The sequence below is a fragment of the Noviherbaspirillum humi genome (assembly GCF_900188095.1).
Lineage (GTDB): Bacteria > Pseudomonadota > Gammaproteobacteria > Burkholderiales > Burkholderiaceae_D > Noviherbaspirillum > Noviherbaspirillum humi.
Window position 1 is genome coordinate 1 of record NZ_FZOT01000019.1, and the last position, 56,906, is coordinate 56,906.

The window sequence follows — 56,906 nt, forward strand, 5'->3', positions numbered from 1 at the left end:
GGGGTGAAAGGCAGCGGCTTCGGCCGCTTCGGCGGCAAGGCGGCGATTGCCGAGTTCACCGACCTGCGCTGGATCTCGGTGCAGACCGCCCCGCGGCACTATCCGTTCTGAGAGCGAGACTGACATGAGCATGTCGCTAAACGCCGCCCCGCCCGGCGGGGCAGTCAGGCGCCGTCCGGTCGATCTCGGCAACCCGGAAATCCGCGCCTACCGCCAGGACGGCATCTGGCATGTGGATGCGGTCACGCCGCTCGGCCCGGTGCCGGCGCGCTTCACCGATTCCCTGGTGCGCGGGGCGCGGCAGCATTCCGAGCGCACGCTGGTTGCCCGGCGCGGTCCGGATGGCGAATGGATTCGCCTGTCCTATGCCCAGGTGCTGGAGAACGTGCGCCGCATCGGCCAGGCGCTGCATGCGCGCGGCCTGTCGGCCGAGCGTCCGCTGGTCATCCTGTCCGGCAACGATCTGCAGCACTTCCAGCTGGCGCTCGGCGCCATGTATGCCGGCATTCCCTATGCGCCGATCTCGCCGGCCTACTCGCTGGTGGCCACCGACTACGCCAAGCTGCAGGACCTGATCGCGCAACTGACGCCGGGCGCCATCTACGCCTCCGATGGCATCGCCTATTCCCGGGCGCTCGCCGCGGTGGTGCCGGAAGACGTGGAGCTCATCCTGGACCAGGGCGACATCGCCGGCCGGCCGGCGAGCCGCTTCGCCAGCCTGCTGGCGACCGCGCCGGGCGCCATCGATGACGTCAACGCCGGCGTCGGCCCGGACACCATCGCCAAGTTCCTGTTCACCTCCGGCTCGACCAAGAAGCCGAAGGCGGTGATCACCACCCACCGCATGCTGAACAGCAATCAGCAGATGCTGCTCCAGACCTTTCCCTTCATGGGGCAAGAGCCGCCGGTACTGGTCGACTGGCTGCCCTGGAACCATACCTTCGGCGGCAGCCATAACGTCGGCATCGTGCTCTACAACGGCGGCACGCTGTACATCGACGACGGCAAGCCGACCGAGCGTGATTTCGGGCACACCCTGCGCAATCTGAAGGAAATCGCGCCGACGATCTACTTCAACGTGCCGAAGGGCTTCGAGCTGCTCACCGAAGCGCTGGAGCAGGACGCGGCATTGCGGGCGTGCTTCTTTTCCCGGGTCAAGCTTTTCCTGTGCGCCGGCGCCGGCCTGTCCGACGCCGCCTGGAACCGCCTGGATCAGGTCGCCATCCGCCATTGCGGCGAGTCGATCCGCATCATGACCGGCCTCGGCATGACCGAGACCTCGCCCTCCTGCACCTTCGGCACCGGGCCCATCGTCAAGCCCGGCTATGTCGGCGTGCCGGCGCCCGGCTGCCAGGCCAAGCTGGTGCCTCATGGCGGCAAGCTGGAAGCCCGCTTCCGCGGCCCGCACGTGATGCCCGGCTACTGGCGGGCCCCGGCGCAGACGCAGGAATGCTTCGACGAGGAAGGCTATTACTGCACCGGCGACGCGCTGAAGTTCTACGACGATGCGCATCCGGAGCTGGGCTTCATGTTCGACGGCCGCATCGCCGAAGACTTCAAGCTCAGCAGCGGCACCTTCGTCAGCGTCGGCCCGCTGCGCGCGCGCGTCATCAGCCAGGGCGCGCCTTATGTGCAGGATGCGGTGGTCACCGGCCTGAACCGCGACAGCATCGGCCTGATGATTTTCCCCCGGCTGGAGAACTGCCTGCCGCTGTCCGGCCTGCCGGCATCGGCCACGCCGACGGAGATACTGGCCAGCGCGCCGGTGCAAGGCTTTTTCCGCGACCTGCTGGCGCGGCTGAATGCCGACGCCACCGGTTCCGCCAGCCGGGTCGATCGCCTGCTGCTGCTGGACGAGCCGCCTTCGATCGACCATCGCGAACTGACGGACAAGGGGTCCATCAACCAGGCGGCGGTGCTGGCGCGCCGCGCCGCCACCGTCGATGCCCTTTACGCCGGGACCCTGCCCGGCCTCATCAAAGCAGCTTAACGACAACGGAGACACCATGAAACTCAAGACGCTTGCCATCGCCGCCACGCTCGCCTGCCTGCCGTTCACCGGCGCCCTGGCGCAGGACCAGAACACCATCCGCATCGGCGTCATCGCCGCCCTCACCGGCCCCTTCGCCAACATCGGCAAGCCGTTCGAGGACGGCATCCGGACCTACCTCCAGCAGTACGGCGACAAGGTCGCCGGCAAGAAGCTGGAGATCATCTACCGCGACGACGGCGGCAGCAACGTCGACCTGTCCAAGCGCGCCGCGCAGGAGCTGATCTCGCGCGACAAGGTCAGCTTCCTGATCGGCTTCTCGCTCACGCCGAGCGCGCTCGCGGTGGCGCCGATCGCCACCCAGGGCAAGACGCCGATGATCGTGATGAACGCGGTGACCACCGGCATCACGTCCAAGTCGCCCTACATGCTGCGCACCAGCCTGACCATGCAGCAGATGACGGAGCCCTTCGGCACCTGGACCGGCAAGAACAAGATCGGCAAGGTCTACACCCTGGTGAGCGACTACAGCACCGGCATCGACGCGGAAACCAAGTTCGGCAAGGGCTTCACCGCCGCCGGCGGCAAGGTGGTCGGGTCGGCGCGCACGCCGATGGCCAATCCGGATTACACCCCGTTCATCCAGCGCATCAAGGATGAGAAGCCGGATGCGCTGTTCTTCTTCGCCCCTGGCGCGGAGGATGGCGCGCAGCTGCTGAAGGCCTTCAGCGACAAGGGCCTGGACAAGGCCGGCATCCGCTTCCTCGGCGTGGGCGACCTCACCAGCGAGGTGCCGACCCTGGAAGCGGTGGGCGAGCGCGCGCTGGGCGCGGTGACGGTGCTCAACTATGCGGCCACGCTGGACAACGAAGCCAACAAGGCGTTCCTGAAAGCCTATGCGGTGGCCAACCCGCAGCGCCCGCCGGCGACCTTCGTCACCGTGGCGGCCTACGACACCATGGGCATGATTGCCGAGACGGTGCGCAAGCTCAATGGCGACGTGACCGGGGACAAGGCGATGGAAGTGCTCAAGGGCATGAAATGGAACAGCCCGCGCGGTCCGATCACCATCGACCCGGCCACCCGCGACATCGTGCAGAACATGTATGTGCGCGAAGTGAAGAAGGTCAATGGCAAGCTGGTGAACGAGGTGATCGACGTGTTGAAGGACGTGCGGCCGGACTGAGCATGAAACAGGGGCCGTCCGGAGGCGGCCAATCGACCCATCGATTCATTGATTACAACGACAATCCTCTAAGGGAGAAAGAGCGAGATGCAATTCAATCGTCACATTCACACCACCCTGGGCGGCGGCGCGCTGCTGGCGGCATCCGCCGCCGTGCTGCTGGCCGGCTGCGGCGGCGGCTCGGGCTACACGCCGAAGACGGCGGTGGCCGCCACCTCCGTCATTTCCTGCGCCGACGCGGCGCAGAAGTTCAGCTATCCGAATGCCACCATCAGTTCCGTCACGCCGGTGGCCGCCGGCACGCTGACGCTGCCCGGCATCGACACGCCGATGCCTGAGCATTGCGTCATCGCCGGCAAGCTCAACCAGCGCATCAGCCCGGTGGACAACAAGCCGTACGCCATCAGCTTCGAGATGCGGCTGCCGACCAACTGGAACGGCCGCTTCTTCCATCAGGTCAACGGCGGCACCGACGGCACCGTGGTCGCGGCTTACGGCAACATCCTCGGCGGCGGCCCCACCACCAACGGCTTGCAGAAAGGCTTCGCCGTCATCAGCTCCGACGCCGGCCATGCGACCGAATCGACGCCGGGCATCGGCGGCGGCGCCTTCGGCGTCGATCCGCAGGCGCGGCTGGACTATGGCTACCAGGCGGTCGGCAAGCTGACGCCGATGGCGAAGAATTTCATCAAGACTTTCTACGGCAAGGGCCCGGACACTTCCTACATCGTCGGCACTTCGAACGGCGGCCGGCACGCCATGGTGGCGGCATCGCGCTACGCCGACCAGTACGACGGCTTCCTCGCCACGTCGCCCGGCTTCAACCTGCCGAAGGCGGCGGTCAACCAGGTCTGGGGCGCGCAGCAGTTCGCCACCATCTCGCAGATCAGCTCCTCCACCAGCCGTCCGGACGTGCGCACCAGTTTCTCCGCCGCCGACATGAAGGCGGTGGGCAACGGCGTGCTGGCGAAATGCGACGCGCTCGACGGCGTCAAGGATGGCAGCGTGAACGACTACGCCGCCTGCCAGACGGCATTCAACATCAGCACCGATGTGGCCACCTGCACCGGCACGCCGGACGGCACCTGCCTCACCGCGGCGCAGAAGACGGTGCTCGCCAAGGTGATGGCCGGCGCCAAAAACTCCGCCGGCACGGCGCTGTACAACAGCTTCCTGTGGGATGCCGGCCTGGCCGGCGCCGACTGGCGCACCTGGAAGTTCGACAACGCCACCGGACCCCGCGACCCGATCGCGCTGGCCTTCATCTTCACCACGCCGCCGCAATCGACTTCCGTCGTCACGGGCACCGGCAACACCGTGCTGGACTATGCGCTGAACTTCAACGTCGACACCGACGCGCCGAAGATCTTCGCCACCGATGCGCTGTACACCGAGTCGGCGATGAGCTTCATGACGCCGCCGAACGTGGACACCCTGCCCGACCTGGTGCGCACCAACGGCCGGCTGCTGGTGCTGCACGGCACGAGCGATCCGGTGTTCTCGGCCAATGACACCATCCAGTGGTACAAGCGCTTCCAGTCCAACTATGGCGCGCAAGCCACCGATTACGCCAGGCTGTTCATCGTCCCCGGCATGAACCACAGCCGCAACGGCCCGGCCACCGATCAGTTCGATGCCGTCGATGCGATCGTGAACTGGGTGGAGCAAGGCAAGGCGCCCGAGCGCATCATCGCCAAGGCGCGCGGCGCCGGCGCGGTGCCGACCGCTTCGGTAAACGCGGAAGTGCCTGCCACGTGGTCACCCGGCCGCACCCGTCCGCTCTGCCTCTACCCGCAGGTGGCGCGCTACAACGGCAGCGGCAATATCGAGGAAGCCGCCAGCTTCAACTGCCAGTAAGCAGGTTTGCTGATGAAGGATTGAGCAGGAAGAGCTGCCCGCCGGCCGGATGATCGTGCCGCCGGGCGATCGCTCCCGCTTTCGGGCGCTCCGCAGAACGGAGCGCCCTTTTCATTTCCGCTACCAGTGACTGGCCCGCTTCGAATTGGCTACCATGTGATAAGGCTGAAAGACCTCCAGCAGGTAGTCGACCAGCACCCGGGTCTTTGCCGACAGGTGGCTGCGGGTCGGGAAGACGATGAAGATGTCGGCATTCGGCAGGTCCCAGTCTTCCAGCAGCACCTGCAGCTTGCCGGAACGGATCAGGGGCGCCGCATCCCATTCCGAACGCATGACGATGCCCTGCCCGGCAAGCGCCCAGGTCAGCGCGCATTCGCCGTCGTTGGTGCTCATGTGCCCGCGCACCTTGATGGTTTCCTGCCGCACGCCGGACCGGAAATGCCATTGGCCATAGATTTCGTCGCTTTCGCGGATGAAGATGCAGCGATGCTTCTGCAAGTCGCGCGGCGACGCCGGCGTGCCGAATTCCTCCACATATTCGGGCGAAGCGCACAACAAGCGCCGGTTCGAAGCCAGCTTGCGCGCCGTCAGGCGCACATCGGGCAATTCGCCGAAACGCACGATGGCGTCGAAGCCGCCCTCCACCAGATTGAAGACGCGGTCGGACAGGTGCAACTGCACCTCGATCTGCGGATAGCGCCGGGCGAATTCCGCCAGCGCCGGCGCGATATAGCGCCGACCGAAGCCGAGCGTGGCCCCGAGCTTGAGCCTGCCTTGCGGACGCACCGCGCCGCCGCTGATGCGCTGTTCCAGCATCTGCAGGTCGGCGGCGATGCGCTCGCCCTCGGCGACATAGATTTCCCCTTCCGGCGTCAGGCTGATGCGGCGCGTTGTCCGGTTCAGCAGCCGCACCTTCAATCGCGCTTCAAGCGCGGCCAGGCGCTTGCTCACCGACGGCGGCGTCACGCCCAGTTCCTGTGCCGCGGCCGCCAGGCTGCCGCATCTGACCACCAGCGAGAAAAAGGCGATATCCGAAAGGGGTTCCATCATTAACCTTGGCGAATGAATAAATGTCTTTGAGCGACATTATATGTTGATGGATCACGAATAGAATGGCGGCTGGAGACCCTGGAACCTGAACAGGCACATACAACCGGCAAAGGTGGAGCAATGATGAAAGCAAAAGTACTGGCAGCAGCAACCCTGGCGGCCCTGGCGAATCTCGCCATGGCGGCGGATGCCTTCCCGACCAAGCCCGTGCGGCTGATCGTTCCCTATGCGCCCGGCGGCAGCGCCGACATCGTCGCCCGCCGCATTTCCGAAGACTGGGGCAAGGCGCTCGGCGTGAGCATGATCGTGGAGAACAAGGCCGGCGCCGGCGGCAACATCGGCGTCGATGCGGTGGCCAAGTCGGAGAAGGATGGCTACACCATCGGCCTGCAGACGGTGTCGCTGGCGATCAATCCGTCGATCTTTCCCAAAATGCCTTATGACACCTTGAAGGACCTGGCGCCCATCGGCAACGTGGCATCGTCCCAGCACGTGCTGGTGGTGAGCAACAAGTTCGCGGCGAAAAATACGAAGGAACTGGTGGCTGCGGCCAAGGCGAATCCCGGCAAGTACAGCTACGGCTCCGCGGGCCCCGGCAGCACCTTCCACATGGCGGCCGAGCTGTTCAAGTCGGTGGCCGGCGTCGATATCCTGCACGTCCCCTACAAGGGCGGCGGCCCCGCCCTGGTCGACACCATTGCCGGCCAGGTGGACATGAGCTTCCCGGTGCTGTCGGCGGCGCAGCCGCATGTGCAGGGCGGCAAGCTGCGCGCCATCGGCGTCACCGGCCCGAAGCGCTCGCCGCTGATGCCAGACGTGCCGACCCTGGCCGAGTCCGGCGTGCCCGGATACAACTTCGAAACCTGGTTCATGGTGTTCGCGCCGGCCGGCACGCCCAAGCCGGTGATCGACAAGCTCAATGCCTCGCTCAACAAGGTGCTCACCAATGCGGCGCTGAAAGAGCGCATGGTGCAGGAAGGCATCGACCCCGCGCCTTCCACGCCGGAGCAGGCGAAAGCCAAGCTCGCCGGCGAAATGGACATCTGGGCCAAGCTGGTGAAGGAACGCGGCATCAAGGCCGAATAAGCAAACAAGAAACGAAGGATCAACCAATGCGCAAGACGCTTTATCGCAAGCTGGTCGACTCGCACACCGTCGCCCGTCTGGACGACGACAACGTGCTGCTGTTCGCCGACCTGCACCTGATGAACGAGTACACCAGCCCCCAGGCCTTCGCCGGCCTGCAGGAACGCGGCCTGAAGGCGCTGATGCCGCGCTTGAACGTGGCCACCGTCAGTCACATCATCCCCACTCACCCGGACCAGCTGCGCGTGATCCGGGACCCGGCCTCGGCGCTCCAGGCAAGCAACCTGAAGCGCAACTGCGATTTCCACGGCATCCCGCTGTTCGATACGAATGACGCGATGCAGGGCATCGAGCATGTAATCTCGCCCGAGCACGGCATGATCCGGCCGGGGATGGTGATCATCTGCGGCGACAGCCATACCACCACCTACGGCGCCCTCGGCGCGCTCGGCTTCGGCATCGGCACCACCGAGGTCGAGCATGTGCTGGCCACGCAAACCCTGGTGTACCGCATGGCGCAGGACATGCGCATCGTGGTGAACGGCCGGCTGCCGAAGGGAACCACCGCCAAGGACCTGGTGCTGATGATCATCCGCGAGATCGGCGCCCAGGGGGCGCGCGGCTTCGTGGTGGAATACGCAGGCAGCGCCATCGACGCGCTCAGCGCCGAGGCCCGCTTCACCCTGTGCAACATGACGGTGGAAGCCGGGGCCCGCGGCGCCCTGATCGCGCCGGACCAGACCACCATCGATTACGTCCTGCGGCACAGCCCGGACCTCGCTTCGAATCCGGCCTGGCGCGAACAGGCGCTGGCACATTGGGCCACGCTGAAGAGCGACGACGGCGCCGCCTTCGAGGTGGAGCATGTGTTCGATGCCGCCGCCGTCGCACCTTATGTCACCTGGGGAACCAGTCCCGACCAGGCAATCCCGGTGACGGACGTGATTCCCGCGCCCGAGGGCGAAGGCACGCAGCGCATCACCGCCGAGCGCGCGCTCTCCTACACCAAGCTGCAGCCGGGCCTGCCGATCGACGGCCTGCCGGTCCAGCATGTGTTCATCGGCTCTTGCACCAATGGCCGCATCGAAGACCTGCGGGCGGTGGCGGAGGTGGTGGGCGACCGCAAGGTGGCGCCGGGCGTGCGCGCCATGGTGGTGCCCGGCTCCGGCGCGGTGCGCGCGCAGGCCGAAGCGGAAGGCATCGCCGACCGCCTCATCGCCGCCGGCTTCGAATGGCGCAAGCCGGGCTGTTCCATGTGCCTGGCCATGAACGACGACGTGCTGGCACCGGGCACCCGCTGCGCTTCCACCACCAACCGCAACTTCGAGGGCCGGCAGGGACGGGATGCCATCACCCACCTGATGAGCCCCGCCATGGCCGCCGCCGCGGCCATCACCGGCACCATCACCGACGTACGAAAGATCGCGCCATGAATCAAGCCAAGAAATCCCTGATCGAAGGCGTGGCTGCGCCGCTGCCCATCGCCAACCTCGACACTGACCAGATCATGCCGAAGCAGTTCCTGCGCGGCATCGACAAGAACGGCCTGGATAAGGGCGTGCTCTACGACTACCGCTTCGACCTCGATGGAAACGAGCGCAGCGGCTTCGTGCTGAACCAGCCGCAGTACCGCCATGCACCGATTCTGGTGGCCGGGGCCAACTTCGGCTGCGGCTCCAGCCGCGAGCATGCGGTGTGGGGGCTCCAGCAGTTCGGCATCCGGGCCATCATCGCGCCCAGCTTCGCCGAAATCTTTTACTCGAATGCGATGAACAACGGCCTGATGCTGGTCGCGCTGCCGCCGGAACATGTCGAGCTGTTCCTGGCCGAATTGCAGGAATCGCCCGAGCCGGTGCGCATGGCCATCGAAGTGGAGAAGCTCACCGTCACCAGTCCGAAGCTGGGTTCGGTGTTCACTCTCGGCGAGCGGCACCGCCAGATGTTCCTGAATGGCCTCGACATGATCGGCGCATCGCTGCAGCACAAGGCCGACATCGAAGCCTTCGCCGCGGGCTGGTATGCACAGCATCCCTGGCTGAAGGATCTGTCGGCGAACGCCCTGGCGCGCATCTCGGAAGGCCGCTCGGCCGCGTAGCAGGTGGTTCCGCGCTTACGCTTTGGAGGCCCGCTTGACGCGGGCTTTTTTACGGGCGCCATTTGAGGACGTGACGCCCTTCTGCGACCGCTCGCCTTCCAGAGACCGCGCAAGGATCAGGTCATGCAGCACCTGCGCAGCGGGCGACAGCCTGGCGCCCTTGCGCACGACGAGCGCCAGCGTGCGGGAGATGACCGGGTCCAGGAGCGGAATGACGCGCAGCCGGGGATAGGCGCCGCTTTGCATGGCCAGCTTCGGCACCACCGCCGCGGCGATGCCTGCCGCCACCAGGCCCACCGCGGTGGAACTGCGCTGGACTTCGTAATGCGCCTGCAAGGCCACCGGCATGGGTCCGATGTCGGCGGTGCCGCCGAGCAGGCTGTCGCGCAAGGGACGGTTTCCATTGACCTGGCCGGCGAAGATCAAAGCATGCCCTTCCAGCTGCGCCCAGGTCAGGGAAGCCGCGCGAGCGACCGGATGATCGTCCCGGCAGATCAGCACGAACTGGTCTTCCACCAGGGGCGTCGACACCAGTTCCGGATGGCTGGCCGTGGCGACGTTGATGCCGAACTCGGCCTCGCGCCGCAACACCGCCTGCGCCACCCCGAAGGAGGAATGGTCGAGGATCTTGATCCGGTTTTCGGGATAGCGGGCCGAATACTCCTGGATGATGGCGGGCAGGTACTGGATGCCGGCGGTGGGCACGCAGGCCACCGAGACATCGCCGCGCTGCGCCTTGCCGGTCTCGCGGATCTCGGTGAGCGCAGCCGACAATTCCTGCAGCAGCCGCCTGGCGCGCGGCAGGAAATCCTCGCCGATGGTCGTCAGGCCGACCGAGCGGGTGGTGCGCTCGATCAGCGTCACGCCGAGGAAATCCTCGAGATGGCGCAGTCGCTGCGTGATCGCGGTTTGCGTGATGTTCAGGACATCGGCCGCTTTCTGGAAGCCGCCATGATCGGCGATCGCGACGAAGGCCTGCACCCCGATGATGTCGATTTTCATCAGAAAAATGAATGAATTTGGAAGATAAATTGATTTTACGCTTGAATGGCGCAGCGCTATGCTTCAAGGGTGCGCTGCCTGCCTGATTACCCACCGTTTTTGATGCCGCCATGCAAAGCCCTGTGACAAGCACCCCTGCAACCGTTTCCGCGCCTGACATCGACGCCTACGCCCTGTTCTGGGCCTTTTCCCTGATCGCGCTTTCCGGCTTCGGCGGCGTGCTGCCTTTTGCCTATCGCGGCCTGGTCGAAAAGCGGGCCTGGCTGTCGCCATCGGAGTTTGCCGAATTCCTCGGCCTGAGCCAGATGCTGCCGGGGCCGACGATCTGCAACATCGCCATCATGGTCGGCCATAAGTATCGCGGAATGCGCGGCGCGTTCGCGGCGCTGGCCGGGATGATCTGCTTTCCGTTCCTGCTGGTGATCGCCCTCGGCGCTCTCTACCAGCGCTATGGCGACCTGCCGGCCGTGCGCGATGCCCTGCATGGCATGGCCGCCGTGGCGGCGGGGTTGATCTTCGCCACCGCCGTGAAAATGGGCATGGCCCTGTATCGGAAGAAGGAACCCCGGCAGAGGCAAGCCGTGCGGACGGGGTTGCTGCTGCTGGCTTTCATCGGACTGGGCCTGGCCGGATGGCGCCTGATCTGGGTGTTCGGTTCCCTGGCCACGATCGGCACGGCGCTGTTTTATCTGATGCGGGAGAAGCCATGAACCAGGAATCGCACGTACTCGAATTATGCGGCCATCTCGCCCTGCTCTCGCTGATGGCCGTGGGCGGCGGCGTGATCATGATCGCGCCCGAGATTCAGAACTATGTCGTCAATGGCAAGCACTGGATGTTGAATGAGCAGTTCGCCGCGGCGTATGCCATCGCCCAGGCGGCGCCGGGGCCCAACCTGCTGTTCGTCTCGCTGATCGGCTGGCTGGTGGCCGGCTGGTTCGGCGCGATAGCGACGACCCTGTCGATCATCCTCCCCTCGACGCTGCTCACCCTCGCGTTGATCAAGGTGCGCACCCGGCAAGCCGGCAATGCCCTGACGAAGGCGCTGCAGCAGGCCTTCTCGCCGATTTCCGTCGGCCTGCTTGCCGCCACCGCGCTGATCTTCGCGCGGGCCTCCAATACGGATTGGCGCGCCGACCTGCTGACCTTGCTGTCGGCGCTGATCGTGCTGAAGACGCGCCTGAATCCGGTCCTGCTGATTGCTGTGGGCGCAGTGGCCGGGATCGTCCACACAATCTGACGCTGCACGGCGGCGGCGCGGGCATTCGGATTCGAACGGCAGGTCGGACAGGAGAAGAGCGATGGCGACTCCGCATGACGCATTGACGCTGCAGATGCTGCGCTGGATTTCGGAAGGCGCGCGTTCCTACGCCGAAGTTCTGGATGTCTGGAAGAGCACATGCCCGCGGCTCACCATATGGGAAGATGCCTGCGCGGATGGATTGGTCGATTCCGCGCCCGGCATGTCGGGCCGGGTGTCGCTGACCGAAAAGGGGCGCCGCCTGCTTTCACGCGACTTCAGCGCACCGCCGCGTTCAGACTCAGCATCATGACGATGACCAGCATCAGCGTGAAGGACACGCCCTTCCAGAACACCACCGGATTGCGCTCCATCAGCGGCAGGCGGGCCTTGCGCAGGTAGGCCTGGTTCGGATGCTGCAGGTCATAAATGAATTCCGCCAGGTCTTCATAGCGCTTGTCCGGGCTGGGCTGCACCGCCTTGCGGATGGCTTCGTCCACCCAGACCGGGATGTCGCGCCGCTCCCCCAGCAGGGAGTCGTAGCGCAGCCGGCGCTGGTCCGCCGCCGACTTGCACTTGGCGACCTCGGCGCCATACGGCAGCTTCCCCGACAGCATCTGATAGGCGATCACGCCGAGCGAGAACTGGTCGGCGCGCGTCGTGCCTTCGTGGCCGAGGAAATATTCGGGCGCGCTGAACTGCGCCGTGCCGAGCAGGTGGCAGCGCTCCGCGCCGGATGAGGCTTCCGCCAGGCCGGCCACCCGGGTCGCGCCGAAATCGATGATCTTCACCGTGCCGGTGCGGTCGATCATGATGTTGTTCGGCCTCAGGTCCTGGTGCAGCATCTCCTTGCGATGAAAGGCGCGCAGGCCCCGCGCGATCTGCTCGACGATGCCGCGCACCGCGTCCAGCGCAGGCTTCGGGTTGTCGACCATCCACTGCGCCAGGGTCTGGCCTTCGACGTACTCCGTCGCCACGTACAGGTAGTGGCGCTTGCGGGTCTGGCGGCAGGGCTTGAGCACATGCGGGCTGTCGATGCGGCGCGCGATCCATTCCTCCATCAGGAAGCGCTCCAGGTAGGCCGGGTCGTCGCGCAGGTCGACCGAGGGCACCTTGAGCGCCACCTGCTCGCCGCTGTCGCTGTCGAGCGCCAGGAACACATGGCTGCGGCTGCTGGCATGCAGCTGCCGCACGATGCGGTAGCCGTCGAACGACATCCGCGCCTCCAGCGCCGGCGGGAACGGCAGCTGCGCCATCTGCCTGACCATCTCGCCGGCCTGCGGCTCGGGCAGTTCGTCCACCCGCGCGATCTGGGCGGTGAGATTGTCGGTGCTGCCGCGGCGCAGGGCTTCTTCCACGATCAGCCTGGCCGCCCGGTCGAGGTCATCGGCATGGCTGGCGATGACCTGGATGATGACGTCGGCCGGCACATGCTCGTAGACGCCGTCGGTCGCCAGCAGGAAGGTATCGCCCTGCTCCGGCCGCAGCGTGCGGTAGTCGATGTCGAGCTGCGGGCCGATGCCGAGCGCGCGCGCCAGATAGCTTTGCTCCGGCGAGGTCCATACCCGGTGGTCGTTAGTAAGCTGTTCCAGGCTGTGCGCATGCACCTGGTAGATGCGGGCATCGCCGACATGGAACAGATGGGCGGTGCCGGCCTTGAACACCATCGCGCTCAGGGTGCAGACATAGCCGCGCTCCTTGTCGAAGCGGTAGGGGCTGTGCCGGGTCTGCGCATGCAGCCAGGAATTGGTGGCCGCCAGCACCTTCTCGATCGACGTCTTCACCGACCAGGCATCCGAGGTGCAGTAGTAATCCTGCAGCAGGCTGTTCACCGCGAACTGGCTCGCCACCTGGCTCACCGCGCTGCTGCTGATGCCGTCGGCCAGCGCCACCACCACGCCCTTGGCGCCGAGCTGCGGCTCCTTCGGCAGGCAGGCGCCGTGGAAGTCCTGGTTGATGTCCTTGCATCCCTTGTCGGAAAACTGTCCGACCGCCACCCTTAGCTGTTTGCTCATCGTTTTCATGAAAAAGCCCCAGTCGTGGAGGACTGGGGCTTTTTCGCGGTCGCCTGCGTTTAGTTGAAGGAGCGCTTCGGCGCGGTCTTGATATGGGTGGTGTACAGCGTCAGGCCGGTGAAGGCCAGGCCGCCGACCAGGTTGCCGAGGACGGTCGGGATCTCGTTCCAGATCAGGTAATCCATGATCGAGAAATGACCGCCCATCAGCAGGCCGGAGGGGAACAGGAACATGTTGACTACCGAGTGCTCGAAGGCCATCGCGAAGAACAGCATGATCGGCATCCACATCGAGATCACCTTGCCGCCGACGGTGGTGGAAATCATCGCGCCGACCACGCCGGTGGAGACCATCCAGTTGCACAGCATGCCGCGCACGAACAGGGTCAGCATGCCGTAGGCGCCGTACTTCGCATAGCCCAGGGTTCGGGATTCGCCGATGACGCCGATCATCTCGCCGACCTTGCTCGGCGGCGTCTGGAAGCCGTTGGTGAAGACGATGGCCATCAGCACCGCGACGGTGAATGCACCGGCGAAATTGCCGATGAAGACGACGCCCCAGTTCTTCAGCACCGCCTTCAGCGTGACGCCGGGCCGCTTGTCGATCAGCGCCAGCGGCGTGAGCACGAACACGCCGGTGAGCAGGTCGAAGCCGAGCAGGTAGAGCATGCAGAAGCCGACCGGGAACAGGATGGCGCCGAGGATGGGCATGCCGGTCTGCACCGACACCGTCACTGCGAACACGGCGGCGAGCGCGAGGATGGCGCCGGCCATGTAGGCGCGGATCAGCGCGTCGCGGGTCGCCATGTAGATTTTCGATTCGCCGGCGTCCACCATCTTGGTGACGAACTCGGAAGGCGCTAGGTAAGCCATGATGTTTTTCCTTTGGATTGCGATTGATGAATCAGGTTGCTGCGGTTGCGTTGCCGCGCGGCGGCTTTACACGCCGACCCAGACGGTGCGGTTTTCCACCCGCACCGGATAGGCCTTGACCGATTTCTCCGGCGCTTCCAGGCATTCGCCGTTCTGCAGGTCGAAGTGATGCTTGTAGATGGGCGACGCCACCACCACCCGCTCGCCGATATTGCCGATCAGGCCGCGCGACAGCACGCTGGCCTGCGCATTCGGGTCGAAGTTGTCGATGGCGTACAGCTGCGGCTCGTTGCTGTCGATGTGGAACACCGCCACGTGGCGGTCGCGCACCAGGGCGCAGACGCCGGTATTGGGCACGATGTCGTCGAGAGAGCAGATGGCGCTCCAGGTGGTCTTGTTGTCGTGGCTCATGGCGGTTCTCCTTATGCTGCTTCGGCGGTGATCGGGATATAAGTCTTGCGCTCTTCCGGCGAGGCGGGGCGGATCTGGCCGCGCTCCTCGACGAAGACGACGTGTTCGTCCGGCTGGTCGCTGTTGACGAACTGGCGGAAGCGCTTGCGCGTCTCGGGATCGGTGACGGCGTTCTTCCACTCGCATTCGTAGGTGTCGACCACATGCTGCATGTCGGCTTCCAGTTCGGCGGCCACGCCCAGGGTGTCGTTCACCACCACGTCCTTCAGGTAGTCCAGGCCGCCTTCCAGGTTGTCGCGCCAGACGCTGGTGCGCTGCAGGCGGTCGGCGGTGCGGATGTAGAACATCAGGAAGCGGTCGATGAACTTCACCAGCTGCGCCTTCGAGAGGTCCGATGCCAGCAGCTCGGCATGGCGCGGCTTCATGCCGCCGTTGCCGCAGACGTACAGGTTCCAGCCCTTCTCGGTGGCGATCACGCCGACATCCTTGCCCTGCGCCTCGGCGCACTCGCGGGTGCAGCCGGAGACGCCGAACTTGATCTTGTGCGGCGCGCGCAAGCCCTTGTAGCGGTTCTCCAGTTCGATCGCGAGGCCGACGCTGTCATCCACGCCATAGCGGCACCAGGTGGAGCCGACGCAGGACTTCACCGTGCGCAGCGACTTGCCGTAGGCATGGCCGGACTCGAAGCCGGCGGCGATCAGCTCTTCCCAGATGGCCGGCAGCTGGTCGACGCGGGCGCCGAACAGGTCCACCCGCTGGCCGCCGGTGATCTTGGTGTACAGGCCGTATTTCTTCGCCACCTGGCCGACGGCGATCAGGCCTTCCGGGGTGACCTCGCCGCCCGGCATGCGCGGCACCACCGAATAGGTGCCGTCCTTCTGGATGTTGCCGAGGAAGTAGTCGTTCGAGTCCTGCAGGCCGGCGTGCTCCTTCTTCAGCACGAAGTCGTTCCAGCAGGAGGCGAAGATGCTGGCGGCCACCGGCTTGCAGATGTCGCAGCCGAGGCCCTTGCCGTGCTTGTGCAGCAGCTCGCCGAAGGTCTTGATCCGGTTCACCTTCACCAGGTGGAACAGCTCCTGGCGCGAATAGGCGAAGTGCTCGCACAGGTGGTTGTTCACCGCCAGGCCCTGCTTCTTCATTTCCGCCTTCATCACCTGAGTCACCAGCGGCACGCAGCCGCCGCAGGCGGTCCCGGCCTTGGTGCAGGCCTTGAGGTCGCCGATGGTGACGGCGCCGCCGGCCACCGCGTCGCACAGCTGGCCCTTGGAAACGTTGTTGCAGGAGCAGATCTGGGCCGCAGCCGGCAGCGCATCGACGCCCTGGCCCGGCTTGGCCTTGCCGTCGCCCTGCGGCAGGATCAGGAATTCCGGCTCCTTCGGCAGTTCGATCCTGTTGAGCATCATCTGCAGCAGCGCGCCGTATTCGCCGGCGTCGCCGATCAGCACCGCGCCGAGCAAATGCTTGCCGCATTCCGATACCACGATCTTCTTGTACACCTGCTTGCGCTCGTCGCTGTACTGGTAGGAGCGGCTGCCGGCGGTGCTGCCCATGGCATCGCCGATGCTGGCCACGTCCACGCCCATCAGCTTGAGCTTGGTGCTCATGTCGGCGCCGGCGAATTCCGCCGCTCCGCCGGCGATATGCCGGGCGGCGGTGCGGGCCATGTCGTAGCCCGGCGCCACCAGGCCGAAGATCTGGCCATTCCACAGCGCGCATTCGCCGATGGCGTAAATGTCGTCGTCCGAGGTGAGGCATTGGTTGTCGATGGCGATGCCGCCGCGCGGGCCGATCGCCAGGCCGCTCTGGCGCGCCAGCTCGTCGCGCGGGCGGATGCCGGCGGAAAACACGATCATGTCGGTCTCGAGATAGGTGCCGTCGGCGAACACCATGCGATGGCGCGCGCCTTCGCCGTCGACGATCTCGACGGTGTTCTTCTGGGTGTGCACGCTCACGCCCAGTTCTTCGATCTTGCGGCGCAGGGTGCGGCCGCCGGCCTCGTCCACCTGCACCGCCATCAGGCGCGGCGCAAATTCCACCACATGGGTCTGCAGGTGCATGTCGCGCAGGGCCTTGGCGCACTCCAGGCCGAGCAGGCCGCCGCCGACCACCACGCCGCTTTTGGCGCGGGCACCGCACTCGAGCATGGCTTCGAGGTCCTCGATGGTGCGGTAGACGAAGCAGTCAGGGCGGTCCTTGCCGGGCACCGGCGGCACGAAGGGATAGGAGCCGGTGGCGATCACCAGCTTGTCGTAGGAGAGCGTCTCGCCGCCGGCGGTGGTGACGGTCTTGGCCAGGCGGTCGATGGCGACGGCGCGGGAATTCAGCTTCAGCAGCAGGTTGTCGCGCTCGAAGAAGCCCGGCGCCACCAGCGACAGGTCGTCGGCGGATTTCCCGGCGAAGAATTCGGAAAGGTGCACGCGGTCGTAGGCGGGACGCGGCTCTTCGCACAGCACGGTGACTTCCGCGTCGCGAATGCCGGCTTCATTCAGGCTTTCGAGGAACTTGTGGCCGACCATGCCGTGGCCGATGACGAGGATTTTCATGGACTGTTTTCCTTATGCGTGTTGTTGCTATTCGTTGCGCGTTGTTGCGTGTTCTTGTCGTTCGCAGCCGGGCTGCGGGTGACGCATCGTCGGATCGACAGGCAAAGCGGTGCCGTTGCCCGAGGCGGCTATCGCCCCTTCGGGTCTTCCAGGATGTTTCCGTTTCTAGAGGATCAGCGTTGGCGCACGGCGGCCTGCGCACGGCCCAAGGTCTGCCGGCACTGCGGCGAGGCGGTCGCTTCTGAGATAGGGATGGAAAGGCGCGCCTGCCGGCGGCTGCCCTTCATGAGCGCCGCCTTGCGGGACAGCGCGGTAGTGATTGCGATCTTCGACATGATATTCAAGCCAGTAGCGCGCGCCTTGACCGCAGCCTGTGCTGCGATGCCGACACACGGGACACCATTGCCCGGTTAGCCCGACGTTGGGCTCAAGCTGCTTTCGCAGACTTGCTTGCAATAGGTTTAGCAATCGGCATGCCATGCATTCCCTGGTGCATTGCCAGGATAAATGGCGGCGTGGCGCATCAATATGGGGGGTTTTACGCCTTTTCGAGGAGCGTTGATTGCTGCGCCGCACTGAGAAAGTGCGAAGAAACGAAGAATCGGGGTCAGGCCAGGATCAGACGCGGTGAATCGCGCCCGCACGCCGCTCCGAGCCGGCACTGTCGAGGCGCATTCGCTTGCACTGATTGAGCGCGTCGCGCTCCAGTCTGCGCACCAGCACGGAACGGGCAAGCACTTGGGGAAGGTCACCATCGAACCGGCACTGGGCGACCGCCTCGGGACGGCGCAACGGGAGCCACCCGGGAGGCCCTCGGCGAGCGACCCGCTTGCGGAATGATGATGACGCCTCAGCGCGTCCTGCGCCGCTTCTTTTTCTTGGGCGGCTGCAGCCATGCGCCGGTCCAGAAGTCGGCCGCCTGCTTTACGCCTTCCGCGATCGCGGCCTGGCCGGCGCGCTTCGCCCCGGCCTTGGCGCGGCTGCGGCCGGCGCCCGCCACCGCATTGGCGCCGCTCAGCCACATGCTCAGGAAGGGATTTTTCTTGGTCCAGGGATTCTTCATCGCATGCTCCTTGCCGCGGCGCGGCAAAAGCAATTTGGACAACGCCTCCATCAAAGGTTCGAACAGGACGTGTGCGAACGGAATCTTCCACTTAATTAACTGTCTACTTTTTCCTCATGCTTTCCTAACGCAGACTGGAGACGCTCATGAACCATCAGACCGTTATTGCCGCGTACCAAAATTCGCAGGATGCCCAGGCAGCGGTGAATGCGCTGGCCCAGGCCGGCATCTCGCGCGCGGACATTCACATGCATCCGTCCAACGAAGCTTCCCTGTCGAGCGATATCAACACCACCACCGCGGTCGAGCATTCGAACAATCCGCTGGTGCATTTCTTCCGCCGGGTGCTCGGGCTCGACGAGGAGCACCGGCTGGAGCACGAGATCTACGCCGAAGCCGTGCGGCGCGGCCATTTCGTGGTGGCGGTGGAAGCCGCCAGCCTGGAAGAGGTCGACCATGTCACCGCCATCCTCAACCAGTACAACCATGTCGACATCGAGGAACGGGCGGCGCACTGGCGCAATCAGGGCTGGACCGGCTACGACCATGGCGCTCCGCGCATGACGGAGGAAGATATCATGCGCGACCGGGCGGCCTATCCGGCAAGCGCTGCCGGCGCCCGGCCGCAGGTGTATGCCGGCACGCGTCCCTCGGTCAGCGATGCGCCGGCGGCTTATGCCGGCACCCGGCCTTCGGTGGAGAGCCAGGCGCTGGACAGCGGCAGCGTCGGCAATGCCGGCGGATCCGGCATCACCTCGACGGACGACGCAGGCGTCCATGGCATGACCGCCGACCTGAACGACGAGGCCGAATTCCGCCGCCACTGGCAATCCGCCTATTCCTCCACCGGCGGCCGCTACGAGGATTACGATGCCGCCTACCGCTACGGCACCACCATGGGCATGGACAGCCGCTATGCCTCCTACCAGTGGTCGGAAGTGGAACCGCAGGCGCGCAGCGACTGGGAGTCGACCCATCCCGGCAGCACCTGGGACAAGGTGAAGGATGCGGTGCGCTATGCCGCCGAGCGGGTTACCCATCAGCATCACCATCGCCACTGAAGCCGGCGTACCGGTTTCGTAACGGTTGAGCGGCCCCGTCCATGGGGCCGCTTGCGCCGCAGTCGACAAATATCAACGAAGCGGCGCCGGATGCGCGGTAGAAAGGCGATGGACCCGGCGCCGGCCTTTATCGCCACGTACCGGGCTTGCCTGCTGAACTCGCCGGAAGACGTCTTCCGGCTTGCCTTTCGGAACCGGTCCCGGCATGAGCCTTACCCACCTTCTGCTCGTCATCGCGACGCTGCTGGTCATGGAATTCGCGGTGGCGCTGTTCCATCGCCATGTGATGCACGGCTTCGGCTGGGCCTGGCATGCGTCGCACCATGAGCCGCGCAAGGCGTCGGCCTGGGAAAGGAACGACCTCTACGCGGTGGTGTTCACCGCCGCCGCCATCGCCCTGTTCGCGCTCGGCGATCCGAACGGCCCGGTCTGGTGGATCGCCTTCGGCATCACCCTCTACGGCTTGCTGTACGGCCTGCTGCACGACGTGCTCATCCACCGCCGCCTGCCGCTGGCGTGGAAGCCGCGCAACCGCTACCTGCAGCGCCTGATCGCCGCCCATCACATGCACCATGCAGTGAAGACGCGCGAGAACGGCGTCTCCTTCGGCTTCCTGTACGCGCCACCGGTGGAACAGCTGCGCGCCGAGCTGCGGCGCCGGAACGGCCAGGCATGAGCCGCCTGCGCCAGAGCTGCATCGGCATGGGGCTGGCCGCGGCCATCCTCGCCGCCTGGCTCTGCCTGCACATCGCCGGGATCTTCTTTTTCCGGCCGGCCGAGGCACCCATTGCCGCGCTGCTGCTGGTCGCCATCCAGACCTGGCTGTCGGTCGGCCTGTACATCGTCGCCCACGACGCCATGCATGGCTCCCTCTGCCCGGCGCGCCGCGACCTCGGCGACGCCGTCGGCACGCTGGCGCTGGCCCTGTACGCCTGCTTCTCCTTCCGCCGCCTGCTGCCCAAGCACCATGCCCACCACCGCAATCCCGGCTCCGCCGACGATCCGGATTTCGCGCCGGCCAGCCCGAGCCGGGCGGCGGCCTGGTACGGCCGCTTCCTCGCCACCTATGTCAGCCGGCGCGAGGTGCTGCTGATGCTGGCGCGGGTTGGCATCTACCTGCTGCTGGGCGCGCAACTGGAAAACATCGTGCTGTTCTTCGCGCTGCCGGGCATCCTGTCGTCGATCCAGCTGTTCTACTTCGGCACCTTCCTGCCGCACCGGCATCAGTCCGGCTACCAGGGCAGCCGCTTCCCAGACCGGCACCGCAGCCGCAGCAACGACTACGGCTACCTGATGTCGCTGCTGACCTGCTTCCATTTCGGCTACCACCATGAGCACCACCTGGAGCCGGGCATGCCGTGGTGGCGCCTGCCGGCGCTGCGGAGGCGCTGAGATGGCGGATGCGAGCCATGTGGTCTTCGCCACCACCGGGTCGCTCGGCGACCTGCATCCTTTCCTGGCCGTCGGCGGCGAGCTGAAGCGGCGCGGGCACCGGGCGAGCATTGCCACCAGCGCCGTGCACCGGGCGCAGGTGGAAGCCGCCGGCCTCGAGTTCCGCCACATGCGCCCCGACCCGGAAAACACCCCGGCCTTCCATGCCCGCTTCATGCATCCGCGCACCGGCGGCGAGTTCGTCTACCGACACTATCTCGGGCCGGCGATACGGGCCAGCTACGCCGACCTGGTGCAGGCCACGCGCGGGGCCGACCTGCTGGTGAGCCAGTCGCTGATGGCGCTGGCCGCGCCCCTGGTGGCCGCCCGCACCGGGATCCCCTGGGCCTCGGCGGTGCTGCAGCCGATGTGCTTCTTCTCGCTGCATGAGCGGCCCAATTACATTCCGCTGCCGCTGCTGCCCTGGCTGTGCGGCCGTTCGCCGGCGCTGCATGGCAAGGTGTTCGGCTACGTGCGACGATTCACCGAATCCTGGATGCGGCCGGTGCAGGACTTCAAGCGCGAGCTCGGCATCGACAGCTCCGGCCATCCCATGTACGAAGGCCAGCATTCGCCGGCCTGCGTGCTGGCGATGTTTTCGCCGCTGCTGGGACGGCCGCAGCCGGATTGGCCGGCGCCGACGGTGCAGACCGGCACCGCGCTGTACCAGCCCGACGATGCCGCCCTGCCGCCGACGGTGCGCAACTTCCTCGCGCGCGGCGGCGCGCCGCTGGCCGTGTTCACCCTCTCCTCCGCCGCCAGCAACGATGCCGGCGGCTTCTACCGCGCCGCGCTGGCGGCGGCGCAGTCGCTCGGGCTGCGCGCGCTGCTCATCACCGGCGGGCTGGCGGAATCAACGGCCATGGAACCGCTGCCGCCGACGGCGCTGCGGATCGGCTACGCGCCCTTCGAACAGGTATTTCCGCATGCAGCGCTGATCGTGCATTCCGGCGGCTCGGCCACCTGCTTCAAGGCGCTGCAAGCGGGCAAGCCGCAGGTGGTGGTGCCGCATGCGCACGACCAGCTCGACAACGCCTTGCGCCTGCGGCAACTCGGCGTGGCAAAGGTGGTGACCGGCAAGCGCCTCGGCCGGCTGCGCGCCGCGATGCGTCAAGCGCTGGCCGACGACGGCATGCGGCGCCATGCGCAGGCGCTGGGCGAGCGCAGCCGCCGCGAAGATGGCGTGAGCCAGGCCTGCGACGCGCTGGAAAGGATGCTCGTCCATGCATGACCTCATCCTGGTGGGCGGCGGCCTCGCCAACGGCCTGATCGCCTGGCGCCTGAATCAGCAGCGGCCGGACCTGCGCATCCTGCTTTTGGAACGGGAAGGCGCGCTGGGCGGCAACCATACCTGGTCCTTCTATGGGCCCGATCTGACGCCGGCCCAGCATGCCTGGCTGGCGCCGCTGATCAGCCATCGCTGGCCCGGCTACGAGGTGCGCTTCCCGACGCATCACCGCCGGTTGTCCACGCCCTGCTTCAGCATCGCTTCGGCACGCTTCCATGAGGTGCTGACGCAGGCGCTGAAGACGTCGGTCAGGCTGAATGCGGCGCCGGAACGGGTGGGCTCCAACAGTGTGCGCCTGCACGGCGAGACATTGCAGGCCCGCGTGGTGATCGATGGGCGCGGCCCCGCGCCGTCCGCCCACCTGCGCTGCGCCTGGCAAAAGTTTCTCGGCCAGGAAGTGACGATGGCGCAGCCGCATGGCCAGGCGCTGCCCATCATCATGGATGCGACGGTGGCGCAGGACGACGGCTACCGCTTCGTTTATACCCTGCCGCTGGACGAGCGCCGCCTGCTCATCGAAGACACCTACTACGGCGCCGAGCCGGGATTCGACGCCGACGCGCTGCGCGGCCGCATCGCCGCCTATGCCGCCGGGCGCGGCTGGCGCATCGACCGCATCGGGCGCGAGGAAACCGGCGTGCTGCCGGTGACGCTGGACGGCGACATCGAACGCTTCTGGACCGACAAGCCGGCGGGACTGGCCTGCAGCGGCCTGCGCGCCGCCCTGTTCCATGCCACCACCGGCTATTCCCTGCCCTTCGCCGTGCGCCTGACCGATCGCCTGGCGGACAGCGCGCTCCAACCGGAAGACTTCCATGCCTGCATCAGCGACTTCTCGCGGCGGCAGTGGCAGCGTCAGGCCTACCTGCGCCTGCTGAACCGCATGCTGTTCTTCGCCAGCGCCCCGGCGCAGCGATACCGCATCCTGCAGCGCTTCTACCGCCTGCCGCAACCGCTGATCGAGCGCTTCTACGCCGGCCGGCTGACGCCGTGGGACCAGCTTCGCATCTTGTCCGGCAAGCCGCCGGTGCCGCTCGGCGCCGCGCTGCGCGCCATGTTCGCTTTCGGAAAGGAACCATCATCAAAGCCATCGTGATCGGCAGCGGTTTCGGCGGGCTTGCCCTCGCCATTCGCCTGCAGTCGGCAGGCGTAGATACGCTCGTGCTGGAGCGCCGCGACAAGCCGGGCGGACGCGCCTATGTGTATGAAGACCAGGGCTTCGTGTTCGATGCCGGGCCGACCGTCATCACCGATCCCACCGCGCTGGAAGAATTGTTCCGCCTGTCCGGCCGGCGCATCGAGGATTACGTGCGGCTGCTGCCGGTGAGCCCCTTCTACCGCCTGTGCTGGGAAGACGGCTACCGCTTCGACTATGTCAACGACCAGGCGGAGCTGGACCGCCAGATTGCGCTCAAGTCGCCCGGCGACGTGGCGGGCTACCGCGAATTCCTCGCTTACTCGAAGGCGGTGCTGGAGGAAGGCTACATCAAGCTCGGCCATGTGCCCTTCCCCGACTTCCGCAGCATGGTTCGGGTGGCGCCGCAGCTGATCCGGCTGGAGAGCTACCGCAGCGTGTACGGCATGGTGTCGCGCTTCATCAAGGACCCGCACCTGCGCCAGGCCTTCAGCTTCCACTCCCTGCTGGTCGGCGGCAACCCTTTCGAGACTTCCTCCATCTATGCGCTCATCCATGCCCTGGAGCGCCAGTGGGGCGTGTTCTTCCCGCAGGGCGGCACCGGCGCGCTGATCCAGGGCATGGTGAAGCTGCTGCGCGACCTCGGCGGCGAGATCCGGCTCGACGCCGGCGTCGACGAGATCGTGGTGGAACAGGGGCGGGTGGCGGCGGTGCGGCTGCAGTCCGGCGAGCGCATCCCCTGCCGCTTCGCCGTCAGCAACGCCGACGTGGTGCATACCTACGATCGCCTGCTGCGCGGTAGCGCGCCGGCGCAGCGCCGCGCCGCCAGCCTGAAGAAGAAGCGCTTCAGCATGTCGCTGTTCGTCATTTACTTCGGCCTGAAGGGCACGCGGCCGGGGCTGCAGCACCATACCGTGCTGTTCGGCCCGCGCTATCGCGAACTGCTCAAGGACATCTTCCACGGCGCGGAGCTGCCGGCCGACTTCTCGCTCTATCTGCATGCGCCGACGGTGACCGATCCTTCGCTGGCGCCGCCCGGCCACAGCGCCTACTACGTGCTGGCGCCAGTGCCGCACCTCGGCAACGCCGACATCGACTGGGAAGCCGAGGGACCGCGCTACCGCGACCGCATCCTCGACTACCTGGAGCGGCAGTGCATCCCCAACCTGAAGGCCGACCTGGTGACCTGCCGCATCTTCACGCCCCATGACTTCCGCGACGAGCTCAACGCCCATGTCGGCTCCGCCTTCTCGCTGGAGCCGGTGCTGTGGCAGAGCGCCTACTTCCGCACCCACAACAAGGACCCGGAAATCGGCGGCCTCTACTTCGTCGGCGCCGGCACCCATCCCGGCGCCGGCATCCCAGGCGTGGTCGGCTCGGCCAAGGCCACCGCCGGCATCATCCTGGCCGAGCAGATGGAACGGAGCGCCGCGTGATGGAAAACCTCGCCGCCTACAGTGAAACCGCAATCCGGCAGGGTTCGAAGAGCTTCGCCAAGGCCGCGATGCTGTTCGACCGCGACACGCGGCAGAGCGTGATGATGCTGTATGCCTGGTGCCGCTACTGCGACGACGTGATCGACGGCCAGACCCTGGGCCACGATGCCCGGGCGCTGAGCAGCGAGGAAAAACTGGACCGCCTGCAGCTGCTGCGCGAGGAGACGGAGCGCGTCTGCCGCGGCAGGACCAGCAGCCTGCCCGCCTTCGCCGCCCTGCAAGAAGTCGTGCGCAAGCACGGCATCGAGCGGCGCCACCTGTTCGACCTGCTGGAAGGCTTCGCCCTCGATGCGAACGAAGCGAGCTTCCCGACGCTGGACCATACGCTGCGCTACTGTTACCACGTCGCCGGCGTGGTCGGCGTGATGATGGCGCAGATCATGGGCGCGCGCGGCGAGCAGGTGCTGCACCGCGCGGCCGACCTCGGCATCGCCTTCCAGCTCACCAACATCGCCCGCGACGTGCGCGACGACTGGGAGATCGGGCGCTGCTACCTGCCGGAGGAATGGCTGCAGCGCAGGGGCATCGCGCGCGACGGTATTGACCTTGACCGCCATCGGATTGAACTCCATGCCCTCGCCTGCGACCTGGTGCAGCTGGCGGAAGCCTACTATGCGTCGGCGCGCATCGGCATGTCGCAGCTGCCCTGGCGCAGCGCCTGGGCCATCGCCAGCGCCCTGCTGATCTACCGCGACATCGGCCTGCAGGTGCAGGCCGCGGGTGACGATGTCTGGAGTCGACGGATGGAAGTGTCGAACAGGCGCAAGATGCTGCGGCTGTGCCAGGGCAGCGTGCTGGCGTTGAATGCGGTAGTGCGGCGGGGGGTAGCAGGGACCCGGCGGGAAGGATTGTGGACTAAAACCTAAGAGCGTCTTACAAAATAGGAACGGGACGAGGTTGCGGAATGGTCGATATAGCGTTCGCCATCAAAATTAGCGCAGCCTAATCGCATCAATGCTGCATGCATATCGGCATGCCTCTCGTAGCGCACCCCACAGTCTGCGGAATTCAACCCAGCGTGTCATGCTCAGGTGGCTTCCATGTTCAGTGCCTCGCTTGGTCAGTTGCGGAACGTTTCTGCGCTTGCTAAGCAAACAGCAGTCGCGTTTGCAGTCATAAGCGCGGTCTGCACGCACTTCGGTTTACTCAAAGGCCGGCCACGGCGACCAGCAATAGCCAGCATGGTGTCCAGCAGCGGCATGGGTTGGGCGGGGTCTTGCCAGTTGGCCTGGTGAGGACGATGTTCAGTGGCATGCCGTTGGCATCGACGAGGAGATGGTGCTTGCTGGCCGCCTTGCGCCGATCAGTCGGGTTGGACCCTGTTTTTTCCGCCGTGTACCGCTCGCACGGACGAGCCGTCGGCAATGACGCGGAAGAAGTCGAGTCGCTCGGCGTGACGCAGCTTGGCAAGCAAAACCCGGTGCAGTTTTTCCCACACTCCGCCTGCTGGCGCCAGTCGCGTGCCCGCCGCCAGCAGGTCATGCCCGAACCGCACTTCAATTCTTGCAGCAGCACCCGCCAGGGCAAACCGGTCTGCCGAATGTAGATAATGCCAGTTAGCAGGCGCCTGTCTTCCAAGCGCTTTCGCCCTGCTGGCGATTTGTGAAGCAGCGTAGGGGGTAGCAAGGGCTAACCGAATTCCCACAGCCCATCATCATCAGTTCACGACGCATTTTGCGTCTCCAGGCAACTCACCGGAAAGACTGTTAGACCGCGGTTTTCTCATTTTTCTAGGCGCTCTTACTAACATCGCCTTACATTAAATCAAGCGGCGAATTTGACTATTGTCACGATTCATAAAGAACGCCAATAATGTCAATTGCTTCTCATTAAATGTATTGACCTAAGAGTCCTTGCTGCTGCTACCGCGGCAATCTAGCAGATGCAAATCGGGTGGTTATGTTCGATATACCCCTATTTAACGAAATTTAATTGAAAAGTAATATTTCAAAGAATGAAAAATGCTCTGAAATACATTGTTGTGTCAGTATGTTCTTTAATTCTTGCCGCTTGCGCCGGTGTGAACTTCAACAGGCCTCAACCAGGCAAGTTTCAGCTTGGTCGAAGCACACAGAATGAAATCGTTAAGGAAATGGGTGATTCTTACAAAGCCACCAACATGACGAAGAATGGCAAGGCGGTTAAAGCAATCTCGTATGGTTTTTCTGCCGTTCAAGGAGGCAGTGACTTGAGAATGATTCCAGTGAGAGTCCAAACATTTTTCTTTTACAACAACACTCTCGTTGGTCAAACTTTCATATCCTCATTCGATGCAGACAATACAAATTTCGATCCAGAAAAGGCTTCGACACTTAAGAAAGGGCAGAGCACACATTCAGACGTGATCGCTTTACTCGGAGAGCCATCTGGCACGTATATTCCACCAATGAGCAAGGCTCTGTCTAAAAAGACGATTTCGTATCAGTACACTGCTCGAAGGACAGCGCCCTTCGGTAAGATAGAAATTGAGCGCAAGTCGTTATCAATTTCATTCAACGAAAATGATGTAATTGAAGACATTGAATTGAGCCTTTCAAATAATTGAAGCTGGATGATATTGTCACCATAGTCTTCCCTGATTTTTTCCTTGAGACGCGGCATTATTTTTGTCATCAAGACAATATGCGAATTTTCTTCTCAAAGAATTTTCCGGAAATGCAGCTGATTAATGGATCTCATAAAATGTACAAACAACTTAAGCTCATTTCCACCTTTTTTAATATGCGCTAATCTCTTCGCGTGCGGTGGAACCAGCGAACAAAGTGCTTGCTCAACAGAGAAAGCCCTTGCAATAAGTTGGACATACCAAGGTATAACTACTTTAAATTTTCCGTTAAACAAAGTAACTACTTATAAACCCACTATTACCGGCGTACCGAATTCTTGTTTAGGTTCAATGCGCTTTTCTATAACTCCAGAATATGCAGTACCCTGGATCAGCGTTGACTTTCAAACTGGGGAAATTACAGGTACGCCCAAAGATTCCGTTTCTTGCGGGGCTGTTCTTAATTCTACAAATTGCTCTTCAACCTTCGAAGTCACTCTGTCGATTCCAGGCTACTCACCCACGAAAAGCGAATGATAGTCGACGTTTCGAACAACTAATTATCGGGTTTGGATCCAACAAGATTTACAATGCTTTACCATAAAGTATAAAGAACCCAGTTAGAAGTTCGCAGCCTAAGAATCTTATTACCGCGACTTACGCTGAAGCATAAGGAACTAAGCGAAGAGTGTGAACTCTATGCCATCTTTGGGATGAAGGAGAGAGGTCATGGCCGCCGCCCTCTCAACAGATTTGCGCTGGAAGCTGATTGCCGCCTGTGAGCGTGGCAACGTCAGTCAACGGGAAGTGGCCGAGTTCTTCGGCGTTTGCCTGGCTACGGTGGAAAAGCTGTGGCGGCTGTACCGGGAAACGGGGGATGTGGTTAAACCCAATCCGCTGCCACGGGGACGTTCACCGAGTATTCATGCCAACGCCAAAGATCATCTGCGGCAATGGATCGAGCAGCAGCCGGATGCGACACTGGTTGAGCTGTGCGAGCTGCTGCAACGCCAGCTTGGCATTGCGGTGAGCAGGGCCACGGTGTCACGAACGCTCAAGGACATGGGCATGCGGCGTAAAAAAAGACCTTACGTGCCAGTGAGCAAGACCGCCAGGCGGTACATCAGGCACGCCAGCGCTACGGCCGGCAGATAAGCCGCCAGCCGGTACGACAGCTGTACTTCGTCGACAAATCCGGCATCAATATCGCCATAACCCGCCGCTATGGTCGGGCGCCAGCCGGCAGACGAGTGCATGATACGGCGCCGGCCAACCACGGCCGCAATGTCACCATTCTCAGTGCGTTGTCAGTGTATGGGTTAGATGCGGTGATGAGCGCGGAAGGGGCCACCAATGGCGCCGTGTTCAAAGCCTATGTCACGCGAGTGCTAGCGCCAAGACTGCGCCCGGGCGATGTGGTAGTGATGGACAACCTGCGGGCTCACAAGGTCGATGGCATCGAGCAGGCGATCCGGGAAAAGAAAGCCAGGCTAATCTACCTGCCACCCTACTCACCCGACCTGTCACCGATTGAGCTTTGCTGGTCAAAGTTGAAAACAAAGCTTCGAAGTCTCAAGGCTCGTACTCGTACCGCACTCGATGAAGCCCTCAGAAAAGCGGTCAACACCGTAAGCAATAGCGATGCTCGTGGATAGTTTGAGCACTGCGGCAACCCCGTAAGCTAATTTGAAAAGCGATGTAACGCCGTCGCGTGGTGAAGACCGCCACGATATTGAGGCAGGCAAAATTTGCCCTGCCATCCCTATAAAAGTTGTCTCGCCTTGAAGACAATTGGGTTGCCAACTCAACTAATTTCATATCTTAAATGATAGATTAAGGGGTCAACTTTAATGATTACATAAAATATTATGAGAGCCAGAATGTGCAAATGCTATGTCGCCATTGCTTTAATGGTTTTCATGATTGTTGCTGCGTGCTTCGCTTTTTATTTTTTTAAAAGACGATCCCGACGCCCAAGGCCTTTTCGGGCTCTTGGCAATCTTAGGGAAAGGTATTGGACTACCTTCGCTGCTTTTTGGGATCAGCCTTGCCTTGGCTGGGAGAGGCAATAGATTGCTTTGGACCGCCATTTTCCCGATCCTCTGCATCGTTTTCGGGGGCGTCATCGCTTTTGGGTCTTCGTTGATTCCCTCCGACGCACACCTAATCAGGAATCTTCTCAGTTTTACACTATTGACGATCGTTCCTGCCCTATTGCTTTTTGCTGCGGTAAATCTCAAGCGAATAAGAGCCTGTTTGAAAACGGCTCAAGGAATCGAAAAGGCACAATAGGTCTACGGCTGTTCGCCTTCAGCCACAGAGCTGCTTTAGCTTTGCTCAGTTGGGCGCAAGAAGATTTCGCTTTCGGCCAGTTATAAAACATACTTTTTTAAGAAACAATTAACGCGACTGCTCAAAACGCCCCTCTGCAATGATCGCGAGCATTAACCTTATGGAAAATCTGCGAACACAAGCTCGCTTCGAAAGCTTGGCCAAATTATGACTCTGCGGTCGGAAAAAATGACTGTAGAGCCGCGTCTCGAAGATTGTAGGATTTAATTCTAATAGCTACATCAAGTGCGATGATCAACGGTTACTTCTTGCACAAAAATTCGAAATCTACGTAACCTCCTTTTCCCGGTTTCGCACTTCGAATGAAGGCACATTAAATCTGGATATTTCCTATGAAAACCATGCGGCTCATTTCACATATCACGCTTATTCTTTTAGTGCTAGCCGGTTGCGCAACTGCTCCTGGGCCTAAATTCGATGGCTTATCTAAAGTCGAGGAAAATTGGAGCAACGTCTATCTCTATCGAGCATCCAACTTCGTGAGCAATGCCACCGCATTTACGGTTCTGCTGAATGGAGAAAAGGTTGGAGAGCTCTACAATGGTTCTTACCTATGGTTCAAACTGAAGCCAGGCCTCCATAGTCTTAGAGTCGATCCCAGCTCCATGGCGGGTCCGACGACAGTATTTGCCAAGCAGAGTGTTGAAAAGTTTGAAGCAAAAAGCGGAGAGCAGAAGTTCTATCAATTCAATTTTCAGACCGGACTTTTGGCAAACTCTTTTTACCTCGGCTCGGGTCTGGAAGAGCGTTCTCCCGAAGTGGCTTTGAATGATTTGAAAGAACTGAATCTGGCTGCAGCATCAACCGGCGTGCCAATAAGTTCGACCCGGTTCGCGCGACGTGCCGACATAGACGATGTTAATGCGGTGCCTTATCTCGGCGAAAAAGGGCGTGCCGCTTACGAAAAGTGGCTGCGCCAGCGGTTTCCGAGAGCTTTCTTCATCGGTGAAGGCGGCATGTGGGTTTCGACTTCCGGACCCTTTGGCAACAGCCCCGACGAACCGAAAGACCCGGTGGAGCGAGGCAAGTACCTTTGCAAGAAGCGATCCTATGTCAACTGCCAGCTCTACGCGGTGGATCGCGATACAGTCAGCGAAAAGCCTTGATAACTCAAGATGTATTTTCCTTCATTGGCAAAGCGTTAGCGCCTGTTTGAAAGCTAGTCGAAGACACCATCGCATCATCGATTAGCCCAGACCGTCCGCGCCCGCGAATCAGTGAATTGCTCACCCCGGAATAAAGCGGAACTTGTCGACATTCCCTACGCCATACGTGCCGACCGCCACGAAGACGACCTTGCGCACGCCGGACACACCCTGGGTAAGCGTCGCCCGCTGCATCTGGAAGTTCTGAAAGCCGCCTGTCGACTGCATGACCATCTCGCCGATCTTCGTGCCGGTGGGCGAGTCGAGCCGGATCTCCAGCTTCTGATTGGCGAACATCGGGTCGACCGCGACCAGGGCCTCGAATACCGTCGCGCCCGAGCCGAAGTTGACGTCGTCGTAGGCCGCCCAGTCGCCATTGTCGAGGCTGGCGAGATAGGCGCCTTCGATGGTGACGCCGCGTGAGCTGGTGAAGCTCTCTCCCTCGATGAAGGCGACCGGCTCGGCCGGCGTGGCGGGCGTGTTTCTGACGTTCAGCTCGGTGAGGATGGTCAGGGTGGCGCCGGGCTGCAGCGTGACGGTGCGGACCAGAAAGGAGTTGAATCCCGAGATCGTCGCCGCCGGGTAGATCGTCAGCGGTGGGAACGGCGGATCGGTGAGCAGCGCGTTGGCCGTGCCGCTGCCCTGGACGAATGCGACCGTGGTGCCGGTGACGGTCAGTCCGGTCAGGTCGGGGATTTCCAGGCTGCCGTTGTGCGGCGCCGATTTGTCGGGCAGCCAGCCGAGGCCGTTGATGGCGTCGATGGAAACCGGCTGGCTCGACTTGTTGCGGATGTCGACTTTTTCGGTGAGCCGCGAAGAACCGCTTCCGGCATCGCCGCCGGTGAGGCTGTAGACGATGCCTCCGGTCACGTCGCTGGCGGCGTAACCGAACAGCGGGCCCTGGACATGGATCTGGTTCGGTCCGACATGCAAGCCGGAATGAACGTGTTCGACGTCGAGCGAATTCCCCGGAATGGACGGGTACACCACGATGCGGCGGCCATCGACGGTCCACTCGATAATGTCCGGAAAAACGATGGGGCTGGAAGGTACGGTGCTCAGATCGAAGGGCTCGCGCAGCTTGTACCGGACTGCGGCGTTCTTGTCCGTGATGTCCACCTTCTGCGCCTGAGCGAAGGATTGCGCGGACAGGAGCATCGCCGCCATGCCCATGATCCACTGCATCACGAGCCTGGGCCAGGATGGCGCTTTCTTGTTGTTCATGATGTGTCGTCCTTTCGTCTCGTCGGCTTTCTCTGCCTGCCCTTCGGCCATGCCCGATGACGGTCGGCAGCCGATGCAAGGGTCTGCGCGGAGGCGCGCCCGAACGGATCGAAGCGGTGCCTGCACATTAATTATGTTCGGCAGACCGTGGCTCGCAAACGGTTTTCGCTGATCCCAATCAAAGCGCGGGCACGAAGCATGGAACTTTCAGGTTCCGCATGCGGAAAGGCGCGGTTGCGGCGATTGCGCCAAGGCTCGCAACGAACGGAAGGATGCGTCGGATGCAGCCTGCCGGGATGGCGGTGTTGCCGTCAGGAGAATGAAGCGTCGCGCCGGGCTACTGGAAGAAGGCAGCGGCAAACTGGCGCAGCGCCAGCGTGTTGGCCTCGCCGGCGAGCGCATCTTCCGCCGCCTGCATGTAGTCGGCCAGCCTGCGCTCGGCGCTGGAGACGCCGATGCGGGCCACGAGGTTGGGCGCGGCTTCGCCCTTGTCCTTCATGTCGTCCCGGAGTTGAAAGGCGAGGCCGACATGGGTGGCGAAGCGCATCACGCTTTCTTCCTGCTCGGGGCTGGCATGAGACACCAGGCAGCCGGCGCGGGCAGCCGCCAGGAACAGCACGCCGGTCTTCAGATGGTGGATGTCGGTGATGGCGGCGGCGCTCTGCTTGTCGCCGCGCGCGTTCAGGTCGTGGTACTGGCCGAGCGAGAGGCCGCTGGGGCCGACGGTATGGCACAGCAGCTGGATCAGCTTCAGCCGCAGCTCGCCGTTCAGGCCGTCGTCCGAGGCGATGATGCACTGGCTCTGGGTCAGCAGCGACACCGCCGCCAGAATCGTCAGGCTCTCGCCGTAGGCGACATGGGTGCACAGCCGGCTGCGCCGCTCGCGGTCGTTGTCCATGCAGGGCAGATCGTCGAGGATGAGCGAGGCGCAGTGGATCATCTCGATGGCGCACCCCACCTGCAGCGCGGCATCCTCATTGCCGGCGAGACAATCGGCCACCGCCAGCGTCAGCAGCGGACGCACCCGCTTGCCGGGCGCCAGCACGCTGTAGCGCATCGCCTCCATTACCGGCGATGGATGAGCCGACGCCAGGAGTTGGTCGAGATGCCGGTCGATGCGGACGCGGCTGCGCGCGATCCAGTCGCTGGCAGCGTAATCCGCGGCATCGGTAGCTAGCATGTTGTCGCTCTTTGTCGAAGACAATCGTGCGTTCGATTCTATAGCAGGGTTGCGAGCTGCCAATGCGCTGGCGCGCGGCTGCGGCGCTTATCGGCTGCAAGATTGACCTGCGTCTATTGAATGCGTAACGGCAGGCAACGCGTCGAGCCGGCGCAAGCCCGGGCGCGGGGATGAAAACGCTCAGCTGCGCCCGACCACCGGCAGCGCCGCGCCATGGATGGCGCGCGCGCCGTCGGAGCAAAGGAAGCAGATGACATCGGCCAGCGCCTGCGGCGCCACCCAGCGCGAGAAATCCGCTTCCGGCATGGCGGCGCGGTTCTCCGGCGTGTCGATGATGCTCGGCAGCACGCAGTTGACGTTGATGCCGCTGTCGCGCAATTCCGCCGACATGGACTCGGTAAGGCGGATCACCACATCCTTGCTGGCGCAGTAGGCGCCCATGCCGGCCACGCCCTTCAGCGCCGCGTTGGCGGCCACGCTCACCACCTTGCCGCCGCCGGACTCCAGCATGCCGGGCACCACCGCGCGCACCGCGTTGAGCATGCTCTTCGCGTTCAAGCCAAGCAGGAAATCCCAATCGGCGTCGGCCGTCTCATGTACGCGCGGCCCCATGCGGAAGCCGCCGGCGATGTTGCACAGCATGTCGATGCTGCCGAAGCGTTGCCTTGCCTGGTTCACCGCCGCCGCCACCTGCGCGGCATCCAGCAGATTCGCCGGCGCGAACAGGCGCGCATCGCCTTCACCGCCATAAGCCTGCTGCAGCCTTGGGCGGTCGATGTCCGCCAGCACCAGCCGAGCGCCGCGTTCGGCGAAGGCATGCGCCACCGCCCGGCCAAGGTTGCCGCCGGCGCCGGTGATCAGCACGGTCTTGTCCTGGAAATCCATTGCACGTCTCCTGGTTGCCGCCCGGTGCGGCTCGTGGCTGGAAGGGAGTGGCGCTCAGCCGAAACGGGCGAAAGCCTCGTCGGCCGCTCTGGCCAAGTCGATGTCGAGCTGGGTCAGCCCGCCGGCATCGTGGGTGGTCAGCGTGATGTCGACGCGGTCGTAGACGTTCGACCACTCCGGATGATGATCGCGCTTCTCCGCCGTCAACGCGATCTGCGTCATGAAGGCGAAGGCTTGGGCGAAGTCGGCGAACCGGTATTGCCGGCGGATGGCGCCGCGCTGCGCGTCATGGGTCCAGTGGGGCAGGCTGGCCAGCAGACCGGCAGCGGCTTCGGCGGAAAGTTTTTCCATGATTTTTACCTCGGGTGGATGGGCGCTGGCTTTGCGGTCGGGTTGGCGGCTGCAGCGCGAAACGCACTGCATGCCGCCGGGCACCTTTGCAAGCCCACTTCATATCGCCCATGCTAGCACCCGCGCCGTCACCGCATCGTCCAGGCGGTCGTCCGCCCGGTCATCCACTTGGGCGTCCGCCTCACAGCCCCACCGGATAGCCGTCCTTGCGATGGTCCGATGCCGCCACGTAGGCGCCGTTGTCCAGCCGCAGCGCCATCTGCGCGCTGCCGAACTCGAGGTCGAAGCGCGGCGCCACGGTAACCGGATGACCAAGCCGGCGCAGGCCCTCGATCACCGCCGGCGGCGTGTTCCATTCCAGCGCCACGCCGTCGTTGTCATCCATCACCCGCCAGCGCGGCGCATCGCTCGTCGATTGCGGATTCCACCCGCGGTCGGCGATGTGGCTCGTTACCTGCAGATGGCCTTGCGCCTGCATCGAGCCGCCCATCACGCCGAAGCTCATCAGCGGCCGGCCGTCGCGCATCAGGAAGCCGGGGATGATGGTGTGGAAGGGGCGGCGGCCGGGCGCCACTTCGTTCACGTGGCCGGGACGCAGGTTGAAGCCCCAGCCGCGGTTGTGCAGCGCGATGCCGGTATTCGGCACCACCACGCCGGAGCCGAAGCCCTTGAAGTTGGACTGGATGAAGGAGACCATCATGCCGCGCTCGTCGGCGGCGGTGAGGTAGACGGTGCCGCCGCTGTGCGGCCTGCCCGGGCGCGGGGCGGAAGCGCGATTGGCGTCGATGATCGCGGCGCGCTGCTTCAGATAGGCCGGGTCCAGCAGGTGCGAAGCGCTCACGTCGGTCATCCGGTCGGCGTCGGCCACGTACTCGACCATGTCGGCAAACGCCAGCTTCATCGCCTCGATCTGCAGGTGCCAGGCCAGCGGCGAGTCGAAGGGCATCGCGCCGATGTCGAATTGCTCAAGCATGCCGAGCGCCATCATGGCGGCGATGCCCTGCCCGTTCGGCCCGATCTCGCGCAGTTCCAGGTCGCGGTAGCGGATGGAAATCGGCTCCACCCAGTCCGGCTGATGCGCCGCCAGGTCTTCCTCGCGGATCAGGCCGCCGGTAGCGCGCGCATGATCGGCGATCGCCTTCGCCAGCTGGCCGCGGTAAAAGTCGTCGCCCTTGCTGCGCGCGATGCGTTCCAGCGTGCTCGCCTGGCCGGGGCAGATGAAGCGCTCGCCTGGCAGCGGGGCGCGGCCGTTGGGTGCGAAAGCGTCACGGTAACCGGGCTGCGTGATCAGTTCCGGCACCTGGGCCTGCCATTGGCGGTGCACCGTGTGCGACACGAAATAGCCGTCGTTCGCATAGCGCAGCGCCGGTTCAAACAAATCCTCGAACGGCAGGCTGCCGAAACGCTCCCAGGTCGCGCGCCAGGCCGACACGGTGCCCGGCACCGTGACCGAGTCCCAGCCGCGGTAAGGCATGGCGTCGTACTTCGCGAAGTAGTCCGGGGTCCAGGCCGCCGGCGCGCGGCCCGAGGCATTCAGGCCGTGCAGCGCCTTGCCATCCCAGACCAGCACGAAGGCGTCGCCGCCGATGCCGTTCATGCACGGCTCCACCACGGCAAGCGCGATGGCGGTGGCCAAGGCCGCGTCCATGGCATTGCCGCCGCGCGCCAGCATCTGCAGGCCGGCGGCGGAGGCCAGCGGCTGCGAGGTGGCCACCACGTTGGCCGCCACCAGCGGCAGGCGCTGCGAGGTGAAGGGGTAATCCCAGAAAGTCTTGTCGTCGTGGTTGTCTCGCATGGGTCGTCTGTCTCTCGTTCTCGGATGGATGCGGGATCGCGCGGCGGCGCCTTACTTGCCTTACTTGATCACGCCGGCGTTCTTCGCATCCTGAATATATACCTTGGTGCGCTCCGCCATGAAAGCCGGAATCTGGTCCACCGGGATATCAACGAGATCATAACCGCCTTCCACCAGGCGCTTTCTGGTTTCCGGGTCCTTGTTCAGCACCGCCATCATGTCCGACACTTTTTTCTGCACATCCCTGGGCGTGGACTTCGGCACGGCGATGCCGCGATAGGCGCCATCCACCCAGTCGAAGCCGAGTTCCTTGAAGGTCGGCACGTCGGGAAAGGCGGGATGGCGCTTCTCGGAAGCCACGGCCAGCAGCCGCATCTGCGACTTCTGCTGGATGGCGAAGGGCAGGTAGGTCATCGCCGCATCGACGTGCTGGCCGAGCATGGAGGAAATGATGTCGCCGGTTCCCTTGAAGGGGACGTAGGTGGTCTTGATGCCGGCCAGCTTGTTGAGTCGCTCGTGCGCCATGTGGTTGGCGGAGAAACTGCCGGAACCGGCCATGCTAATGCTGCCCGGCTTTTCCTTGGCTGCCTTTACCAGGTCCTGGTAGGTCTTGTAGGGACTGGATGCCGGCACCACGATCGCATCCGCCGTGAAGTGGTAGTAGTAGACCGCGGCGATGTCCTCGGTCTTGTAGTTCACCGAGCCGTCCAGCGGCTGCAGCACGATGTGCGGCAGGTTGACGCCGGCGATGGTGTAGCCGTCGCCCGGCATGCTGTTGAGCTGGCCCCAGACCAGGCCGCCGCCGGCGCCCGGCTTGTTGAGCACCACCATGGATTGCTTGAATTTTTCCTTGAACACTTCCGACTGCAGGCGCGCCACGTAATCCGATTCTCCCCCTGGCGTGAACGGGATGATGTACTGCACCGGCTTGTCCGGATAGTCGGCGCGGGCCTGGGTGAAGGGAAAGGCGGCAAGGGCGGCGCAGGTTGCGGCCGCCAGCAGGGTGCGCAGTGTCATGGCTTGTCTCCGTCGTGGTTATGCCGCCCTGTGGCGGGCGGTCGGTGTGCTGCGTTATGGATTCAATGCTGCCGGATGTGCTCGCACACCGCGCGCGTGACGTCCTCCGTGGTAGCGGTGCCGCCGAGGTCGGGCGTATGCAGACCGGATGCGGTCACCGCCTCGATGGCGCGCATCAGCCGCGCCGCCGCATCGGCCTCGCCGAGATGCTCCAGCATCATCGAGGCGGTCCAGAAGGTGGCCACCGGATTGGCGATGCCCTTGCCGGTGATGTCGAAGGCGGAGCCGTGGATGGGTTCGAACATCGACGGGAACTGCCGCTCCGGGTTGAGGTTGGCGGTGGGGGCGATGCCGAGGCTCCCCGACAGCGCGGCCGCGAGGTCGGACAGGATGTCGGCATGCAGGTTGGTGGCGACGATCACGTCCAGCGTCTGCGGCTTGAGCACCATGCGGGTGGTGACGGCGTCGACCAGCTCGCGGTCGGTCTTCAACGCCGGATAATCCTTCGCCACTTCATAAAAAATCTCGTCCCACATCACCATGCCGAAGCGCTGGGCATTGGACTTGGTGACCAGGGTCAGCTGCCTGCGCGGGCGCTTCATCGCCAGTTCAAAGGCGAAGCGGTGGATGCGCTCGACGCCGGCGCGGGTGAACACCGCCACCTCGGTGCCGACTTCGATCGGCAGGCCGCGGTGGGCGCGGCCGCCGTTGCCGGCGTACTCGCCCTCGGAATTCTCGCGGATGATGACCCAGTCGATGCCGGCGCCATTCTGCAGCGGGCTCTTGACCCCGGGCAGCACCCGGGCCGGGCGCACGTTCGCATACTGGTCGAAGCCTTGGGCGATGGGCAGGCGCAGCCCCCACAGCGATACATGGTCCGGCACCTGCTGGCTGCCGACGGCGCCGAAGAAGATGGCGTCGAACTGTTTCAGCCGTTCCAGCCCGCCCTCGGGAATGTAATGGCCATGCGCCAGGTAATAGTCCGAGCTCCACGGAAAGCTCTCCACCTCCATCCGGAAGCCGCCGTCGCGGGCGGCGAGGGCTTCCAGCACGGTCAGGCCGGCGCGGATGACTTCCGGCCCGATGCCGTCGGCGCCGATGGCGGCGATCTTGTGTGTTCTCATCTGTCTCCCCTGACCTGCCTTTTTGAAGGTTGTGCCCTATGGCGGGCGAGCTTGCGCCATGACTGCCTCATGGCGGCGGCCATCCATGCTATATGCGCGGCGGAAGACGGCCCGGGAACAACCGTTCGACTTCTGATTTAGGTCAACAGGGCGCGGCGACGGCCCAATGGAGGTCGCTCGACGGCGGCCACTCAGCGCGAACCCCGGCGCCGGGCGCTGCCTGCCTCCATCAGCAAGTAAAGCACGGTCGCCAGCGCCAGGGGCGCAAGGTAGTAGATGGCGCGGTAGGCGATCAGGGTGGCCAGCACGTCGGCCTTCGCCAGGGGCGGCGCCAGCAGGCCGATGAACACCGCCTCCAGCACGCCGAGGCCGGCCGGAACGTGGGTGATGACGCCGGCAATGGCGGCGACCAGCAGCACCGCCAGCACCGTCGGATAGTCGAGCGCGCCGTCGAACAGCGCGTGAATGATGGCGGCGATCAGCATCCAGTTGGCGCAGGACATCAGCAGCTGCAAGCCGGCCAGGCGCTGCGACGGCAGCCGGAGCTCCACCCCGCGCAAGCGCCACTGGCGGCGCCGGGAGAAAGCGCATAGCGCCACGTAGGCGCACACCACGCCCAGCAGCAGGCCGCCGATGACGCGCAAGGCAGCGGGGCCGACATGCCATTGCGGCGGCAGGCGCAGCGGCCAGAGCACGAAGGCGACGCCGGCCAGCAGCAGATAGCCGATCCAGTTGGTCAGCATGCTCAGCGCGGTGATCTGGGCGATGCGCGCGGTGTCGAGCCCGAGCCCGGCGTAGAGGCGGAAGCGAAAGCCGACCCCGCCGACCAGGGAGCCGAGGTTCAGATTGAACACATAGCTGATGAAGTTGACCGCCATGGTGCGGCCCACGCCCAAGCCATGCCTGGTGTAGTGGCGGCCGAGCAGATCGAAGCAGCTGTACAGGCCGAAGCTGGCGGCGGCGAGTGCGCCGGCCAGCCACAGGCTGGCGGGACGGCGCTGCTGCAAGCCCGCGAGCACGCGCTGCCAGTCGATGTCGCGCGCCTGGGTCAGCAGCAGCCAGGCCACCAGCGCGAAGAAGGCGAGCTTCGCCGCCCTGCCCAGCCATTGCCGCCAAGCCGGACCGGCCTGCCGCCTGCCTTCGCCTGCGCCCGCTTCCCTGGCGTTCATGGCACGGTGGTGTGTTCCAGGCGATCGGCGCCCTCGGGCAGGGTTTCGTCATGCAGGGCATCGAGCCGCGGCGTGTGCGCCGGCAGCCAGCCGACCCAGGAAGGAAAGCGGCGCAGGAAATGGAACAGGAAGAAGCTGCGCACCTGCCGCCACATCTCCGGCTCGCGCACGTCTTCCGGGCGGATCTGCTTGCAGCTGTGCCGGATCAGGTAGTCCAGGCGCTCGCGCAGGCGATGGTTGAAGCCGCGGTCGCGGATCATCACGTTCGCCTCGAGATTCAGCGAGAGGCTGAGCGGATCGAGATTGCTGGAACCGACGGTGGCCCATTCGTCGTCCACCACCGCCACCTTGCCGTGCAGCGGCCGCGCGCAGTATTCGTAGATGCGCACGCCGCCGCGCAGCAGGTGGTGGTAGAGCATGGCGGCCGCGATCTGCACGATCTGCATGTCCGGGTTGCCCTGCAAGATGAGGTCCACCTGCACGCCGCGCCGCGCCGCGCGGCGCAGGTCGCGCAGGAAGGCCCAGCCGGGAAAGAAATAGGCGTTGGCAATCACCACGCGCCGCTGCGCCAGGCGGATGGCAAGGCGGTATTGGCGTTCGATGGCGCGCTTGTTTTCATTGTTGTCGCGCCAGACGAACAGCGCCTCGGCCTCGCCCGCCGGCGCCGGCGCCGGCGTCTGCGCGACTGCTTGGCGGCGCCTGAACCAGTGGCGCCTGCCGTGGCCGGCGGCGATGGCGGCGCGCATGAAGGCATGGATCTGGGCGACGATCGGCCCTTCCGCCTGCACGGCATAATCCTGCTTCGCCTCCGGGCCGAAGTCGCCAAGATGGTCGGCGGAGTAATTGATGCCGCCGACGAAGGCAATCTTCCCATCCACCACCACCAGCTTGCGGTGCATGCGCCGGAACAGATTCAACCGCCGCAGCAGGCGCAGGCCGGGATCGAAGACATGGAAGCGCACGCCGGCCGCCGTCAGGCTGCCGATGAATTCCTGCGACAGGCTGGGTGAGCCCCAGCCATCGATGGTGAGGTCGATCTGCACGCCGCGCCGCGCCGCCTCCAGCAGCACCTGATGCAGTTGCAGCCCCACCTTGTCTTCATACAGGATGAAGGTTTCCAGCATCACTTCGCGCTCGGCGCGCGCGATCGCTTCGAACACCTTCGGGTAGAACTCCTCCCCGTTCTCGAGCAGGGAAAATCGATTGCCGCCTGTCCAACGCCGGTTCACGCCTGACCGCTCCTTGAGTCATATGGCCGGCAATATTTTCAAGCCGACCGGAAAACCTTGCCGCTTCTTGCGACGCCTACTTGGTTGGACCCGCATTTCGGCAAAGGAATTCCGGCGCGGGCGGGTTCAGACATTGACCGATTCGCGCTGCATTTCAAATAGCCGGAATGCCGGCTGCTCGGGATAAGTGCGCTGCATCAGCGGCCGCGCGACGTTGTACACCGGGATCTGGTTCACGGTCTTGCCTTCCGGGTGGCCGCGGTGCGCATGGCCGTGGAACACCACGTCGACCGGATAGCGCAGCAGCGGATCTTCCAGCCGGCTGCAGCCGAGGAAGGGAAATATCTCGAGCGGCTCGCCCTGCACCGTGGCTTCGATCGGCGAGTAATGCATCAAGGCGATGCGATGCGGCGTGCGCAGCTTGGCCAGCGCCGATTCGAGCTTGAGCGCTTCCTGCAGGGCCTCCTCGACGAACTGCTTCATGATGCGTTCGCCCCAGGGGCCGAGCGCGCGCCGCCCGAAGCCGCCGGCAAAGCCCTTGACGCCGGCGATGCCCACGCCATGCACTTCGCACGCCTCGCCGTCCAGCACCCGCACGCCGGCATTGGTCAGTATCTCGCATACCTTGTCCTGCTGGCCCGATTCGAAGTCGTGGTTGCCGAGCACCGCCACGATGGGCACGCGGACCGCTGCCAGTTCTTCCACCAGCACATGCGCCTCTTCCGGCAAGCCGTAGTCGGTCAGGTCGCCGGCCAGCAGCAGGGCATCCGCCGCCTTCTCCGCCTGCGAGAACAGGGGCCGGAGGCTGCCCGCGGATGACTTGGTGCAATGAAGGTCGCCGACGGCGGCGAATCGAACGGTGTCTTCTGAAATCACTTCTTCCTCCTAGTAAAGTCGGCCGGATGCGGTCGGCGCGCCGATGCCAGCTTTCAATGCGGCGCATGCTGAGGAAACAGACCATGGATCAGTGGCATAAGTTTTGCTGAATTTGCCATAACAGGCTGATATCACGGCCTGCCTCCCGGACATCGAGACAAAGGAGCGCCCATGTCAGCAGCCATGCCCCTACCCATGCCCATCCATCCCCCGCAGACCTGCGAACCGATGCAGCCAGGGGCAGCGCGGTTCTATCGGGACGTGCTGCGGCTGCTGAACCGCCATGGCATTCCCTTCCTGGTCGGCGGCGCCTATGCGCTCAACCATTACACCGGCATCGGCCGCCAGACCAAGGACCTCGACCTGTTCATCATGCGTCGCGACTTCGATCGAGTCGCCGCAGCGCTTGCCGGAGAGGGATATCAGGCGGAGCTGACCTATCCGCACTGGCTGGGCAAGGCCTTCGACGGCACGGCTTTCGTCGACCTGATCTTCAGTTCCGGCAACGGCGTCTCCGAGGTGGATGACGGCTGGTTCGACCATGCCATCGATGCCGTGGTGCTCGACACCCCCGTCAAGCTGTCGCCGGTGGAGGAGTCGATCTGGTCCAAGGCCTTCATCATGGAACGCGAACGCTACGACGGCGCCGACATCGCCCACATGATCCGCGCCTGCGCCGACACCATCGACTGGCGCCGCCTGCTGCAGCGCTTCGATCCGCACTGGCGGGTGCTGCTCAGCCACCTCACGCTGTTCGGCTTCATCTATCCGGCCGAGCGCCACTTGGTGCCGGCATGGCTGATGGAAGACCTGGTGGAGCGGCTGCGGCGGGAAATCCATGCGCCGCCGCAGGACGAGGGCGTGTGCCAGGGCACGCTGCTGTCGCGCGAGCAGTACCTGAGCGACATCCATCAGCAAGGCTTCCACGATGCGCGCGTCGAGCCGCACGGCAACATGTCGCCCGAGGACGCGGCATCGTGGACGCGGGCCATCCCGGAGCGCGATGACGAAGGCTGAGGCCGTTGCAAGGCTCCGCTCATGAACTCATTCGCCCATTAAAAAGCGCCTGTCCGCGCTGGCGGCAGGCGCTGGCTTGATGCTGCCGATCCCTTAGCGGCTGCCGGAACCGGAGCTGCTCGACGAGGAAGGCGTCGAAGAGCTGGAAGACGACGGGCTCGTCGAACTGCTGCTGCCCGACGAAGATGGCGTGGTCGAGCTCGACGACGGGCTGGTGGAGGTGGAGCTGCCCGAGGATCCCGAGCTGCCGGAGGACGACGTATCGGCGCTGGAGCCGGTCGACGAGCTGCCGCTGCTGTAGGTCGGCGGCGGCGGAACGCTTAACCCCGATCCGCCGGACGTGGTATCCATGCTGGAGCCGCTGCTTGTGCCGCCGCTGCTGGAACCGCCCGACGTGCTTCCCGACGTGCCGCTGGAGCTGCCGCTCGACCCCGCGCCGCTGCTGGTATCCGAGCTGCCGGAGCTCGATCCGCCGCCCATCGAACCGGAGCTGCTCGGGCTGGAGCTCATGCTCGAAGAACCGGAGCCGGAGCTGCCCGAGCTTCCTGAACTGCCGGAGCTGGATGGCGCAGTGGTCGTCGTCGTGGTCGTGGTAGTGCTGGCGGCGCCGCTCGATGGCGAGCTGCTGCCGGACGATGACGCAGCCGCGGCCGGGTCGTTGCTGGTGGTCGTGGTGGTGGTGGACTGCGCAAAGGTTGCAGCTGCGGTACCTAACAGCGAAATGAAAACAGCAAGAGGCAACTTCTTCATGATCGCTCCTTGTTTCTCTGGATGTGGCGGATAGCCGGTCATTGGATGTGAGGATGCGAGCGTGTTGGAAACCCGTGCAAGAACGGCCGTGGATGCCATCCACGCCGCGCGGCGCGCTGGTGCCGTCCGGCCCGTACCAGCACGGCGTCCGACGCCTGCGCGCATGAAGGCAAACCTGCTGGGTTCATGACCCGCTCTGGAGTTAGACGCGCTCCGCTTGATAGGTTCTCAACTTTCCCCTCTTCAAGAAAAGGAAACGCCCGGCATTCGCAAGGGCTGCGAATGCCGGGCGCGATGGCTGCCATGGCTTTTCGCCAGGCGATACGAGCCGATCTTTACCAGCGATGATGGTGGCCGCCCCATCCGCGACCGCCCCGGTAACCGAAATTGAAGCGGAAAGAGACAGGCGGCTCGACATAGACCGGAGCAGGACGAACATAAACCGGCGCAGGCTGGACGTATACCGGGGCAGGCTGCGCATAGACCGGAGCCGGCTGGGTATACACCGGCGCATCGCGGTATATCACCGGTCCGCTCGCCACCGGCGGCGGACTGTAGACCGCGCAGCCGCCAAGCAGGCTGGCGAGAACGAGAGGGACGAGCGTGAGGATACGGGTCTTCATGATGGTTTTCCTTTGTGACCAGTATAGGAAAACGGCGCAAAACAAAATCGGATATTGCCGTTTATTACAGCTGATACATGGCGCTACATTCCTCCTGGCCAGTCTCTAACGCGTTGGCACCCTAGCCGGACGACAGGATGCATCGAAATCAGACAATAACACTTGAATCCGAAACTAACCGCAGGCCGTCGGCGATCGCCGCGGTGGCTGGTTGCGCTGCGCGCTTGTGCTGACGCAAAGAGTCGGCTATTCGGTCATGGGTGCTTGTCAGCGTTCTCCCTTCGCGAATCGATGCAGCCTCGGCCGACTCGCCTACCTTCGCTGCATGATCCGCCACAGCCATTTTCGGCGCAAACAAAACGTCGCTCGCAGTTAGTATGTTTCATCGCGATGCCGGCCTCCTTATAATGCCAGTCTGCCTCACTCCTTAACGGCCATCATCATGCGCATCCTTTTCCATCTCCCCGGCGACGATGCCGACGCCTGGTTGCATGACCTGAAAGCCGCCTGTCCCGAAGCGGAAATCCGGCAATGGACGCCGGGCGACGCACGGCCGGCCGACTACCTGCTGGCATGGAAGCCGCCGGCCGAGCTGCTGCGCGGACGCACCGGGCTGAAGGCGGTGTTCAATCTGGGGGCCGGCGTGGATGCCTTGCTCGACCTGCTGCGCCGGGAGCCGCAGCTGCTCCCGGCATCGGTCCCGATCATCAAGCTGGACGATGCCGGCATGGGAAGGCAGATGGTGGAATACGTCATGCAGGCGGTGCTGCGCCATTTCCGCCGCGTCGACGACTATGAAGCGCTGCAGCGGCAGGGCATATGGCGCCCCTTGCCGCCGCGCCGACATGCCGAACACCCGATAGGCGTGATGGGCAGCGGCGCCCTGGGCGCGCAGGTGATTGCGGCCCTGGGCGCGGCCGGCTTTCCGGTGCGGGCCTGGAGCCGCCATCCGAAGCCGCTTGATGCCAGCGCAGCCGACGCCGCCCGCTTCGCGGGCAAGGACGCCTTGCCCGCGTTCCTGAACGGCCTGCAGCAACTGGTCAACATGCTGCCGCTGACGCCGGAAACCGGGAACATCCTCGACCGCGCCTGCTTCGACCGGCTGGCCGCCGGCGCCCATCTCGTCAACGTCGCCCGCGGCGCACACCTGGTGGAAGCGGACCTGCTCGATGCGCTGGCCAGCGGCCGGATCGCCGCCGCCACGCTCGACGTGTTCCGGCAGGAGCCGTTGCCGGCGGATCACCCGTTCTGGCGCCACCCGCGCATCCGCATCACGCCCCATGTCTCGGCCCTCACCGAACGCGGCGCCAGCATTGTGCAGATCGTGTCGCGCCTTCATGCCATGGAACGGGGCGAAACGGCGGCAGGCGCCATCGATCGGGAACGCGGCTACTGATCGCCCAATAATTGCCACGGCTTGCCGGTTATTTCCGGAAGGAAGTGACGCATGCTTTCTGCGCATGCAATAATCAGGCTTCCCTTCCTTCCTGCAGCACTTATGGAATTCCGTCCTGCCGAAGCGGTGTACCCGATGCTTTCCCGTGGTCAGCAGGCTTGCCCCATCCCGATGATGCCCACCGGCTGCCTGCCCGGCCCGGGAAGCCGGCGGCGGGAAGCATGCGGCTCCGCCGTGCCGAGGGGCCGCAGATGAAAGGATTGCCTCACCCGGCGCTGTTCTCCTTTCTCGGACGGGATGCGCGGCTGCGGCGCATGGTGGCTTACTGGGCCGCCACTGCCGGCCTCTACCTGCTGAGCCTGGCGCTGATGTGGCTGGCCGTGTGGCGGGGCGACATTGCGCGGGATGCGGCGGGCTGGCTCAGCCTGGCCATGGTGTCCGGCCTTGCGCTGTTTTATGTCCTGGTGCGCGCCAGCTCCCGCCTGCGCCTGACGCCGGCGCAGCTGGCGCTGGCGCAGGGCTGCTATGCCATTGCCTGCATTGTCGGCGCCTATGCCATTGCCGGGCCGATGCGCGGCGCCACCCTTGGCATTCTGGTGCTGGTGATGGTGTTCTGCGCCTTCAGCCTGACGCCGCGCCGCTCGCATCAACTGGGCCTGTTCGCCACCTGCCTGCTCGGCGCGGCCATCGTCGCCATGCGCATGATGGCCGCCCAGCCTTTTCCATGGCTGCACGAAGCGGTGCATTTCACGCTGACGGCAAGCTTGATGGGATCGGTTTCCCTCCTCACCGGCCGCTTCAACCTGCTGCGCCAGCGCCTGAAGCAGCAAAAGGACGAGCTCGGCCACGCCCTGTCGCGCATCCAGCTGCTCGCCACCCGCGATGAACTGACCCAGCTCGCCAACCGGCGCTACATGAGCGAGCTGCTCGAATCGGAAGACAGACGCCAGGACCGGGATGGGCAGTCGGTCTGCCTGGCCCTGCTCGACATCGACCTGTTCAAGCAGATCAACGACACCTACGGCCACGCCGTCGGCGACGAAGTCCTGCACAACTTCGCCCGCGAAGCCGAATCGGCGCTGCGCGCCACCGACGTGCTGGCGCGCTGGGGCGGCGAGGAATTCCTGCTGCTGCTGCGCAGCGCCGACCTGTCGCTGGCGGTGACGGTGTTGGAGCGCATGCAGAAGCACATCGCCTCCAGCACGCTCTGCGCCAGCGTCGCCGGCCTGCGCGTCACCTTTTCCGCCGGCATCACGGCGCTGGCCTCCGGTGAAACCGTGGCCGCCGGCGTCAAGCGCGCCGACCGGGCCATGCTGCATGCGAAGTCATCCGGCCGCAATGCGCTGCGCATCTTCGATCCCAGCCTGCAAGCGGAGCTCACCGCCCGCGCCGCCCTGGAAAGCGATCTGCGCCAGGCATTGCGGCTGGACCAGTTCATTCTCCACTACCAGCCGCAGGTCGACCAGGATGGCCGGGTGGTGGGCGCCGAAGCGCTGGTACGCTGGCAGCATCCGGCGCGCGGCTTGCTGGCGCCGCTCGAATTCATCCCGCTGGCCGAGGAAACCGGCCTCATCGTGCAGCTCGGCGAAATCATCCTGCGCCAGGCCTGCCGCCAGCTGGCGCAATGGCAGGCCAGTCCGGCAACGGCCGGCCTGAGCCTGGCAGTGAATGTCAGCGCCCGCCAGTTCCGGCATCCGGATTTCCTGCAACTCGTTTTCGACGCGCTTGCGCAGAACGGGGCCGCGTCCGAAGGTCTGGAACTGGAGCTGACCGAAAGCGTGCTGGTGGACGACATCGAGGACACCATCGGCAAAATGCGCCGCCTGAAGCAGGAAGGCGTGCGCTTCTCGCTGGACGACTTCGGCACCGGCTATTCATCGCTGGCCTACCTGAAGCGGCTGCCGCTCGACCAGCTGAAGATCGACCGCTCCTTCGTGCGCGACATCCTCGACGATGGCAACGATGCCATCATCGCCCGCAGCATCATCGCGCTCGGCCGCAACCTCGGGCTGGCGGTGATCGCGGAAGGCGTGGAAGCGCCGGAGCAGAAAGCCTTCCTGGAAACCATGGGCTGCGGCCGATTCCAGGGCTATCTCTTCGGCCGGCCGGCGCCGGCCGACGCGTTTGCCGCCCTGCTGCAGCCCAAGCCCGCGTCCGCTCCGTCCGCCATCGGTTGACGCTTTCCCGGCGCTATTCGCTGCGCCCGGACTGGAAAATCCCCTCCTCAAGCCGCCCTGCGGCCAGCCGAATCCAACGGCCATACTTGCCGTGGTGCATTGCAACTTGACAATCTGCATGGACAGTTCATTCTTGCAATGCATTAAACCAAAAGACGGAATGAAGTAAGGGAACACTGTAGAGCCATTTTCTTTGATGCATCCGACAAAAAGAGGAGACTGAACATGAAGAAAAGCGTCAAGGCAGCAGACCAGACATCCGGCAACCGCCGCCGCTTTCTCGGCAAGGCGGCTGCCGGCACCGCAACCGCAATCGCCTTCCCGATGGTGGCGAAGGCACAGACCCCCACCCAGTTCCGCTTCCAGAGCACCTGGCCCTCCAAGGACATCTTCCACGAATACGCTCTCGACTTTGCCAAGAAGGTCAACGACATGACCGGCGGCGAGCTCAAGATCGACGTGCTGCCGGCCGGCGCCGTGGTGCCCGCCTTCGGCCTGCTCGACGCCGTTTCCAAGGGCACGCTGGACGGCGGCCATGGCGTGATGGGCTACAACTACGGCAAGCAGGCGGCCATCGCCCTGTGGACTTCCGGCCCGGCCTACGGCATGGATGCCAACATGGTACTGGCCTGGCACAAGTACGGCGGCGGCAAGGAACTGCTGGCCAAGCTGTACGACTCCATCGGCGCCAATGTCGTCACCTTCCTCACCGGTCCGATGCCGAGCCAGCCGCTCGGCTGGTTCAAGAAGCCGATCACGAAGAAGGAAGACTTCAAGGGCCTGAAATACCGCACCAACGGCCTCGCCATCGACCTCTTCACCGCCATGGGCGCGGCGGTGAATGCGCTGCCCGGCGGCGAGATCGTGCCGGCGCTGGACCGCGGCCTGCTCGACGGCGCCGAATTCAACAATGCCACCTCCGACCGGGTGCTCGGCTTCCCCGACGTGTCCAAGGTCTGCATGCTGCAGAGCTTCCACCAGAGCGCCGAACAGTTCGAGATCAGCTTCAACAAGAACAAGTACAACGCCCTGCCCGCCAAGCTCAAGGCCATCATCGATAATGCGGTGGAGGCCTCATCGGCCGACATGTCGTGGAAGGCGGTCGACCGCTACTCCACCGACTATCGCGAGCTGCAGGCCAAGGATAAGGTCAAGTTCTACAAGACCCCCGACTCGCTGCTGCAGGAACAGATCAAGATCTGGGATGAGGTAGTGGCGAAGAAGCGCGAGGGCAATCCGCTGTTCCAGGAAGTCGAGAAGTCGATGCGTGCCTTCGCCGAGCGCGCGGTGAAGTGGGACATGGATACCAACAATCCGCGCCGCATGGCCTACAACCACTACTTCGCCAAGAAAACTTCCTAACCCCCGCTGGCTGGAAGCTCGAACCGCCCGCGGCAGCGCATGCGCTGCCGCGGCGGCGATTACGCCAGCAATAGACGCCGCGGCTCGGCCTTGGCTCCGGCTCGGCTGCGCCGTCTTTGCGAAGAAAGATCAGGTGAACAAGAATGAGCGTAAAGTCGCTGTTAACCGCCGCTGACCGGATCAGTACCTGGGTCGGCAAGGCGGCGTCATGGCTGATGGTGGTCCTGATGATCGTCATCTGCGTCGAAGTATTCAAACGCTATTTCCTCAACGCGCCGACGTCATGGATCTTCGACGTCAGCAACATCATTTATGGAACGGCCTTCATGCTGGCCGGGGCCTATGCCATGGCCCAGGACGGCCATGTGCGCGGCGATTTTTTCTACGCCAACATGAAGCCGAGAACCCAGGCCGCCCTGGACCTGGTGCTTTACGTGCTGCTTTTCATCCCCGGCATCCTGGCCCTGATGTACGCAGGCTATGACTATGCGCGCGACTCCTGGCGCATTCTCGAACATTCCACCACCAGCTCCGACGGCCCGCCCGTCTATCACTTCAAGACGGTGATTCCGGTGGCGGGCGCGCTGATGATGCTGCAGGGCATAGCCGAAATGATCCGCTGCGTGGTATGCCTGAAGACCGGCGAATGGCCGGCCCGTCTCAAGGACGCCGAGGAAATCGACGTCATCGAACAGCAGCTCGCCAACAGCGCCTATGTCGACGAAGAGGACAGAAAATTGGCGATAGAACGGGCACATTCAATCGAAAGCGAAGCCAAGCTTCGCGGAACCGCGGAAGGAGAACGTTGATGAGCGAACCCGCACTCGGCCTGCTGATGCTGGTGTTGATCATCGGCTTCATCCTGATGGGCTTTCCCACGGCATTCACCCTGATGGGCCTGGGCACCGCCTTCGGCTTCTACACTTTCTACGACCCGGCGCAGTCCTGGATCGACAACAAGGTATTCGACCTGATGGTCCAGCGTACTTACGGCGCCATGACCAACGACGTGCTGATATCGATTCCGCTGTTCGTGCTGATGGGCTATGTGATGGAACGCGGCGCGCTGGTGGACAAGATGTTCTACAGCTTCCAGTTCGCTTTCCGCCGATTGCCGGCTTCGCTGGCGGTGGCATCCCTGATCGTATGCACCATCTGGGGCATCGCCAGCGGCCTGGTGGGAGCGGTGGTGGTGCTGATGGGCGTGATTGCCTTCAATCCGATGCTCAAGGCCGGCTATGACACCCGCCTGGCGGCAGGCGTCATCACCGCCGGCGGCACGCTCGGCATCCTGATCCCGCCCTCGGTGATGATCATCGTCTACGCAGCCGTGGCCGGCCAGTCGGTGGTCAAGCTCTACGCCGCCGCCATGTTCCCGGGCTTCTTCCTGGCGCTGCTCTACCTGGTGTACATCATCGGCTGGGCCATCATCAATCCCAGGATCGCGCCGCGCCTGCCGGTTGAGAAAACGCATATCCCGGTGCCAGCCTGGGTGCCCCGGCTGCAAGCGTCCTACTCGAAGAAACTGCTGCCGGCCTTGGTGGGCGCCACGCTGTTGCCGCGCAAGGCGCTCGCCCTCAGCGCCGATGGCGTCCAGCTCAGCTATAACCTGATCTTGCGGAACCTCGCTACCGCGCTGGTGCCGCTGGCGCTGGTGGCGGCCACCCTCGGCTCGACCTGGTGGTATGTGGTGGTGCGCCCCGCCGCCGATGCGCCGCCTCCGCCGCCCGCAGCCGTCACCCAGCCGCGGGAGGAAGCCAAGCCCCAGGCCGATGACGTGCCGCAGGCGCTGGAAATCGATCAGGCCAGCCCGTCGCAAGAGATCAGCAGCGAATCCGACGGCCCGATACAGATGGGTTCGCTGGAAGAGCCTTCCAAGGAGGAAACCCAGGCGGCCGGCCCGAGCAGCGATTTCTACAAGTATTTTGCGTTGACCTGCGGCTTGCTGGCGCTGCTGCTCATCTACTACTACTGGGTGATGGAAGCGGAGCAGTTCGAGTTGCTGAAGCTGCTGGTGTCGTCCACGCTGCCGCTCGGCATCCTGACCTTGCTGGTGCTGGGCGTGATCTTGTTCGGCATCACCACCGCCACCGAATCCGCCGCGGTGGGTGCCGCCGGCGCCTTCCTGCTCGCCTGGCAGGCGAGGACGCTGACATGGAAGAAGACCAAGGAAGCGGTGTTCCTGACTTCCAAGACCACCGCCATGGTGTGCTGGCTGTTCGTCGGATCGGCCATCTTCTCGGCGGTGTTCGCCATCCTCGGCGGCCAGGCGCTGGTGGAAAAGTGGGTGCTCTCGCTGGATCTGACGCCGCTGCAGTTCATGCTGCTGTCGCAGGCGATCATCTTCCTGCTCGGCTGGCCGCTGGAATGGACCGAGATCATCGTGATCTTCGTGCCGATCTTCCTGCCGCTGCTGAAGCACTTCAACATCGACCCGATCCTGTGGGGCACGCTGGTGTTCGTCAACCTGCAGGCCGCCTTCCTCTCGCCGCCGGTCGCCATGTCGGCCTTCTACCTGAAGGGCGTGGCGCCATCGCATGTCACCATCAACCAGATCTTCGCCGGCATGATGCCCTACATGCTGATCGTGATCGTGTGCATGGTGCTCATGTACCTGTGGCCGGGACTGACGCTGTGGCTGCCGAACTACCTGTACGGCGGTTGAGCTTGAAGGGATGTTGAAACCGCCCGGACCGCAGTGAAACAACGGTCCGGGCGAAACAGCTTCAGCGCATCGGCTGATAATTCACCGGCACCCAGACATAGCCCTTGCCCTGCTGGCGCAGGTGGCCGATGCCGGGGAAGGAAAGATGGGCGCCGGCGGCGAGATAGCCCTGCTTCGCCGCCTCGGCGAAGGCGCGCTTGCGCTGCGCCGCGGCGGCCTTGGCGTCAGTGTCGAACTGGATGGTGACCGAGGGATCGTCGAACTGCACCGCGGCTACGTGGATCAGGTCGCCCCACAATGCGAGCTTCTGCCCGCGGCTCTCCACCATGTACACGCTGTGGCCGGCGGTATGGCCATGAGCGGGGACGGCGCGTATGCCGGGTGTCAGCTCGGTCTCGCCTTCGAAAGGCTTGAGGCGGTCCGTCTTTGCATACGGATTCAGCGAAGCCATTGCGCCCTGGAAGAAGCCCTTGGCATCCTGGGGCGCCTTGTCCATATTGGCCTGGCTCAGCCAGAAGTCGGCATCATGCTTGTCGACCCGCACCACCGCATTCGGGAACACCCGCTGCTCGCCCTCGGCCAGGCCGCCGATATGGTCGGGATGCAGGTGGGTGATGTAGATTTCGTCCACCTGCTCCGGCTGGTAGCCGGCCGCCTTCAGCGTGGCAGCAAGGTTGCCAAGCGTCGGTCCGAACAGCTTGCCGGCGCCGGCATCGACCAGCACCAGCTTGCTGCCGGTATTGACGAGATAGGCATTGACCGAGGTTTCCACCGGCGGCTTGAGAAAGCTGCGTCCCAGCGCCTGACGGGTCTTTTCCGGCTTGATGTTGGTGAGCAGCGTGTCCACCGGCAGGGCGACGGTGCCATCCGATAGCGCGGTGATCTCGAAGTCGCCCAGCATCATGCGGTAAAAGGCGGGCGCCGAAGTCTTGGCCATCGGCGCGGCGGCATGGGCGACTGGAGCGAGGGAGCCGGCGGTGCCGGCAAAGGCGAGGGAAACAGCGAGCAGCAGGCGGGACATTTTCATCGGCGGTTCTCCTTGGTGGTTGGCGGGCATATGCTGCTTGGCATTATGCCCAACTCCGCCCAAGGCCACCGGCAAGGGCCGGCGCATGCCGGCCCTGCGAGAAGTTAGAACTCTTCCCAGTCGTCCTGGCCGCCTGCAGGCTGCGGGCGCGGCACGGCTGCCGTCCGCACCACTGGCACGCCGGCCGATGCGCTGGCGATCTTCGGGCGCTTCGACGCGCGGACAGGCGCCGGCTTGTGCTTCACGGCAGGGGAACTGGCCTTGGCCTTGACCGGCACCGGCGCCGCCGCTACCGACTGCTGCACCCCGTCGAGCTTGAACACGCCCACCGCATGCGTCAAATGGCCGGCCTGCTCGCGCATGGCATCGGCTGCCGCTGCCGCCTGCTCGACCAGGGCGGCATTCTGCTGCGTCACCTGGTCCATCTGGGTGATGGCATGATTCACCTGCTCGATGCCGGCGCTCTGCTCTTCGGACGCGGCCATGATTTCGGCCATGATGTCGGTCACGCGGCGCACGCTGCTGACCACCTCGTCCATCGTGCTCCCAGCCTCGCCCACCAGCTTGCTGCCGGTCTCGACCTTCTCCACCGAGTCGTCGATCAGGGCCTTGATCTCCTTGGCTGCCGCGGCCGAGCGCTGCGCCAGGCTGCGCACCTCGCCCGCCACCACCGCGAACCCCCGCCCCTGCTCGCCGGCGCGCGCCGCTTCCACCGCCGCGTTCAAGGCCAGGATATTGGTCTGGAAGGCGATGCCGTCGATGACGCTGATGATGTCCACGATCTTCTTCGAGGCATCGTTGATGGAACCCATGGTCTGCACCACCTGCGACACCACCGTCCCGCCCCGGGTCGCCACTTCGGAGGCGGACACGGCCAGGGTATTGGCCTGGCGGGCATTGTCGGCATTCTGCTTGACGGTGGAGGTGAGCTCTTCCATGGAGGACGCGGTTTCCTCCAGCGAGCTGGCCTGCTGCTCGGTGCGGGAAGACAGGTCCATGGTGCCGCTGGAAATCTCTGCCGTGGCGGTGGTGATGGCCTCGGTGCCGCCGCGCACTTCCGCGACGATGCGCATCAGGCTCAGGTTCATGTCGCGCAAGGCTTCCATCAACTGGCCGGTCTCGTCCTTGCTGGTGACGGCGATGTCGGCGCGCAGGTCGCCGTCGGCCACCTTGCGCGCCACGGCCACCGCCTCGCCCAGGGGGCGGGAGATGCTGCGTGCAATGAGAAAGGCGAAGGTGATGCCGAACGCCAGCACCAGCAATACCAGCAGGCCCAGCAGCTCGAAGCCCTTCTTGTAGCTTTGCTCGATGGCGTGGGCGTTGTCGTCAATCGCCTTGCGCTGCACCTGCAGCAGTTCCATCAGCAGGGATTCATACAGCTTCGACGCCGGCAGGTACTGCTGCTCCAGGATGCGGGTGGACTCGGCCGAATTGCCGGCCACCTTTTCCTTGATCGCGGTATCGCGCGCCTTCTGGTACTTCTCCCGCACCTCCCCGATGCGCTTGTACAGGTCTTTCTCCTGATCGGTCACCAGGTAAGCCTCGAAGGCCTTCTGGATCTCGCTCGACGACTTTGCGGTGGCGGCGGTGTCTTCCTTGAAGAACACGCCCAGGCTTTCGTCAGTGCTCTTGGCGATGGCGGTAGTACGGCGGATGGCGGCGAAGACATTGCGATACCAGTCGGCCACCAGGCGTTCCTTCGCGAGCGGCTTTTCCATCATCTGCCGGGTTTCTTCCGACACCTGGCGCAATTGCCACATGCCGACGCCGGTGGAGAGAATGGAAAGTGCGAGAACGATGGCGAAGCCAAGTGCGAGGCGGGTGCTGATGCGAAGATTCTTGAACATGCTGATCATAGTGATGTGTTTCAGGCCGCCTTACGGCGCCGCGCCGCGCGGGCGCTTTTGCCTGTCTCCTCTCCATAGTTGTCGTTATTGTTGTGCAATGGCACGGAAACCCGGCGTGGCCAGAAGGGAGTTTCCGTCTGGAAAGCATAGTACTGACAAATTTTTGGGAAATAAATACCAAAAAGCTAATCGAAGCAAAGTCTTGGCATTCCGCTACCCGGTTTGCAACGGCGTCTTGGCAATTTTTCAAGTAAGCTTGCTTGGCGCATAAGCAGCTTTCTTTACCGACATCCACCCTGAAAGGAGCGTCATTTCGTTCATGCCTCTCCGTGACCCGCTTGTTTCCTTCCTCGTCCCGCGTTCCGACGCGCCCGCCCTTCCTTTCTCCGGAGGCGGCCATGCAGCGTGACAGCCTGTACCACAAAGTCTTCCTGCTGCTGCTGCTGCTGGTCAGCCTGGCATTCGGCTGGATCCTCTGGCCTTTCTACGGCGCGGTGTTCTGGGCGATGGTGCTGGCCATCCTGTTCGCGCCCTTTCATCGGCGCATGCTGGCGTCGCTGCATTCCCGGAAAAATCTGGCTGCCATTGCGACGCTGCTGCTGTGCCTGGTGATCGTCATCCTGCCGCTGACCTTCATCACCAGTGCGCTGGTGCAGGAAGGCGTGACGGTCTACAACAGGATCCGGAGCGGGCAGATCGACTTCGGCGTGTATCTGCAGCAGATCATGAATGCGCTGCCCTCCTGGCTGGTGAACATCCTGGACCGCTTCGGCATGACCACCATGGTCAGCCTGCGCGACAAGCTCTCCGCCGGCGCCCAGCAGGGCAGCCAGGAGATTGCCAAGCAGGCGTTGAGCATCGGGCAGAACACCTTCGATTTCCTGGTCAGCTTCGGCATCATGCTCTACCTGCTGTTCTTCCTGCTGCGCGACGGCCGCGAGCTGGCCGAACGCATCCGCCAGGCGGTACCGCTGCACGCCCGCCACAAGGATTACCTGCTTAAAAAGTTCACCACCGTCATCCGCGCCACGGTGAAGGGCAACATCGTGGTGGCGGCGGTGCAGGGCGCGCTCGGCGGCGTCATGTTCTGGATCCTGGGTATCCAGGGGGCACTGCTGTGGGCGGTGCTGATGGCTTTTCTCTCGCTGCTCCCGGCGGTCGGCGCCGGCCTGGTGTGGCTGCCGGTGGCAATCTACTTCCTGCTCACCGGCTCCATCTGGCAGGGCGTGGTGCTGATCGCCTTTGGCGTGCTGGTGATCGGCCTGGTCGACAATATCCTGCGTCCGCTGCTGGTCGGCAAGGATACGCAGATGCCCGACTACATCGTGCTGCTGTCCACGGTGGGCGGCATGGCGCTGTTCGGCCTGAACGGCTTCGTCATCGGCCCCGTGATCGCGGCGCTGTTCATCGCGGTATGGGACCTGTTTTCTCGGGCGGAGGAAGTGCACGAGGAGCACTAGCACCCGTGCACGGGGCACAGCAATCGCATTTCCATCCATCGCATGGCTTACGCCCGGACCGCCATGCACGCAATTGACGGTCACCATGATCCACCGACAGCGGAAAATGCGACACCGCCAAGGCAATCAGCGAGCAACTGCATCCACACCTTGATTTGCCAGGATGACGGCTTATCGCTTCGAGGCGGCTTCACGAAACTGGCTGGCATCTACACCGGGCATTGCAATGCAGCTGGTGCTGTAAATCTCGGTATCGCTTGAATTCACCATACGTACCGGACATCTCCCACTTCGCCGCTGGAATGGTTAACTCGAAAGAAAATTTGCCATGTGGAGCAAAGCATCTTTTGCATTTATTGAATCCGGCAGCGCAAGCAACCCAGTGCTAGGCTCAATCCGATCCGCTTCGGCGCAACCGCTGCTTGCCTTGCTGCCACACCCTGTAGAGTCTGCCTTTACCCCGCCCCCCAATTTGTCGCCTGGGATCATTCAGGCTATTGAACGGGCATGGGCTCAACCCGCCGCCTCTAGGCTAACGCCACCCACTCTCAAGGCGCCAACAAGCGTGGCGCGAATCCTCGCCGTCCTGCTGAACATTTCGGGCCGATCGGAGCCCGGATTCATCCTGGGCAAGCTAACGGGCGCCATCCCCTGGGACTTGTCGTTTCGCGATTGCCAGATGGCCGACATCGCCCTTGAGAAAGCAAAGCAGCTCAATATCCCGTTACCCATGCTTGAGCAGCAAGATTCACTCACGACCCAACAAAAGCTCGGGCTGATCCGGTTTGCTGCCGGACTGGGAGAACTTCTCACTTCAGATTCCCGGAAACAGCGCGAACAGACTTTTCTGACCATGTTCAAGCAAGTCA

Annotated in this window: 49 protein-coding genes and 2 pseudogenes (1 of these 51 running past the window's edge); 29 read left to right on the top strand and 22 right to left on the bottom strand. The window is 64.0% G+C overall.

Annotated elements, in window-relative coordinates:
* Positions 1-124: 124 nt before the first annotated feature.
* The 3 genes from CHB88_RS20435 to CHB88_RS20445 all read left to right on the top strand — a co-directional run bounded on the left by CHB88_RS20435 (position 125) and on the right by CHB88_RS20445 (position 5,033).
* A complete protein-coding gene (locus CHB88_RS20435) occupies positions 125-1,990 on the top strand; it encodes a feruloyl-CoA synthase (protein WP_089401203.1) in 1,866 nt (621 codons plus the stop codon).
* A 16-nt stretch (positions 1,991-2,006) separates the two neighbouring features.
* Entirely contained in the window at positions 2,007-3,176 is a 1,170-nt protein-coding gene (locus CHB88_RS20440) for an ABC transporter substrate-binding protein (RefSeq protein ID WP_089401204.1), read from the top strand.
* Positions 3,177-3,263: 87 nt separating this feature from the next.
* Positions 3,264-5,033: a tannase/feruloyl esterase family alpha/beta hydrolase gene (locus tag CHB88_RS20445; protein ID WP_089401205.1), complete on the top strand. Its 1,770-nt coding sequence runs from the start codon at positions 3,264-3,266 to the stop codon at positions 5,031-5,033.
* 120 nt (positions 5,034-5,153) lie between these two features.
* Here the strand turns inward: CHB88_RS20445 and CHB88_RS20450 are convergent, their stop codons facing one another.
* The gene (locus CHB88_RS20450; RefSeq protein WP_089401272.1) at positions 5,154-6,080 is read right to left on the bottom strand and encodes a LysR family transcriptional regulator; all 927 of its coding nucleotides are present in this window, start codon (positions 6,078-6,080) and stop codon (positions 5,154-5,156) included.
* Positions 6,081-6,206: 126 nt separating this feature from the next.
* Here CHB88_RS20450 and CHB88_RS20455 point away from each other — a divergent pair, with 126 nt between their 5' ends.
* Genes CHB88_RS20455 through leuD form a run of 3 tightly spaced genes read left to right on the top strand, consistent with a single transcriptional unit; the run spans position 6,207 to position 9,264 of the window.
* Positions 6,207-7,169, top strand: a complete 963-nt coding sequence (locus CHB88_RS20455) for a tripartite tricarboxylate transporter substrate binding protein (RefSeq protein ID WP_176442583.1) — start codon at positions 6,207-6,209, stop codon at positions 7,167-7,169.
* 26 nt (positions 7,170-7,195) lie between these two features.
* Positions 7,196-8,602, top strand: a complete 1,407-nt coding sequence (leuC, locus tag CHB88_RS20460; RefSeq protein ID WP_089401207.1) for a 3-isopropylmalate dehydratase large subunit — start codon at positions 7,196-7,198, stop codon at positions 8,600-8,602.
* Positions 8,599-9,264 carry a 3-isopropylmalate dehydratase small subunit gene (gene leuD, locus CHB88_RS20465; RefSeq protein WP_089401208.1) on the top strand — a complete coding sequence of 222 codons (666 nt, stop codon included), beginning with the start codon at positions 8,599-8,601 and terminating at the stop codon, positions 9,262-9,264. Before leuC ends, leuD begins: the two co-directional genes overlap by 4 nt.
* Positions 9,265-9,279: 15 nt before the next feature.
* On the opposite strand, the gene CHB88_RS20470 is transcribed toward leuD, so the two are convergent.
* Positions 9,280-10,266: a LysR family transcriptional regulator gene (locus CHB88_RS20470; RefSeq protein WP_089401209.1), complete on the bottom strand. Its 987-nt coding sequence runs from the start codon at positions 10,264-10,266 to the stop codon at positions 9,280-9,282.
* Positions 10,267-10,388: 122 nt separating this feature from the next.
* Here CHB88_RS20470 and CHB88_RS20475 point away from each other — a divergent pair, with 122 nt between their 5' ends.
* From CHB88_RS20475 to CHB88_RS20485, 3 genes are all read left to right on the top strand, one after another.
* Entirely contained in the window at positions 10,389-10,976 is a 588-nt protein-coding gene (locus CHB88_RS20475) for a chromate transporter (RefSeq protein ID WP_245845114.1), read from the top strand.
* Entirely contained in the window at positions 10,973-11,506 is a 534-nt protein-coding gene (locus tag CHB88_RS20480) for a chromate transporter (protein ID WP_089401211.1), read from the top strand. Before CHB88_RS20475 ends, CHB88_RS20480 begins: the two co-directional genes overlap by 4 nt.
* Before the next feature lie 61 nt (positions 11,507-11,567).
* Entirely contained in the window at positions 11,568-11,819 is a 252-nt protein-coding gene (locus tag CHB88_RS20485) for a hypothetical protein (protein WP_089401212.1), read from the top strand.
* Here the strand turns inward: CHB88_RS20485 and CHB88_RS20490 are convergent.
* The 6 genes from CHB88_RS20490 to CHB88_RS20515 all read right to left on the bottom strand — a co-directional run bounded on the left by CHB88_RS20490 (position 11,785) and on the right by CHB88_RS20515 (position 18,410).
* On the bottom strand, positions 11,785-13,521 hold the full coding sequence (locus tag CHB88_RS20490; protein WP_089401213.1) for a bifunctional protein-serine/threonine kinase/phosphatase: 1,737 nt from the start codon (positions 13,519-13,521) through the stop codon (positions 11,785-11,787). The two genes, CHB88_RS20485 and CHB88_RS20490, sit on opposite strands and share 35 nt — an antisense overlap.
* Positions 13,522-13,580: 59 nt before the next feature.
* The gene (locus tag CHB88_RS20495; protein WP_089401214.1) at positions 13,581-14,393 is read right to left on the bottom strand and encodes a formate/nitrite transporter family protein; all 813 of its coding nucleotides are present in this window, start codon (positions 14,391-14,393) and stop codon (positions 13,581-13,583) included.
* Positions 14,394-14,459: 66 nt separating this feature from the next.
* Entirely contained in the window at positions 14,460-14,804 is a 345-nt protein-coding gene (nirD, locus tag CHB88_RS20500; RefSeq protein WP_089401215.1) for a nitrite reductase small subunit NirD, read from the bottom strand.
* An 11-nt stretch (positions 14,805-14,815) separates the two neighbouring features.
* Positions 14,816-17,347, bottom strand: coding sequence for a nitrite reductase large subunit NirB (gene nirB, locus CHB88_RS20505; RefSeq protein WP_089401216.1), 2,532 nt, complete (start codon positions 17,345-17,347; stop codon positions 14,816-14,818).
* Between the two features lie 173 nt (positions 17,348-17,520).
* The gene (locus CHB88_RS25265) at positions 17,521-17,682 is read right to left on the bottom strand and encodes a hypothetical protein (RefSeq protein WP_176442577.1); all 162 of its coding nucleotides are present in this window, start codon (positions 17,680-17,682) and stop codon (positions 17,521-17,523) included.
* A gap of 515 nt (positions 17,683-18,197) precedes the next feature.
* Positions 18,198-18,410 (bottom strand): hypothetical protein, encoded by a 213-nt coding sequence (locus tag CHB88_RS20515; RefSeq protein ID WP_089401273.1) that lies wholly within the window; start codon positions 18,408-18,410, stop codon positions 18,198-18,200.
* A gap of 146 nt (positions 18,411-18,556) precedes the next feature.
* Here CHB88_RS20515 and CHB88_RS20520 point away from each other — a divergent pair, with 146 nt between their 5' ends.
* The 7 genes from CHB88_RS20520 (at position 18,557) to CHB88_RS20550 (ending at position 25,687) form a co-directional block, all read left to right on the top strand.
* The gene (locus CHB88_RS20520) at positions 18,557-19,471 is read left to right on the top strand and encodes a hypothetical protein (protein ID WP_089401218.1); all 915 of its coding nucleotides are present in this window, start codon (positions 18,557-18,559) and stop codon (positions 19,469-19,471) included.
* A gap of 205 nt (positions 19,472-19,676) precedes the next feature.
* A complete protein-coding gene (locus CHB88_RS20525; protein WP_089401219.1) occupies positions 19,677-20,147 on the top strand; it encodes a sterol desaturase family protein in 471 nt (156 codons plus the stop codon).
* Complete coding sequence (locus tag CHB88_RS20530) at positions 20,144-20,863, top strand: fatty acid desaturase (RefSeq protein WP_089401220.1); 720 nt, start codon at positions 20,144-20,146, stop codon at positions 20,861-20,863. Before CHB88_RS20525 ends, CHB88_RS20530 begins: the two co-directional genes overlap by 4 nt.
* 1 nt (position 20,864) lies before the next feature.
* Entirely contained in the window at positions 20,865-22,133 is a 1,269-nt protein-coding gene (locus CHB88_RS20535; RefSeq protein WP_176442578.1) for a glycosyltransferase, read from the top strand.
* Positions 22,126-23,286, top strand: coding sequence for a lycopene beta-cyclase CrtY (gene crtY, locus CHB88_RS20540; protein ID WP_089401222.1), 1,161 nt, complete (start codon positions 22,126-22,128; stop codon positions 23,284-23,286). The genes CHB88_RS20535 and crtY overlap by 8 nt, the downstream gene beginning before the upstream one ends.
* The gene (locus CHB88_RS20545; protein ID WP_245845116.1) at positions 23,283-24,761 is read left to right on the top strand and encodes a phytoene desaturase; all 1,479 of its coding nucleotides are present in this window, start codon (positions 23,283-23,285) and stop codon (positions 24,759-24,761) included. Before crtY ends, CHB88_RS20545 begins: the two co-directional genes overlap by 4 nt.
* On the top strand, positions 24,761-25,687 hold the full coding sequence (locus CHB88_RS20550; RefSeq protein ID WP_089401223.1) for a phytoene/squalene synthase family protein: 927 nt from the start codon (positions 24,761-24,763) through the stop codon (positions 25,685-25,687). Before CHB88_RS20545 ends, CHB88_RS20550 begins: the two co-directional genes overlap by 1 nt.
* Here CHB88_RS20550 and CHB88_RS20555 read toward each other — a convergent pair.
* Positions 25,684-26,447: pseudogene (locus tag CHB88_RS20555) on the bottom strand (IS5 family transposase). The gene CHB88_RS20550 and the pseudogene CHB88_RS20555 overlap by 4 nt on opposite strands.
* A 328-nt stretch (positions 26,448-26,775) precedes the next feature.
* Here CHB88_RS20555 and CHB88_RS24825 point away from each other — a divergent pair.
* From CHB88_RS24825 to CHB88_RS20580, 4 genes and pseudogenes are all read left to right on the top strand, one after another.
* Positions 26,776-27,366, top strand: a complete 591-nt coding sequence (locus CHB88_RS24825; RefSeq protein ID WP_143131392.1) for a hypothetical protein — start codon at positions 26,776-26,778, stop codon at positions 27,364-27,366.
* A 729-nt stretch (positions 27,367-28,095) separates the two neighbouring features.
* On the top strand, positions 28,096-28,521 hold the full coding sequence (locus tag CHB88_RS20565; protein ID WP_089401225.1) for a helix-turn-helix domain-containing protein: 426 nt from the start codon (positions 28,096-28,098) through the stop codon (positions 28,519-28,521).
* A pseudogene (locus tag CHB88_RS20570) lies at positions 28,512-29,021 on the top strand (IS630 family transposase); the annotation flags it as partial. The gene CHB88_RS20565 and the pseudogene CHB88_RS20570, both read left to right, overlap by 10 nt.
* A gap of 1,029 nt (positions 29,022-30,050) precedes the next feature.
* Positions 30,051-30,824: a DUF2846 domain-containing protein gene (locus CHB88_RS20580; RefSeq protein ID WP_089401228.1), complete on the top strand. Its 774-nt coding sequence runs from the start codon at positions 30,051-30,053 to the stop codon at positions 30,822-30,824.
* 120 nt (positions 30,825-30,944) lie between these two features.
* Here the strand turns inward: CHB88_RS20580 and CHB88_RS20585 are convergent, their stop codons facing one another.
* The 10 genes from CHB88_RS20585 to CHB88_RS20630 form a co-directional block, all read right to left on the bottom strand.
* Complete coding sequence (locus CHB88_RS20585) at positions 30,945-32,087, bottom strand: carbohydrate-binding protein (protein ID WP_176442579.1); 1,143 nt, start codon at positions 32,085-32,087, stop codon at positions 30,945-30,947.
* Positions 32,088-32,424: 337 nt separating this feature from the next.
* Positions 32,425-33,267: a polyprenyl synthetase family protein gene (locus CHB88_RS20590; RefSeq protein ID WP_143131394.1), complete on the bottom strand. Its 843-nt coding sequence runs from the start codon at positions 33,265-33,267 to the stop codon at positions 32,425-32,427.
* 180 nt (positions 33,268-33,447) lie between these two features.
* Entirely contained in the window at positions 33,448-34,152 is a 705-nt protein-coding gene (locus CHB88_RS20595) for an SDR family NAD(P)-dependent oxidoreductase (protein ID WP_089401231.1), read from the bottom strand.
* A 54-nt stretch (positions 34,153-34,206) separates the two neighbouring features.
* Complete coding sequence (locus CHB88_RS20600) at positions 34,207-34,503, bottom strand: 4a-hydroxytetrahydrobiopterin dehydratase (RefSeq protein WP_176442580.1); 297 nt, start codon at positions 34,501-34,503, stop codon at positions 34,207-34,209.
* 181 nt (positions 34,504-34,684) lie between these two features.
* Complete coding sequence (locus CHB88_RS20605; RefSeq protein WP_089401232.1) at positions 34,685-36,298, bottom strand: gamma-glutamyltransferase family protein; 1,614 nt, start codon at positions 36,296-36,298, stop codon at positions 34,685-34,687.
* 60 nt (positions 36,299-36,358) lie between these two features.
* Positions 36,359-37,315, bottom strand: a complete 957-nt coding sequence (locus CHB88_RS20610; protein WP_089401233.1) for a tripartite tricarboxylate transporter substrate binding protein — start codon at positions 37,313-37,315, stop codon at positions 36,359-36,361.
* Between the two features lie 62 nt (positions 37,316-37,377).
* A complete protein-coding gene (locus tag CHB88_RS20615; RefSeq protein ID WP_089401234.1) occupies positions 37,378-38,439 on the bottom strand; it encodes a tartrate dehydrogenase in 1,062 nt (353 codons plus the stop codon).
* A gap of 191 nt (positions 38,440-38,630) precedes the next feature.
* The gene (locus CHB88_RS20620; RefSeq protein WP_089401235.1) at positions 38,631-39,608 is read right to left on the bottom strand and encodes a lysylphosphatidylglycerol synthase domain-containing protein; all 978 of its coding nucleotides are present in this window, start codon (positions 39,606-39,608) and stop codon (positions 38,631-38,633) included.
* Positions 39,605-40,837: a cardiolipin synthase ClsB gene (gene clsB, locus CHB88_RS20625; protein ID WP_089401236.1), complete on the bottom strand. Its 1,233-nt coding sequence runs from the start codon at positions 40,835-40,837 to the stop codon at positions 39,605-39,607. The genes CHB88_RS20620 and clsB overlap by 4 nt, the downstream gene beginning before the upstream one ends.
* A 126-nt stretch (positions 40,838-40,963) precedes the next feature.
* Entirely contained in the window at positions 40,964-41,713 is a 750-nt protein-coding gene (locus CHB88_RS20630) for a metallophosphoesterase family protein (protein WP_217900206.1), read from the bottom strand.
* 171 nt (positions 41,714-41,884) lie between these two features.
* On the opposite strand from CHB88_RS20630, the gene CHB88_RS20635 reads away from it, so the two are divergent.
* Both CHB88_RS20635 and CHB88_RS25270 read left to right on the top strand, forming a co-directional pair.
* Positions 41,885-42,730, top strand: a complete 846-nt coding sequence (locus tag CHB88_RS20635) for a nucleotidyltransferase family protein (RefSeq protein WP_089401237.1) — start codon at positions 41,885-41,887, stop codon at positions 42,728-42,730.
* Positions 42,731-43,079: 349 nt separating this feature from the next.
* On the top strand, positions 43,080-43,514 hold the full coding sequence (locus CHB88_RS25270; protein WP_089401238.1) for a hypothetical protein: 435 nt from the start codon (positions 43,080-43,082) through the stop codon (positions 43,512-43,514).
* Between the two features lie 301 nt (positions 43,515-43,815).
* Here the strand turns inward: CHB88_RS25270 and CHB88_RS20645 are convergent, their stop codons facing one another.
* Positions 43,816-44,103 carry a hypothetical protein gene (locus tag CHB88_RS20645; RefSeq protein WP_089401239.1) on the bottom strand — a complete coding sequence of 96 codons (288 nt, stop codon included), beginning with the start codon at positions 44,101-44,103 and terminating at the stop codon, positions 43,816-43,818.
* A gap of 442 nt (positions 44,104-44,545) precedes the next feature.
* Here CHB88_RS20645 and CHB88_RS20650 point away from each other — a divergent pair, with 442 nt between their 5' ends.
* From CHB88_RS20650 to CHB88_RS20670, 5 genes are all read left to right on the top strand, one after another.
* On the top strand, positions 44,546-45,499 hold the full coding sequence (locus tag CHB88_RS20650) for a 2-hydroxyacid dehydrogenase (RefSeq protein ID WP_089401240.1): 954 nt from the start codon (positions 44,546-44,548) through the stop codon (positions 45,497-45,499).
* Positions 45,500-45,720: 221 nt separating this feature from the next.
* Positions 45,721-47,676: a putative bifunctional diguanylate cyclase/phosphodiesterase gene (locus CHB88_RS20655; protein WP_089401241.1), complete on the top strand. Its 1,956-nt coding sequence runs from the start codon at positions 45,721-45,723 to the stop codon at positions 47,674-47,676.
* Positions 47,677-47,901: 225 nt separating this feature from the next.
* Positions 47,902-49,038: a TRAP transporter substrate-binding protein gene (locus CHB88_RS20660; RefSeq protein ID WP_089401242.1), complete on the top strand. Its 1,137-nt coding sequence runs from the start codon at positions 47,902-47,904 to the stop codon at positions 49,036-49,038.
* 143 nt (positions 49,039-49,181) lie between these two features.
* Complete coding sequence (locus tag CHB88_RS20665; protein WP_089401243.1) at positions 49,182-49,847, top strand: TRAP transporter small permease subunit; 666 nt, start codon at positions 49,182-49,184, stop codon at positions 49,845-49,847.
* Entirely contained in the window at positions 49,847-51,703 is a 1,857-nt protein-coding gene (locus tag CHB88_RS20670) for a TRAP transporter large permease (RefSeq protein ID WP_089401244.1), read from the top strand. The genes CHB88_RS20665 and CHB88_RS20670 overlap by 1 nt, the downstream gene beginning before the upstream one ends.
* Positions 51,704-51,764: 61 nt before the next feature.
* Here the strand turns inward: CHB88_RS20670 and CHB88_RS20675 are convergent, their stop codons facing one another.
* The gene (locus CHB88_RS20675; protein WP_425436139.1) at positions 51,765-52,724 is read right to left on the bottom strand and encodes an MBL fold metallo-hydrolase; all 960 of its coding nucleotides are present in this window, start codon (positions 52,722-52,724) and stop codon (positions 51,765-51,767) included.
* A gap of 110 nt (positions 52,725-52,834) precedes the next feature.
* Complete coding sequence (locus CHB88_RS20680; RefSeq protein ID WP_143131395.1) at positions 52,835-54,586, bottom strand: methyl-accepting chemotaxis protein; 1,752 nt, start codon at positions 54,584-54,586, stop codon at positions 52,835-52,837.
* Between the two features lie 389 nt (positions 54,587-54,975).
* Here CHB88_RS20680 and CHB88_RS20685 point away from each other — a divergent pair, with 389 nt between their 5' ends.
* Complete coding sequence (locus CHB88_RS20685) at positions 54,976-56,037, top strand: AI-2E family transporter (RefSeq protein ID WP_089401246.1); 1,062 nt, start codon at positions 54,976-54,978, stop codon at positions 56,035-56,037.
* Positions 56,038-56,365: 328 nt separating this feature from the next.
* Positions 56,366-56,906, top strand: partial view of a hypothetical protein gene (locus CHB88_RS20690; RefSeq protein ID WP_143131396.1) — the beginning only. 2,552 nt of this gene lie beyond the right edge of the window; the window shows 541 of its 3,093 coding nt (coding positions 1-541); its start codon is at positions 56,366-56,368; the stop codon falls past the right edge of the window.

What these genes read in the sequence shown, in the direction of transcription:
- CHB88_RS20655 (WP_089401241.1), top strand. Translation starts at nt 45,721, where the DNA reads ATGCGGCTCCGCCGTGCCGAGGGGCCGCAGATGAAAGGATTGCCTCAC.
- CHB88_RS20680 (WP_143131395.1), bottom strand. Translation starts at nt 54,586, where the DNA reads ATGATCAGCATGTTCAAGAATCTTCGCATCAGCACCCGCCTCGCACTT.
- CHB88_RS20440 (WP_089401204.1), top strand. Translation starts at nt 2,007, where the DNA reads ATGAAACTCAAGACGCTTGCCATCGCCGCCACGCTCGCCTGCCTGCCG.
- CHB88_RS20490 (WP_089401213.1), bottom strand. Translation starts at nt 13,521, where the DNA reads ATGAGCAAACAGCTAAGGGTGGCGGTCGGACAGTTTTCCGACAAGGGA.
- CHB88_RS20650 (WP_089401240.1), top strand. Translation starts at nt 44,546, where the DNA reads ATGCGCATCCTTTTCCATCTCCCCGGCGACGATGCCGACGCCTGGTTG.
- CHB88_RS20550 (WP_089401223.1), top strand. Translation starts at nt 24,761, where the DNA reads ATGGAAAACCTCGCCGCCTACAGTGAAACCGCAATCCGGCAGGGTTCG.
- CHB88_RS20535 (WP_176442578.1), top strand. Translation starts at nt 20,865, where the DNA reads ATGGCGGATGCGAGCCATGTGGTCTTCGCCACCACCGGGTCGCTCGGC.
- CHB88_RS20435 (WP_089401203.1), top strand. Translation starts at nt 125, where the DNA reads ATGAGCATGTCGCTAAACGCCGCCCCGCCCGGCGGGGCAGTCAGGCGC.
- CHB88_RS20590 (WP_143131394.1), bottom strand. Translation starts at nt 33,267, where the DNA reads ATGCTAGCTACCGATGCCGCGGATTACGCTGCCAGCGACTGGATCGCG.
- CHB88_RS25270 (WP_089401238.1), top strand. Translation starts at nt 43,080, where the DNA reads ATGCTGGAGCCGCTGCTTGTGCCGCCGCTGCTGGAACCGCCCGACGTG.
- CHB88_RS20645 (WP_089401239.1), bottom strand. Translation starts at nt 44,103, where the DNA reads ATGAAGACCCGTATCCTCACGCTCGTCCCTCTCGTTCTCGCCAGCCTG.
- CHB88_RS20615 (WP_089401234.1), bottom strand. Translation starts at nt 38,439, where the DNA reads ATGAGAACACACAAGATCGCCGCCATCGGCGCCGACGGCATCGGGCCG.
- CHB88_RS20580 (WP_089401228.1), top strand. Translation starts at nt 30,051, where the DNA reads ATGAAAACCATGCGGCTCATTTCACATATCACGCTTATTCTTTTAGTG.
- CHB88_RS20530 (WP_089401220.1), top strand. Translation starts at nt 20,144, where the DNA reads ATGAGCCGCCTGCGCCAGAGCTGCATCGGCATGGGGCTGGCCGCGGCC.
- CHB88_RS20635 (WP_089401237.1), top strand. Translation starts at nt 41,885, where the DNA reads ATGTCAGCAGCCATGCCCCTACCCATGCCCATCCATCCCCCGCAGACC.
- CHB88_RS20450 (WP_089401272.1), bottom strand. Translation starts at nt 6,080, where the DNA reads ATGGAACCCCTTTCGGATATCGCCTTTTTCTCGCTGGTGGTCAGATGC.
- CHB88_RS20565 (WP_089401225.1), top strand. Translation starts at nt 28,096, where the DNA reads ATGGCCGCCGCCCTCTCAACAGATTTGCGCTGGAAGCTGATTGCCGCC.
- CHB88_RS20455 (WP_176442583.1), top strand. Translation starts at nt 6,207, where the DNA reads ATGAAAGCAAAAGTACTGGCAGCAGCAACCCTGGCGGCCCTGGCGAAT.
- CHB88_RS20485 (WP_089401212.1), top strand. Translation starts at nt 11,568, where the DNA reads ATGGCGACTCCGCATGACGCATTGACGCTGCAGATGCTGCGCTGGATT.
- leuC (WP_089401207.1), top strand. Translation starts at nt 7,196, where the DNA reads ATGCGCAAGACGCTTTATCGCAAGCTGGTCGACTCGCACACCGTCGCC.
- CHB88_RS20595 (WP_089401231.1), bottom strand. Translation starts at nt 34,152, where the DNA reads ATGGATTTCCAGGACAAGACCGTGCTGATCACCGGCGCCGGCGGCAAC.
- CHB88_RS20610 (WP_089401233.1), bottom strand. Translation starts at nt 37,315, where the DNA reads ATGACACTGCGCACCCTGCTGGCGGCCGCAACCTGCGCCGCCCTTGCC.
- CHB88_RS20660 (WP_089401242.1), top strand. Translation starts at nt 47,902, where the DNA reads ATGAAGAAAAGCGTCAAGGCAGCAGACCAGACATCCGGCAACCGCCGC.
- CHB88_RS20470 (WP_089401209.1), bottom strand. Translation starts at nt 10,266, where the DNA reads ATGAAAATCGACATCATCGGGGTGCAGGCCTTCGTCGCGATCGCCGAT.
- CHB88_RS20525 (WP_089401219.1), top strand. Translation starts at nt 19,677, where the DNA reads ATGAGCCTTACCCACCTTCTGCTCGTCATCGCGACGCTGCTGGTCATG.
- CHB88_RS20605 (WP_089401232.1), bottom strand. Translation starts at nt 36,298, where the DNA reads ATGCGAGACAACCACGACGACAAGACTTTCTGGGATTACCCCTTCACC.
- CHB88_RS20620 (WP_089401235.1), bottom strand. Translation starts at nt 39,608, where the DNA reads ATGAACGCCAGGGAAGCGGGCGCAGGCGAAGGCAGGCGGCAGGCCGGT.
- CHB88_RS24825 (WP_143131392.1), top strand. Translation starts at nt 26,776, where the DNA reads ATGAAAAATGCTCTGAAATACATTGTTGTGTCAGTATGTTCTTTAATT.
- CHB88_RS25265 (WP_176442577.1), bottom strand. Translation starts at nt 17,682, where the DNA reads ATGTCGAAGATCGCAATCACTACCGCGCTGTCCCGCAAGGCGGCGCTC.
- CHB88_RS20600 (WP_176442580.1), bottom strand. Translation starts at nt 34,503, where the DNA reads ATGGAAAAACTTTCCGCCGAAGCCGCTGCCGGTCTGCTGGCCAGCCTG.
- CHB88_RS20520 (WP_089401218.1), top strand. Translation starts at nt 18,557, where the DNA reads ATGAACCATCAGACCGTTATTGCCGCGTACCAAAATTCGCAGGATGCC.
- CHB88_RS20495 (WP_089401214.1), bottom strand. Translation starts at nt 14,393, where the DNA reads ATGGCTTACCTAGCGCCTTCCGAGTTCGTCACCAAGATGGTGGACGCC.
- CHB88_RS20445 (WP_089401205.1), top strand. Translation starts at nt 3,264, where the DNA reads ATGCAATTCAATCGTCACATTCACACCACCCTGGGCGGCGGCGCGCTG.
- CHB88_RS20665 (WP_089401243.1), top strand. Translation starts at nt 49,182, where the DNA reads ATGAGCGTAAAGTCGCTGTTAACCGCCGCTGACCGGATCAGTACCTGG.
- crtY (WP_089401222.1), top strand. Translation starts at nt 22,126, where the DNA reads ATGCATGACCTCATCCTGGTGGGCGGCGGCCTCGCCAACGGCCTGATC.
- nirD (WP_089401215.1), bottom strand. Translation starts at nt 14,804, where the DNA reads ATGAGCCACGACAACAAGACCACCTGGAGCGCCATCTGCTCTCTCGAC.
- nirB (WP_089401216.1), bottom strand. Translation starts at nt 17,347, where the DNA reads ATGAAAATCCTCGTCATCGGCCACGGCATGGTCGGCCACAAGTTCCTC.
- CHB88_RS20515 (WP_089401273.1), bottom strand. Translation starts at nt 18,410, where the DNA reads ATGAAGAATCCCTGGACCAAGAAAAATCCCTTCCTGAGCATGTGGCTG.
- CHB88_RS20585 (WP_176442579.1), bottom strand. Translation starts at nt 32,087, where the DNA reads ATGAACAACAAGAAAGCGCCATCCTGGCCCAGGCTCGTGATGCAGTGG.
- CHB88_RS20675 (WP_425436139.1), bottom strand. Translation starts at nt 52,724, where the DNA reads ATGTCCCGCCTGCTGCTCGCTGTTTCCCTCGCCTTTGCCGGCACCGCC.
- leuD (WP_089401208.1), top strand. Translation starts at nt 8,599, where the DNA reads ATGAATCAAGCCAAGAAATCCCTGATCGAAGGCGTGGCTGCGCCGCTG.
- CHB88_RS20480 (WP_089401211.1), top strand. Translation starts at nt 10,973, where the DNA reads ATGAACCAGGAATCGCACGTACTCGAATTATGCGGCCATCTCGCCCTG.
- CHB88_RS20670 (WP_089401244.1), top strand. Translation starts at nt 49,847, where the DNA reads ATGAGCGAACCCGCACTCGGCCTGCTGATGCTGGTGTTGATCATCGGC.
- CHB88_RS20685 (WP_089401246.1), top strand. Translation starts at nt 54,976, where the DNA reads ATGCAGCGTGACAGCCTGTACCACAAAGTCTTCCTGCTGCTGCTGCTG.